Here is a 57,671-nt window from a genome sequence, read left to right as displayed (position 1 = left end):
GTGATTCTCGTGAAATACTGAAGGTATGCTTTAATGGGAGCGTATACTTTTTTAAGCTGACTTTCATGAAGATTTTGGTTTATACTAATATAGATAAACCCATGGAGGTATCGAATAAAAAAACCTGATTCTTGATGAAAAATCAGGGTTTTTTATACTTTTTATTTTTATTATTTTATTGAGGCATATTACGGAATCCTAATATTTGTGAACACTCCCGGAAACGGATTTTTTCTTCTGTACACTTGCATCTCCAGTGTAGGATATATCCGCTCCGCTACTGGCATCTGCAACAAGTGATTCTGATACGTTAACGGATATATCCGCTCCGCTACTGGCATCAGCATTGCAAGTCTTGGTCAGAAGTTCACGTGCTCTTATATCTGCACCACTGCTGGCGTCTGCATAAAAGATATCTGTATTGCCAGATACTTTTATATCCGCTCCACTACTGGCATCAGCAGAAACTTCAGAAGCTACAAGCTCAACTTGTAGGTCAGAACCACTACTTGCATCCAGTTCTATTTTTGAGGACTCAATTACATTTTGAACAATGAGATCAGCTCCACTTGAGCTTTTCAAAGCTGTAATCTCAGGCAGAGATACATATATTTTCTTTGTGGCCCTACCTATATTTTCTATGGCGTGGATTCTCAACTTCCCATCTTTTATATCTGTTCCGATTAGGTCGATAATATTCTCATCGGCCTCAACAGTTATTTTAAAATCCTTGTCCTGTGTTACGAATACATCCAAGCCTTCTGAAGCTGATACCACCGTAAAATCTTCGGTAATACTTCTGGATTCTTCAACTACCTCTCCATTGCCTTTTTTCCCGTCCCCAAAATTAATGTCGAAATTACAGGAGGAGGCAAAGATTGCGAATAATAATGCGATTGCGATTCTTGCTAGTGTTGTCATGATTGTTGTTTTTATCCTGAATTGGTTTCAGGGTCTATTAATAATTGATTGATATGGTTCTTGATTCAATGCTATACTGAAATAAATTCAGCATGAAATTCGTTGTTTTATTGATTTTTAATTACAAAAGCTTTCCCAATTGTAAAAATTTTAGGCTCAATTGTCATTTTTCTCTTTAGCTCTGATTTTTATGCCATCTTCATTGATCTTTACTTTGAATTCATCATTACGATCTTCTAGGTCTATATCAATACCATCTTCGTTTATGATAATGTGGCCGTCTTCAGAACCTTCATCATCTTCAGCTTCTAATTTCTCTGGACAGTTCTGACATTTGAGTTCACCATCCCCGCCCATTATCCAAGTATAATCTACTATATCGCTTCTATAATAATCTTGGTCATTGTCGATTCCACGACCAATATGCCCCTTAACAGATTCAGAAAACTTTAAAACTGCCCCTTCGGGTACATAGATTGTAGAAACAACTTCTTGGTTTCTTGCCTTGTTTGATGTAGCCGTGGTGAGGTACTCATCTAAAACAATCTCATTTTGCGTCAATTGATAATCGTAATTTATTTGTTTTGCCCTTTCACGTGCCGCATGAGTTGTGTTCCCGTGCGAATCCTTTCTAATATTGAGTTTTACAAAGGAATCATTGGATTTTCTCACTTTAATGTTTACCTCATCAGAGATTAAAATTTGTTTATCGTTCTCATCATACGTAAAGGTCATACGGCCAAAATGGGCATTTCCCATGCCGTAATCGAATGTTGAATCTTTTATTTTAATCAGCAATGTGTCCCCGGGAACCTCCATCAATATTTGGTCCTTGATGTTTACACTGCCAACGTTGGCGAATTCTGCTGCTTGTTTCAACCCTAGAGCGGACAAAGTTCCTACTGAAATCAACCAAAGTCCCAAAAGAGAATATTTAGCAATGTTTCCTATCGACTTTAAATTAGTCACCAAAATCTTGAGTCCCAAGTAGAGCAAAAAGAAAAACGGAATACCGATTGAAAAGAACAATAGTACAGATACTATCCAAACCGGTGCACCTGTTGTATTCACAATCTCATAAAAATCGACTCCGGGAAGATTAACCGCATTGAAAATTCCTATACTAAAAAAAGCTACAAACAATCCAATGAGCATCATGGCACTGATCAAAATCAAAAGTATGCCAATGAACTTACCCACTATTTTAAAGAGGAACATAATAATATCGCCAATAACGTCAAAAAAGGTCTTAGAGCTGCTTTTGACCTTGTTGCCTACTTTTTCGTAATCTACATTTTTAACCCTGTCCGCAACACCATCAAAGCCCTCTTTTACCTTACGCTCTATATTGCTTATGTTGACTGGCTCTCCCCGCATATCAAGCTTTTGGGCAGTCGTAGTGGCTTCAGGAACTAAAATCCATAATAGGATATAGGCAACAAGCCCAAAACCGGAAAATACAGTGAGCAGTATAAAAATTATTCTTATCCAAAGTGCATCAAGGCCCATATAATGCTCTAGACCGGAACAAACGCCACCAATGTACTTTTGATCAATGTCCCTATATAATTTTTTGACCTTTCGTTTAGTTTGAGGTTGGACTTGATCCTGTTTTGGAACATCTTCAAAGATGTCCTCATCCACCATATAGTCCTCTGGCTGCCCCATGATGTTAATAACTTCGTCCACTTCTTTTTGTGTGATTACCTGGCGCTCGTTTTCCATCTTTTCCAAAAAGAGTTCTGCGAGCCTCGCTTCAATATCCGCAATTATCTCATCGCTCCCAGGTGTGCCCGAAAACGACCTTTTAATGGATTCAAGGTAAAGCCTTAGTTTATTGTACGCCTCATCATCAATATGGAAGAGTGTGTTTGCGAGATTTATGTTTACTGTCTTGTTCATTTTTTGATTATTGATTTGTGTTGGTTACCAGATTTACTGCATTTCTTAGCTCGTCCCATGTGCCATTGAGTTCGTTTAAAAACAATCTTCCGGTTTCGGTAAGCGCATAATATTTACGTGGAGGTCCAGAGGTGGATTCTTCCCAACGATAATTGAGCAATCCAGCATTTTTTAACCTGGTTAGCAAAGGATAAATGGTACCTTCCACTACAAGCATCTTAGCATCTTTTAAAGAGCCCAGAATTTCGGATGCATATTTGTCCTTATCATTCAAGATAGAGAGGATGCAATATTCCAGAACCCCTTTGCGCATTTGTGCTTTTGTGTTTTCTATATTCATAACTCCATGGTTCTAATTTTGCCGAACTAGGTTCGGTGTTTAATTAACTGTTCGTTTTTTCGTAATTGCTTGATTGAGCAACGTATTCTCGCCCATTCCCTCTTTGATGAGAAGAGGGAGCGAGAACATTTTTGATTGATAATTATAATTTTTCGTTTTTGATTGATGAATAAACTCCTTGTACTATTCTTATATTATTGTTGTGATTGATGGTCATAACTTAATTCCCTTTTAACTTTCCAATTGTTTTCTTCCAAAATCCAAACGTGGGTGAATTTTGCGATCTCTCCCTTTTGATATACGTTTTCTTTGTCCAAAAACTCAAAACTATGTACCCCTTTTTGAATGGCACCGTACAATTCGCCATTTTTATATAGCGGATATACCGCCAAACTTCCTTTATCCAATATTCTTTTTGCTGGTTGAGGTTGATTTTTATCAAGTTTTGCACAATTTTCCCGCATCGGATTTAGAAAATCCGCCCTACTTTCCGTAAACCCACCTTTATCATGGTAGAATTCAAAATCTTCGGTAAATAACGTTTTCAAAAGATCGGTATTACATTGATTAAAGGCTGCATCAAATAGTATACTGTCTTTTTTCTTTAGAATATCGTAAAGCTCCAAATCTTTTTTTACTTGGGCATTTGTAAAAATTGTGATATTTAAAAATACCATCATAATTAGTTTACTGGTAGGGTTCATTTATTTTATGAATTTTATGGTGAATGGGTACATAAAAGTCTGTCCCTCGTTAGTTCGTATAGTTGCTAAAATGGTATATACTACATTGATGATGACCAAGGCTACATGTATTAAACCTGAGATGCCGGCTGGCCAAAAGAACCTGTTCAGTCTAAAATCATCACTACTGATATGAATGTCCAAATTGTTCAGATCACTTAAACGGTGCAATCCAAAAAAATTCCAATCGAATACATCGGGTAAGAAGCTGATAAAAAATGGAATACTTATAATACTTACAATTACGGAATACAAAAACATACTTATTTGAAAATTCAACGCTTGCTTTCCGTTATAATCCACAAACTTGTATTCATTTTTATTTGCGGTCCATAAAATCAATGGGAAAATAAAATTTCCAAATGGAATAAAATATTTTGAAAAAGTTGAAGCGTGTATTATCGCTGATAAATTCCGTTCATGTTTGGTTGCAGTTGTTGCCATTATATTATTACTGATTTAATAAGAAATTAGATAACCTATTAGCTTACCATACAAATATATATCTAAAAGAAGGTACTATGCAAAACAAAGTACTAAATATTAACTTTTATTTAACATATTGATTTGGTAATAATTTTAATTACTTTTAGCACAATTAAATGAAGAACATGGCTTTGAATACCAGTAAAATCAACACTTTTACATTTTTAAAACTTCCTTCTGCATGGTGGTGCGGTGTGCGACTAACTTATATAGACGATGAAAAATCCATTACGTCCGTTAAACATAAATGGATAAACCAGAACCCATTCAATTCCATGTTTTGGGCTGTTCAAGGGATGGCAGCAGAACTAAGTACAGGTGCATTGGTGATGAATGAAATTAAAAAAAGCGGGAAAAAAATATCCATGTTGGTTCAGAACAATAAAGCAAATTTTTCAAAAAAAGCGACAGGAAAAATAACATTTACATGTGTTGATGGTCAACTTGTAGCAAAAGCAGTTGAAGATACTATCAGAACAGGAGAGGGGCAAACCGTTTGGATGGAGTCCGTAGGCGTCAATAAAGATGGGATTGTTGTTTCTACTTTTAATTTTGAATGGACCGTTAAGCTAAAAGGTTGAGTCTCAAATTTGATGGGTATCTCATTTTTTAGTATTTTCAATTCCAAATACTAATTAATGAAACTCAATTAAAATGGGAAAGTTTGAAATTAAAGCTACTAAATCAGGACAAAGCATGTTCAATCTCAAAGCTGGAAATGGACAGGTAATTTTGACCAGCGAATCTTATACTACAAAAGCTGCTTGTGAAAATGGAATAGAATCCGTTAGAAAAAATTCTCAAATGGATGAGCGCTTTGAGCGTAAAACAGGAAGTACAGGTCAGCACTATTTTAATTTAAAGGCGTCCAACGGTCAAGTAATTGGCAAAAGTGAATCGTATACTTCTACGGGTGCCATGGAAAATGGAGTTGAATCCGTCAAAAAAAATGCTCCTGACGCAGAGGTTGAGGATAATTCTTGATTTAGGCATAATTTTCATTTTATGACATCAATAAAAGGTAGCTAAAATAGCTACCTTTTTATTTTATTTAGTATAAAAATTAATTAAAGCAAGAGTGTAACAAAACTTTGTGGTGGTCAACCAATAAGGATAATATTAATAAATAAAAAAAATGAACGCACACGAAATAGACTATGAAATCTACGGTGAGGAAATGCAGTACGTAGAAATTGAACTTGACCCACAAGAGGCAGTAGTTGCCGAGGCGGGAAGCTTTATGATGATGGATACCGATATTAAAATGGACACGATATTTGGAGACGGTTCCAATCAAGAATCCGGGGTGCTGGGAAAATTATTTTCCGCAGGCAAACGATTGCTAACAGGGGAGAGCCTTTTTATGACCGCTTTTCTAAATGTGGGACAAGCTAAAAAGAAGGTAAGTTTTGCTTCTCCCTATCCAGGAAAAATACTTCCTATCGACCTCTCTGAAAAAGCTGGAATATTCATTTGTCAGAAAGATGCCTTCTTATGTGCTGCCAAGGGCGTTTCCGTTGGCATAGAGTTTTCAAAACGCTTGGGTCGCGGACTATTTGGTGGCGAAGGCTTTATTATGCAAAAATTGGAGGGCGATGGAATGGCTTTTGTCCATGCAGGTGGTACCATGGCCAAAAAAGAATTGGCTGCAGGAGAGGTTTTGAAAGTAGATACAGGCTGTATCGTTGGATTTTCACATACTGTGGATTATAATATTGAGTTTGTTGGTGGAATAAAAAATACCGTTTTTGGCGGGGAAGGTCTGTTCTTCGCCACTTTAAAAGGACCAGGTACGGTTTATATACAATCATTGCCGTTCAGTAGATTGGCGGGCAGAGTATTGGCTTCAATCCCACGTGGAGGTAAAAATAAGGGTGAGGGCAGTGTTCTTGGTGGTCTCGGTGACATCATAGGTGGCGATAATAGGTTTTGATTTTTGGTTGACAGATGATGGCTGATGGATGATAGTTGACGGTTGAAATTGGAGAGTTTCAGACTTAAAAGTTTTATAGTTCAGAATTCTAACATCTCACATCTCACATCTCATATCTAAACTAACATCACATCAAATAGAGTTTTATTTAAATCTCTTAAAATGCTATAGTTTTTTATTTTTGCCTAACGCCTAACGCCTAACGCCTAACGCCTAACGCCTAACGCCTAACGCCTAACGCCTAACGCCTAACGCCTAACGCCTAACGCCTAACGCCTAATGTATGAGCTTTTATGAACTTTACGATTTCCTAAGGGATTTACAAAAAAACAATTCCAAGGAATGGATGGATGAAAACCGAAAGCGATATCATCAAGTCCGCGATTGGTACATTGAATGGCTTAACGAAATGGATATGAAGTTGGGGAAGGTTGATGAAAATTATTATCCGACCTCTGGAAAAAAGGCGATAAACCGCATCAACAACAACCTTATGTTTCATCCAGAAAAACCGGTATATAAAGACCATTTTGGTGCAGGACTGGATAAGGCCCCCAATACTGGTGATTTTTATATTCATTTGGGCACAAGCGAATCATTTATTGCAGGAGGTTTTTATAGGCCATCTTCCAAGTTACTTAGTAGTATTCGCGAAGCAATCGATTATAATGGTGATGATTTCAAAAAAATTATCAATAAAAAATCCTTTAAAAATATGTTTGGTGGCCTTATGCAAGACGATATGCTAAAAATGGCTCCAAAAGGATTTTCCCAAACCCATAAACATATTGAACTATTAAGACATAAAAGTTTCGCCGTAAGTTGCGCAGTAACGCAAAAAGAAGTGCAAAACAACAATTTTCAAGATGGAGTAGTTGAAATTTACAAAGAGATGCTTCCGTTCAGAAGGTATTTGAACAAAGCTGTAACTGTCTAATATACCCAAATGAAGTACGGAACAGTAAAGAATATCAAAAAAGAAGTGCTATCCAATAATTGGTACACTTTACGCAAAGTTACGTTTGAGTACCAAAGAGAGGATGGGGAATGGGAAACCCAAGTTCGCGAAGCCTATGATCGTGGAAACGGCGCAGTAATCCTTTTGTACAATAATGATAAAGGGACCGTTATATTGACACGACAATTTAGAATGCCCACATATTTAAATGGTAATGAAGATGGCATGTTGATCGAAGCCTGTGCGGGGATTCTGGAAAAGGGCAATGCAGAACAAACCATTATTATGGAAGTGGAAGAAGAAACCGGATATATGGTTTCCGATGTACAAAAAGTTTTTGAATCATATATGTCTCCCGGTTCTGTTACGGAGATACTACATTTCTTTATCGGACAGTACACTGAAAATATGAGAGTAGGCGAAGGCGGCGGTGCTGAAGATGAAACAGAGAATATTGAAGTTTTGGAAATGAGCTTCGAAGATGCTTTGAAACTTGTTCAAAATGGAAAAATCAGGGATGCCAAGACAATTATGTTACTGCAGTACGCGCAAATCAATAAATTGTTCTCAGTAAACAATATACATTCTTAGTAATTGTCCCGTAGTAATTCTAAAATCCGTTGCATTCGCTTTTTTATTTCAGCTGTAGGCTGCCTGTAATGATTGTTCATAAAGCTGAAAATAAGAGTTTTACCAGAATTCGTGGTCAAATATCCACTTAGGCAATGATTGTTGCTCAGTGTTCCTGTCTTTGCAAACACGTAGGGATTTGGATTGCCCCTATACCAATTTTCTATAGTACCGGAAACACCTCCGACTGCCAAAAAATTAAACAGTTCTTCTTTTGGTAAATCGCTATACAATTTATCCAATACTTGAACAATGGATTTTGGAGTGAATAGGTTGTACCTTGATAATCCAGAACCATCCACCCATCGGGGAGGTTGTTCAAGACTTGACAGATGATTTTCTAAAATATAGTCCTGCACTGAATTGATATTCAAAGAATCCGAAATCGTTGAAGATGCAAGAACTAGCAATTGTTCTGCTAAAAAGTTGTCGCTTTCCTGCATCATTTTTTTGAGTACGGTATCTTTTGGAATACTATAAAAAACGGATTTTTCACCTAAGGGCATTTTCTGGACTATTTGTACTTTTTTGTCCAGTACATTTCCCAATAGCTCTTTTATAAGTGTGCTATCCGCAATAAATGGTATCTGAAGCGTATCTTTTCGAATAGGATTAAAATAAAAAAGATTTTTGTTCTTCTCCCTATTTTTGGGGAATTCAATTTCAACCACTCCATTTCGAAAAAATTTTGGTGATATATTTAGGGAATCTTCCTTATAGATAGAGACGGTGTTACCGTGTATTGGAAATGCCGTTCTTTCTGGTTGATAAGAATAAGAATAATCGCCCCAAGACCATCCGGGACCATATTTTTCATCATAAAAATTATTTGGATAAAATGAGATATGCTTAAATGTTTTTAAAAAATCCAATGTTTTCTGACTTGAGAAATCAGGATGCAAAAAAGTTGGGTCGCCTGTCCCTTCCATATATAAAGTGTCTCCGCGAACTATATATTTTAAGGCTGGAATGCTATCCGGTAACATGGTAAGAGCCGTAAATAATGTAAAGATTTTGGTGTTACTTGCAGGAGTGAAATATTTGGTAGGATTTTTACTATATATAGTATCTTTTTTTTCGGCATCAATTACTAGGAAACCTGTAAATTGATTTTCAAAAAAAGGATTTAAAAGGACAGCTTTTGTTTCTTTTTGTATGGTTTTTTTAGTACTGGAACAACTTAACAGCGATATAACACTAAAAAGCAAAAATGCCGATTTTCTCATAAAAAGATTTTAATAATCTAGTTTAACATGAATTTACTGAATTTTTAACAATGGTCAGGCAATATCCTTTACAGATTTTTGTTTAACTTTATAGTTGTTAAAGTTGTGATTGCTAACTAATTAATTAAACATAATTATAAATATGGCTAGAGCTATGTTAGATTACACCAAAACTGTACTTCAAAAAGTCAGTTTTGATACTAAACTGTTCGCTAAAGAATTGAAAAAAGCTGTTTCACGATTATTACCTAGTGAAATCGAAGAACTCAAAATCTGGTTACGGTCATTTATTTCTGACAAACCAGAATTACAATCTACTTTAATATTAATAAAAATATAATAAGAGCCGCTTGAGCGGCTCTTTCTTTTTAGAATAGATTATTCACTTCAATATATGGTTCAGTTCTTTCCCAAGGGACTTATAATCTTCACATCTTGAAAAGCTATTGCTCCTCTTACGATTCCTGAAATCACTTCCTTTAACGCCTCTGTAATTTGTATTTTGAGTTCACTTTTATGATAGATAAGGCTTATCTCACGAGCTGGTGATGGATTTTTAAAATTTCTTAAATGATGCTTTTTGGCTTCATCCAAGGCCAAAGTATTCAGATAGGGGAGCAAGGTCATTCCCATTCCTTCATCTGCAAGACTGACCAAGGTTTCAAAACTACCGCTCTCAATTTTAAATTGTTCATTTTGTGGATTTTTAGGAGATTTGCAAAGATTGATGACCCCATCCCTAAAACAGTGCCCATCCTGTAACAAAAGAATATCGTTGACATCCAAGTGAGCTGTAGTCAATAAATCTTGCGATGATAAGCGGTGATTTTTAGGCACGTAACCGACAAAGGGCTCGTAATAGAGTGGTCGCTCCTTTATAAATTCTATTTCCAAAGGGGTTGCCGCAATTCCAGCATCCAAATGACCATCCAATATATTGCGGATTAAAGTATCCGTAGGTTGTTCCTTGATGATAAGATTAACCTTTGGGTATTTTTTAATAAAGGTGTTCAAGAACATGGGCAATAGCGTGGGCATTACCGTTGGAATTATTCCTATGGTATAATCTCCGCCAATAAACCCTTTGTCCTGATCCACAATGTCTTTGATGCGGTCAGCTTCGGCAACAATATTCTTGGCTTGAGCCACTATTTTTTTCCCAACCTCCGTTATGGAAATAGGTTTTTTTCCACGGTCAAAAATTAGAATATCAAGTTCATCTTCAAGTTTTTGCACTTGCATGCTCAATGTAGGCTGTGTTACAAAGCTCTTTTCAGCGGCCAGAGTGAAATTTCTATACTCCGCTACCGCCAAAACATATTGTAATTGAGTTATAGTCATTAACTGATAATATTATATTATAAAGCTATAAAAACTATTAGTAAAAACTATGGAGTCAATATATTTTAATTCAATAATTTTATAGAACATATAATTAAAATCACAATAAAATGAAACTAAACGCTATAGGATTAAATGAAGAAACATCTCAATCTTTAAGCAATGATTTGAACCAATTATTAGCTAATTTTCAACAATACTACCAAAATTTGAGAGGTATTCACTGGAATATAAAAGGAAAACGTTTTTTTGACCTTCATGAAAAGTTTGAAGAGCTGTACGTAGATGCAAACCTAAAGGTAGATGAAGTCGCAGAGAGAATTTTGACTTTAGGAGGAGTTCCTTACCATACATTTCAGGACTACTCCTCAAACGCAAAGGTACCGGTAGGGAAAAATGTTTCCAAAGATGAGGATGCAATACGATTGATAGTGGATTCCCTTAAAGAATTATTGATTATAGAACGTAGGATTCTAGACACTTCAGATGAGGCAAAAGATGAAGGAACAAATTCGATGATGAGTGACTTTATTACCGAACAGGAAAAAACGGTATGGATGATGAAGGCGTGGTTGGCCGAAGGAATTTGATAAAAACGGGCTAAGTATTAAAATAGGCTGTCTAAAAAGACGATGGCTATTGGATTTGTCAAATTAAGCTTTTCTAGATATATTTTAATTGTCAGTTGGTCAAAACATTTTAACAAGCTTAATGTGAACTGGTACGAATCTATTAGACAGCCGCTTTTATTATTGATTTACCTTTAAACGTAATTTTAAATTCCAGATCATACCTTCCAAAACAAATTAACATCGTTGAAATTTGGAGGGCCAACATTTCTATTCTTAATATTCCGTATGATTAAAGGACCTTTTTCAGAATCGTAATTCATTCTATTGTTCCCATTGATATTGCGCATAACAAGGATTGCATTAGTTCTGGTTGGAAAATTTTTAAATGAGAAGGATGGCTACCATCCTCAATTGCGCTAATCTGGTTTCTAATGCACTGCCCATTTATAAGACTATCTTGAATGTACAGAACAGGTATGAATTTCCCTTTTTACTTGCAGCATTGTTAATGAACAGCTACAATAGTTGTTACAATGGTTTCTAATGCAGAACTAAATATGTACATTTTCAGAACTGAATTGAATATGAAAAAGCAGAATTCAATTCATCGTTAAAATTTCACAGTTGAGTCTGGTCAATTGGTTTACAAAATAGTTTGAAGGCATTTTTGGGCCATCAAATAATCATTACCATGAAAAGACCGATTCTTTTTTTAATAATTCTCGTCAATAGTATTTTTACATTTTCACAATCAACTATTTCAGGAATCGTAACAGATACCAAGAACAATCCCATCATTGGTGCCAATGTGTATTTAGAGGGTACTTATGACGGTGCATCAACCAATGAGCACGGTGGTTTCAATTTTGAAACTACAGAGACTGGAACCCAGACCCTTGTGGTTTCCATGTTGTCTTATGATGCTCATTATGAAGCTGGTGATATTTCTTATTTTAATAATATTCAAATAACTCTTTTAGAATCGGTAAATGCCCTTACTGGGGTTACCTTAACTGCTGGTACATTCGAAGCTGGTGATAATTCCAAAGTTTCTGTACTAAAACCATTGGATATAGTTACAACAGCAGGTGCTCTGGCAGATATCAGCAGTGCCTTGCAGACTTTACCCGGTACCACTACAGTCAATGAAGATGGTAGACTTTTTGTGCGTGGGGGAGAAGCTGGTGAAACACAAGTCTTTATAGATGGTCTGCGTGTCTTTCAATTTTTTAATGCAACGGCAAACAACATTCCAACACGAGGACGGTTTTCGCCATTTTTGTTCAAGGGAACTACGTTTAGCACTGGGGGATATTCTGCAGAATACGGACAAGCACTCTCCAGCGTGTTGTTGTTGAACACAATTGATGCACCAGATCAGGAAAAAACCGAGATATCTATCATGTCCGTTGGTGGAGGCTTAGGTCATACGGAAATATGGGGCGACCAGTCTTTGAGTATAAACACTTCTTATATCAACCTTTCTCCATATGAAGCATTGATGCCTTCCACACAAGGAATACAATGGAACAGTCCCTTTGAATCTATTTCTGGAGAAGCAGTTTTTAGAAGTAAAGGCACAAAAAGTATGTTCAAATTATATACAGGATTTACTTTTACTGACTTGGATATTGACCAAGAAGACATAAATTTTGAGGATTTGGTAAGATTTCGCTTAAAGAACAACAACCTTTATTTTAATTCCTCTTATAAATATTTCTTTGAAAGTAACTGGAGTATTGTTACAGGTGCTTCATTATCCTGGGATGGTAACGCGATTGGTTTACAGGAAAATACCATAGACAATGATGAAACTGCTTCCCATATAAAGTTTAAGGTGAAAAAAAGATTCAGTAGTCGGTTTAATCTCAATTTTGGCACAGAACTTTTTCTAGTCGATTACAATGAGACGTTTTCTCAGCCAAATGATATAAACTTTACTGTTGGATTTAAAGACCAATTGTGGGCAGGTTTTGTTGAGACCGATGTTTTTTTGAGCAATAGATTTGCCATGAAAATGGGTCTTAGGTCAGAGAACAGTTCCTTGATTAATGATTTTACAGTATCACCAAGACTTTCGTTGGCGTACAAGCCGGGTGAAAAAGGACAGTTTTCCCTGGCTTATGGGGAATTCCATCAAAATCCTATGACAGAGGTTGCCAAATTTGGGCAATCTTTAGGTTCCGAAAAAACGGCACATTATCTTTTAAACTATCAATTTTTAAATGATGGCAAAACCTTTAGGGCGGAGGCTTATTACAAGAGCTATGATAATTTGGTAAAGTACGATACGCAATTACCGGAATTCAACTCCACTTTTAGTAACTCAGGTGATGGATATGCTGCAGGGTTGGATGTTTTCTGGAGGGACAATAACAGCATTGAGAATCTTGACTATTGGATTTCATATTCCTATCTAAATACCGAAAGGGACTATAGAAATTTTAGGGAACGTGCCACACCAAATTTTGCGCCGGAACATAATCTTTCGGTCGTTACAAAATATTGGGTAGAGGACTTACGGTCACAATTGGGATTTTCATACATATATGGTTCTGGCAGACCCTACAATAACCCTAACACAAACAACTTTTTGGCTGAAAAAACCAAGTCTTTCCATAGTTTGAACTTCAATTGGGCCTATTTGATAGACCAACAAAAAATTCTTTACTTTTCGGTCAATAACATGCTGGGGTTCAATAATATCAACAACTATCAATACGCGAATACGCCAAATATGGATGGCATATTCGAAAGACGTGCTATTAGACCCGCTGCCGATTCTTTCTTTTTTGTAGGGTTCTTTTGGACAATTAGCACCGATAAGAAAAGCAATCAACTAGATAACTTATAAGCTTATTTATAAAACCAGTTCCATTTGAATGTCACTGCGTTCATATGGAGAACTAGCTCCCGAGATTGACGTGAAGCCTAATTTTTCATATAATCTTATTGCTGGTATCAATACGCTATTGCTTTCAAGATATATTTTTTTGGCTCCCAAAGATTTAGCTTTCTCAATAATATGGATTGCCAATAATTTTCCAATGCCCTTTCCCTGTGCTTTTCGGGATACTCCCATTTTGGCCAGTTCAAAATCAAAACCTTTACGATTACTTTTCAATAATGCGCAAACACCCACGGGTTCTTTTTTAAGTAGGGCAACTGCAATATATCCACCTTTATCTAAAATATATTCTTTTGGATTATTGAGCGATATGATATCCATTTCTTCCATTACAAAATACTTGGTTATCCATTCTTCGTTCAAAGCTTTGAAAGAGTCTTTATATATGTTGGAATAAGGAATTATTTCAGGAGTTTCACGCATATAGTTGTTATAATATTGATAAATTATTTACAAAAGTATAGGTAGACGAATAAAATTGGTAAAAGCGTATGCAATGAAGAATGATTTTTTTACGTTATAAAATTATATTAATGTATTAAAAATTGATTTTCAATAGATTATTAGTTCATTTCATCGATAAAATTGGTTTTTTATCGATAATATAATTAATATTGTTTTATATTTAATAATAAAACTCTTACAAGTATCCCAAATCTTGCTAATGAGACCAAACAAATCAAATGAACCTGTACCTATCAGGTTGATTAACCTACGAAAAATATGTTGTTATGGACATAAAATTACGCCCATTTTTCAAAAGCATAATACAGCTATGTTCTAAACTCGCTCTGTTATTGCTTTTGCCAATTATGTTCTGTTGCAAAGTAAATGCGCAGGACAGCAATCCTTATGTAAATTATGATGTGCCCTTTCAGAACTTATTAAAGTTTAACAGGTTTCTGATTAATCCAACATTTTCTGCAGTTCGAGAAGATAAATCTTATGTGAACCTTTTCCATAGAAGCCAAGGAGCCGATTTTAATGATAATAGTCAGAATTACTTTTTAAGTTATAGTGGTCGCCTTAACGATCGCGTAGGATTGGGATTAAGCCTTTATAATCAACAAGAAGGCGTAATTTCCAATTTGGGTGTAATGGCCAATTATTCCCACGGAATTCAATTGGGGCAAAAAAGCAACCTTAGTTTTGGAGTAAATATCCCTTATTATGTAAGTAGTTTTGATGCTGATAGAGCAGTTACATTGGAAGAAGATCCAGTTTTAAACAATGCTTCCCAAAACTCGATTATTTCTTTTCAACCAGGTCTTAATTTAACACTGGGAAAGTTTGATTTTGGTGTATTTGCACAAAACTTGGTTGATTACAATATTAACTCCGGAAAATCACTTACTGAATTCAATGAAAAGACGTTTTCCGGACATATACAATTTGCCCATGAATTTGAAAATGCAGCAGGTATTTTAGAAGATGGCAGATTAATGCCATTGGCCAGGGCAAGATTTGAAGCTAGTGAAGACCCTGTTTTTGGTGGAGGCCTTATTCTTGATCTCCCTAAATTGGGATGGTTGCAAGGTGGGTATGACCAGTTTTACGGAGTATCTGCAGGTACTGGATTTAATCTTAACAGAAGACTTTCATTTGGATATAATTTTGAAAAGAACATAAATGATAATCTAACAAATCTTGGGGTAACCCATGAAGTATCCATTGCATTCTCATTTGTTCCTTCAACGTCCAAAAATGCCCTAGCTTCCAATGAAGGGTCTACAAAAGAACCGATTGAAGGTACTTTTGTTGCCGATATTAAAGAAGATAAAAAGGGTAAAAAAGAGAAAGAAAGCAAGTTGGATGCACAGACAACACTGCGCCCAACCAATAAAGAGGATTTAGCGTTTTGGGAAGAACAGGTCGAACAACTTAAGGCTCAACAAGATGATAATTATGCAGTGATTAATGAACTGATTTTTAAAATGGACTCATTGGAACAACATAGGCAACGTGATCTTGAAAAACGTTTTGAAATGGTAATGCGAATGGTGAAACGCCATACAGAAAACGAACGACCTGATATTGAAAAAAATGCCCAAAAACTTTATCTGGCCAAGAACGCTGATCTAGATTCTTTGGATAAGGAATTAAATAATGTCACCGTTTTGGCGAACAATTCAAAAACTAAAAAGAAGAAGGCTGAAACAGAGAAAGGCACCTTTACTGGAGGTGCGTTCAAACCCATTGAAAAATTTATCAGTTTGGAAGGGGTGGGCAAGGGCCATTATATAGTAGCAAATGTGTTCAAGAACGTAAACTATCTTAAAAGCTTTATGGCCAAACTAAAATCAGAAGGTCTTGAAGCCAAATATTTTAAGAACCCTGATAATGGACTTAACTACGTATACTTGGCAAAGTATGACAAGAATGAACTTGCTTATGAAGCCTATCGTTCTAAAATGAAAGGAGAATATACTGATGAATTATGGATCATGCATGTGGATAATCCCCGTTATTCAAATTGGGCCGATACCAAGTATTTGGACAATGAATAATTGAAATCAAAGTTTGAGATAATTCATTTTCTTTGCGATGGCCTTACTGCCAATATTTTCCTGTTCCATTAATTCTGAAGTTATTTTAGGATAATCTTGTTTACGGTTTTGAGAAAGTTTGTAGGCAGCCTGAATTTCGGTAATTTCAATTTTAAAACCAATAACACCCTTAACTTGTCTCAAGGTCTTCGGGGACATCTCGCTTAGATTAATGGGATTTTTAGAGTTTTTTTCATATTTGTTGACCAATTTATGGAGCGATTCCATAGTGGCATCATCGCTTAATACTTTTAATGATCCATATATATGTACAGCTATGTAATTCCAGGTAGGCACTTCTTCTTCCTGATACCATGATGATGAAATATAGGCATGGGGACCATTGAAGACACACAGTACATTTTCAGTGTTTCCGAAAGATTTCGCCTGTGGATTTGCTTTTGCAATATGTCCAACAAGAATTTCTTTTCCATGTTCGTCTTTATCCAATTCCAAAGGAATATGTGTTGCCCATGGCTTTCCGTCAACTTGATTTATCAAAAGGCCAAAACTATTCTCGACTAAAAAACCCTTGATTTCTTCTAGATTTTCATTTTTATAATAATGTGGGATATGCATAAATGTTTTCTAAATAACAATGAACAATGAACAATGAACAATGAACAATGGTCAATTAACAATGGACAATGAACAATGGACAATGGACAATGGACAATTAACAGTTTTATGAACGAACAATTTGGATGTGGACATGCTTACATAGAACCAAAAAAACCAAAACTTTTGATACGAATCTAATCCTTATATTTTTCGAACCAGGCCAATATACTGGCAATTTTAGCAATTAAATTACTGGGCTTATTGGCTATGCCGTGCGAAGCTCCAGGAATACGGACCATTGCGGTCTCTACGTTCTCAAGCTTTAACGCAGCATAGAACTGTTCAGATTCTGCGATTGGCGTTCTAAAATCTTCCTCTCCCGTAAGGAGCATGGTAGGTGTTTTTACGTTGCCTACATATGAAAGGGGAGAACGCTTTATATAACTCTCTGGATCTTCCCATGGTTTTTTCCCAAACCAATATTTAGAGAAAAAACTCGCTCCATCTGCATAAAGGACAAAACTATACCAATTTATAACAGGTTTTGCTACAACAGCAGCTTTAAAGCGGTCTGTTTTGCCAACAATCCAAGCAGTAAGTACACCACCACCACTTCCACCGGTTACAAAAAGCTTATTCTTATCTACAAAACCTTTATTGATTACCGCATCCACGCCAGACATTAAATCATCATAATCATGGTTTGGATAATCGTGATGTATCAAATTCCCAAACTCTTCCCCGTAACTTGTACTTCCTCTAGGATTTGTATACAGCACCACATAACCTGCGGCTGCAAAAGCCTGAATCTCTGCGGAATATACAGAACCATAGCTTGCAAATGGCCCGCCATGTATTTCCAGTATCATTGGATATTTTTTGGTAGCATCAAAGTTGGGAGGTGTCACTACCCAACCCTGAATTTTACGTTGATCAAAAGAAGAGTCCCACCATAGCTCCTCTACTTTTCCCAAGTTTCTAAAAGAGAAAAGGTCGTCATTTAAAAAAGTAAGTCGCTTACTCCCATTTTTGTCATGAACCCCTAGATCAGCGGGATGTTGTGTGCTGCCCAGAGTATAGGCAAATCTGCCATTCTCCGAAACTGAATATGATGCGGCATTGTAAGGCCGCCCCAGGGAAAGACCTCCTAGGCTTTCTACTTTTTTATCCACTTCACCATTAAGGTTCATGTAACCTATTTTGGTATCGCCCTCGTCATCAAACTGAAAATAGAGTCCTTTTCCACTGGCTCCCCAATTTATATGCTGTACATCGCGGTCAAAATCTTCTGAAATCAAACTTGATTTTCCACTTTTTATATCGAGGATGTAAGCATGTGTCAATTGATATCCCTGATAAGTATCGTCAAAACCAATATAGGCCAACTTTGTTCCATCTGGAGATATTTTGGGATTGGTATCAGGGCCATACCGACTGGTAAGTGCGGTCACGTTGCCATCAGATAACGATAATTTATAGATTTCGCTGTTCAATGGCTCTAGTGCATCCTCAGTGTTGAAATTTGCGGAAAAAAACAATTGTGAACCATCTTTTGACCATATCGGTGCACCGTGATCAAAATCAGTGGATGTCCATTGCCTTGGGGTTCCCCCATCAATAGATAAAGTGAAAATTTGTGTATTTCCCCCTTTTATGTAGCCCTGTCCATCACCGCGATAATTTAGTTTTGTAATGTAAGTAGGTGGTTTGTTCCACTTGGCTCCTTCTGGTTTCTTTGGCATTTTTACTATGGACTCCTCGCTTTTTGGCACAAACATGGTAAATGCAAGAAAACGGTCGTCGTGTGACCAAGAAATCTGACCTGGAGCTTTTGGAGTATTGGTCAATGGAACAGCTTCTTTTGTATCCATCCACATGAGGTATAATTTCATCTTACCATCCGACATATTGGATTTAAAGATGATTTTTTTTCCGTCATGAGACCATCTTGGGTAAAAATCATTTTGATTTCCCGTTGTCAACGGACGGTTGTTGGAACCATCAAAATTTATTATCCAAAGATTGGAAAGATTTTTATCGGTCATTACATCCTTAAAATTGCGGACATAAATGATTTTGTTTCCATCAGGTGAAATCTGTGGATTGGAAACATATTCCATGTTAAAAATGTCAATTAGCTCCAAGTTTGATTTTACTTGGCCAAAGGTAAAATGGCTGAAAAAGAGGAATACAAAAATGAGTTTTAGGATAGTCTTCAAGGTAAAAGGCATTTAGAAGGTTTTACAATGATAAAGATACATATTCAATCGATTTGAAAACGAAATCAAGAAACATCAAAGAAACTATACTTCCTAAAACTGCAACATAAATCCTATTATAATTTGATTAAACTGTAAAACTTATGGATGATAGAAATTGATTGTAAAATAAAATTTACGTTGAATACAATTCATCTCAGAAAAGCTACAGTTCGGTAATACTTTTTATTTGAATAATGTGCATATTTCCAAATTTGGGGAATAATAATCAAAAAACGAACAGTTATGCAAACGTTGGCGAAAATTTTAGTCTTATTGTTAATTGGAAGTATCAATGCACAAGATCAGTATACCAAAGGAATGGAAAAAGCTTTTGAACTTTGGAAGAACAACAAAACGACAGAGGCATCCAATCTTTTTGAGCGCATTGCGATGGCAGAGCCCAATAAATGGCTTCCGCCTTATTATGTAGCACAAATCAATACACTTTCTTCCTTTGGAGAAAAAGACCTAGAAGAATTGTCGCAAAAGTTGGAAAAAGCGAAAGAGTATTCAGACCTTGCAAAAGCCATTTCACCAGATAATCCAGAACTTTTGGTGCAAGAGGCGATGATAAACACAGCTTGGATTTCATATGATGGTGCAACGTATGGGATGAAACTTTCTGGAAAGAACACACAACTATATAACAAAGCGATGGGAATAGCCCCAGAAAATCCCAGAGTAATACTTTCCAAAGCAGAATGGGACATGGGAAGTGCCAGATTTTTTGGCAAGGATACATCACCTTACTGCAAAGATGTTGAAAAGGCCTTGGAACTTTTTGTTACCTTTAAATCTGAAATCCCATTTTATCCGAAGTGGGGAAAGAAAAGAGCTGAAGAGGTTCTTGCCAGCTGTAAAATATAACTAATATGCCTCGCTTTTTCAAAGAGTTTTTTAAAGCATTTTTGGTAGGGGTTGCAATATTCATTGTTCTCTTAATCATTTATTATGCCAATGGGCAGGTATTTACTTTAGAAGAGTTTTGGGTAAGTTTTTTGGAGAACATGACCTTTTCCATAATCATATACTTATGCAATGCCTATGTTTTTATTGTACTACGCAAAAAATTTAGTAGACAATTGTACACTAAAAAGTACATTGCTTACGGAATTCTAGGAAACATTGTAGCTTCTGTATTTGGAATTTTTCTTTCACGTTTAACGCTTAATGTTTTCGTGAATGATGTTCCATTGGAGGCATTTTTGGCGGGTGAGCGTCCAGATTATTATTACATATCATTCACTATTTCTATGGTGGTGGTATTCATCTTCTATAGCGTTTTCTATTATAGATTCTACAAGGAAAAACAATTAAAGGAGCAGAAAATTATAGCTGGTACTGCCTCTGCACGTTTTGATGCGCTAAAAAATCAATTGGATCCCCATTTTTTGTTCAACAGTCTTAATGTATTGACCAGTCTTATTGAAGAGGACCCGCACCAAGCCCAAAAATTTACGACTTCCCTTTCAAAAGTATACCGTTATGTTCTTGAGCAGAAAAACAAGGATTTGGTTACTGTGGATGAAGAACTAAATTTTGCCCGTACTTATGTTAGGTTATTAAAAATGAGGTTTGAAGATAGTATCGTCTTTAGCATACCTGATAAATCGATTATTCCTGACTCGCGAATAGTACCACTATCATTACAGTTATTATTGGAAAATGCAGTAAAGCACAATGTGGTAACCTCGGCGAAACCATTACATATAACTGTAAAAGAAGAATCAGGAATGTTGATTGTGAGCAATAACCTTCAAGAAAAACAGGTCGTTAAAAAGAGTAGTGGTGTGGGTCTGCAAAATATACAACAGCGTTATGAGATTTTAACCGATAGACAAGTTTTTATTGACAAAACAGCATCCAATTTTAGTGTAGCTATTCCTATCCTCACGGAAAAACTTTCCGTTGTTGAAACCCAACAAAGCCATATTGCCGAAAAGAGGTATATAAAGGCAAAGGAAAAGGTAGATGCAGTTAAGTCTTTTTACAGTAATTTGATGACGTATTGCGTGGTTATTCCATGTTTATGGTGGCTTAACCTAAGGACTACAGATTTTCTATGGGCGCTGTTCCCAACAATTGGTTGGGGATTTGGTGTTTTGGCACATGGTATGGAAGCCTATGGATATAATCCACTTTGGGGAAAACGCTGGGAAGAGCGTAAAATTCAAGAACTGATGGACAAGGACGAGTTTTAGTTTTTGGTTTACGGATGACAGATGACAGATGACGGGTGACTATTTACAACTTTTAGTTCTTTTTATTTAAATTTCCTAAGCCCTAAGCCCTAAGCCCTAAGCCCTAAGCCCTAAGCCCTAAGCCCTAAGCCCCAAGCCCTTACTCCAAATACAAGCTCAAATTCTAAGTTCAAATTCAAGCTCAATTTTATTTTGAATGGTAAATAATATTTTTCTTGACCCTTGACCCTTGACCCTTGACCCTTGACCCTTGACCCTTGACCCTTGACCCTTGACCCTTGACCCTTGACCCTTGACCCTTGACCCTTTTCCAACAATCCATCCAATAAAATCAACAGTTCGGGAATCTACTTTCTCGCTTTTCCCAATATATGCCGAAGTTTGGTTTGTAATTAAAAATGTATTAACAACTAAAAAAATACCATTATGAAAGATTTCAATGAATACAAATACACAAAAGCAAAAGAGAAAGTTAATGGCATCAAATCTTTTTATTCCAATCTTTTCATTTATTGCCTTGTCATTTCCATTTTGGCTTATATCAATTACAGAACCACCGGTTTCCTATGGTTTCTTTTCCCTGCCTTGGGCTGGGGAATAGGATTAATGGGACTATGGATGAAAGCTTATGGATACAACCCTATCTTAGGAAGAGACTGGGAAGAACGTAAAATCAATGAATTTATGACCACCAACAAACTCTGATGTTTCAGTATATTTAACTATACATCTAACCAAAAAAATATAATGGAAAATTTAAATAAGGAAAGTAAATATCTAAAGGCCAAAGAAAGGGTAGGGCAATTAAAAAAATTTTATGCCAATCTCTGTACCTACATACTAGTAATTTCAGCACTGGCATTAATTAATTACCTAACCAACGGATTTAGATATGCGTGGTTCTTATGGGCGGCTTTTGGATGGGGAATAGGAGTCTTTTTTCATGCCATTGGGACTTTTAACCTTAACCCATTTTTTGGAAAAAGTTGGGAAGAGCGCAAAATAAAGCAGTTTATGCAAAATGAAGAAAAAAACGAAAAATGGAGATAATTATGGAGTTGTACAATCAAGAAAAATTTAAAAGGGCAAAGAGACAGATTGAGAAGTTAAAGGGGTTTTACATTCATTTGGCCGTTTATGTAGCAGTAAACGCATTTATTCTTGTAAATATCTACTTGAACACTGATAACTTTTGGGAATGGGGCCATTTCTTTACCCTTTTTGGATGGGGAATAGGAGTGGTGTTTCATGCCGCAAGGACCTTTAATTTTAATCCATTTTTCAATAAGAAATGGGAGGAACGCCAAATTCAGAAGTACATTGAAGAGGATAAAAGGGAAATGGATAAATATAAATAACGTGAAACAGGTATATACTAACAGAGAGCGGGCAAAGAAAAGGGTGTCACAACTAAAAAGTTTGTATTCCCATATAACTGTTTATATAATTATCAATATAATATTGTTCGCAATAAAGGCTTATTATCTTGACATTTTTGAAAATATTGCATCCGGCGGTGTAACTATAGGAAGTTTGTTAAGCTGGGATATACTGTCCACGCCTATTTTTTGGGGAGTTATTTTGGTCGTTCACAGTATAAGGGTCTATAGTAACCCTATGATTGAAAAATGGGAAACTAAGCAGATACAAAAATATATGCAAAAGGAAGAGGGCGCAAGCGGCCAAAACAAAAATTTTAAATGAATAAGATGAATGTAATCATTATTGAAGACGAAAAACCAGCAGCAAGGAGATTGAACAGATTACTTTCAGAACTGGATGTTGAGGTTTCCACCATGTTGCATTCGGTGGATGAATCGATTGAATGGTTTCAAAACAATTCACACCCAGATCTTATTTTTTTGGATATTCAACTTTCTGACGGTCTTTCTTTCGAGATATTCGAAACTATTGAAGTTAAAAGTGCCATCATTTTTACTACCGCTTATGACGAATACGCACTGCAGGCATTTAAATTAAATAGTATTGATTATCTACTAAAACCGATTGATGATGAAGAATTGGAAAGTGCCGTGAAAAAGTATAGGGATTTTAAGCCTTTATCACAAAAAATTTCTGTTGATTTCAACGATATAAAAAACCTATTGGTCAATCCGCTTGAACGTGAATTTAAAAAACGTTTCACGGTAAAGGTAGGGCAGCATTTGAAAATTATCAATGCCGATGACGTTGAATGTTTTTATAGTGAAAACAAAGGTACCTACGCTGCAACATCCGAAGGAAGAAATTACCTATTGGATACCACACTTGAAAATTTGGAAGAGGAACTATCGCCAAAAATATTTTTCAGAGTGAGCCGAAAGTTCTATGTGAATATCAACCATATCAATGATATCATTTCATATACAAATTCTAGGTTAAAAATCAAGTTGAACCGCTTCAATGAGAAAGAAATCATAGTAAGCCGTGAACGCGTAAAGGACTTTAAGCTTTGGTTAGAATGAAATTATGTAATTTAATGGATTTCAAATATTTAAATAGTATTAAAAATCTATATAGATTTTTCTTATAGTAGCTTTTTTCTATAAAAAACTAGCTTTTTTCAATCCGATTGTCATCAAATGCAGAGGGTAACAATTTAGGGATTAATTTTATAAAAATTGGTAATAGAACAGCTCCTCCAGGTAACATAAAAATAGCCAAAGACGGGATAGTCTTAAAAGTATCCAAGAGGTGTTTTTGTACTTTTTTCTTTTCTTCCTTACTCAATTCCCTTACCGTGGATTTTGACAAAAGGGACAGAAGCTCTTTACTTTCCGTAAGTTCTTTTTTTAGTCTTTTGCTGTTCCGTAAAATTAATTTACTTACGTTTTTGGACATCCCTTCATAGAACTGAAATGCCAAATTCTTATCGTTTAAATAGGTGGCTTTTTCTAGATTTTTTTCAAAGAAATCCATGACAAAATCCAAGGCAGCTTTTACTTCGATTTCTGTTCTCCCCAAATCTTTTCCAAGACCAAAAATATAGTCAGATTCAGTATGTTCCAATGAGCCATCCTCCCATAAGGTCAAGCATGCAATATCCAAAAAGAAATTCTTTTCATAATCGGTAAAATTATGCTTTAGCAAGCCTCTGTAGTTTCCATCAAAATCAGCTTCTTCTAAATTGATATAAGTTAAAGAAGAGGCCAAAATCTGTACAAGCTTCACATCTTTTTTATTGGTTTCTTTAGAATTTAAAGTATGGTATGCAATGTTTATGGTTATATATTCCAATAATTGTGCATGCTGCCTTACGGGCTTATGATTTTTAAGATATATTCTAAATATCAAAACATCCACATAGAGCAATGAATTGGTCAGGCTGTTGCCAAAAGCTCGGTTAAACGTATTATTGCCCAAATAGATTCTAGAATCAATGAGCTTTTCCAATTGGGATTTAGTTTGTTTGCCGGTCAATATCTTATTTAAAAAAGATACCTTGCCCACGTCCAATGACTGATAATAAGTAAAAACAGTATTTACAAAAACATCAAAATCAATTTCATTTTTTTCAAATCTGAAGGTAAAGTAGAGCGCGGTCAACAAATTTATTTTTGCTATTTCATCCTCTGTCAATTTATGCTCCACAGGAATAAAAGAAGGAATGTCCAAATGGACACCATAGATAAAGCCATTGGCTTTAAGCTGTGTATAGAGGCTCTCAAAATCCTTAAAATGTAGATTTTCTTTATTTACTAGATGTCCAAACTTATTGATCCAGCCAGAAGATGAGGGATTCATTAATTTTTGTTTACCTGTCAAATTAACACAAAATATAGGACTTTGATGAAACGGTAAGAACTATAAGTAAGAAAAATCGTAATTTAAGGTAAATGCTGTGGACCTCCTACCTAAGACTCAATTTTATCATTATCCAAAACTATTTCCTCATTTTGTTGAATGATTTCAATGCCTTTCTGCATTACCAGGTTTGTGGGTATGGAAATTCTCCTGCCATCATCAGTGCGCATAAAAAGATAAAAGCCACTTATATCTTCTACTTTCCCTGTCCAGTCAAAATCTTTATCCATTACCCTAACTTTATCGCCCAAGCGCAAAGGGTGACTAAAAAAAAGGATGACACTAGCCGTTAAATTGGACAAAATAGACCATTGCGCGACAAAGCCAATACCTAAAATTGCCAATATAGATGATATAAAAACCGAAAACTCCTGAATGTTCACACCCCAAATTAGGGTAATTATCACCACTGCCAGACCGTAAAAGAACAAGTTGCTCAGATAGAAAATAATCTTTCTGTTGTTCATATCTATGGAACTTGTCCTGCCAAATCTACGTATGGCCCTTTTGTTAAGTGAGTTCAAACCAAAAATAACCACCAATGAAATTATTGTAATAAGTATTTCAGTTTTAACTGTCATCATATCCACCATAGCGTAATATTAATTATTTGATTTAACTTATTCCTCTAAACTAAAAGCAATCGTTTTTATTTTTCTGCAAATGACGAAAGATTTTGAAAATAATACAACTGTAATCAATTATTCTGCTATGGACTACTACAGCAGACAGTTTTCCATTGAGAAAGATATGATACTCTCCAAGAACGATAAGACCGTAACATGGGTAAATACCTACGGTTTTGATTTTATGGAAGATTTTAGGGAAATGGTTTTAGCAAATAACATGGACGATTTTCTCTTAAGATTACTTATTGGGAAAAGTCATGGTAGCAAGGTGATTGAATTGGAGAATCAATTGTTTATCACGGCCAAGATCATAAAAACCGAAAACAACACCATAGAGACAGAGCAAATGTTTTTTGTAGTGGCGGAAGATTTTGTGTGGTGCATTCAAGAAAAGGTTGGGGACCATTTTGATTGGATTCGTGATAGAATTGCTAACAATAAAGGTATCATCCGTAAGAAAAGAGCGGATTACCTGTTATATTTTATACTGGAGACGATTATTTCCAATTATAAAGAAAAATACAACGGTTTTGATGTTATGGAAGAGATGTTTTCTGCCAATACAAAGCTTGAACCTACGCCAGAATTTATGCTTAAAATAGAAGAGCAGAAACAACTGACCATTCAATTTAAAAAATCTTCTTACGGATTAAGGGATATTATGGTGAAGCTGGAAAGATTGCAAATAAAAGGCATCAGGTCAAAGTATTTCAGTGATTTGCGCGAGCAAATAAATGGACTTTTAAACGATATTGATTCCGATATAAACGAATTGGACAGTAAAGTAAATCTACTTTTCAACATTCAAGGTCACCGTCTTAACCAAGTCATGAAAACCTTGACGATTTTTTCGGTCATTTTTATCCCTCTGACCTTTATGGCGGGAATTTATGGGATGAACTTTGAAAACATTCCTGAATTGCGTTTTAAATATGGCTATTTTATCCTTTTGGGTGTTATGTTGCTCGTAACGCTCATATCCATTTTAATTTTTAAGTATAAAAAGTGGTTCTGATTTTTGATATCCCTAAATATCAAATTATTTTTCTATTTGATTTTTCCATCGTGGAATGCCGCTCGTTTCCATCCAGTGTCAGTATAAGTCCACAAGTTGGTAACCCTGTATTCACTTTTCTTTATTTCACCGTTTTTATCTATTGAAGTACTGACCTTTGCTGTAACTACTGATGTTTTACCAAAAAACTCGAACTGAATATTTTCCATCTTATAGCTGTTGATTTTTAAACGCCCCGATGCTATATCCCCATTTCTAGAGTCTAGATAATTGAACCACTTTTTTCTGTCAATAGCTTTGGAACTACCATTGGTATGCACATAATTTTCAACTATCAATGAGTCAATAATTTCGATATCACTGTTTGCAAAAGCAGCATTGAATTTATCGATAACCAATTTTAGTTCATCTTTTTGCTTTTGGGTAAGTTGTTGTGGCTCAGTTTCACATGAACAACACAATAATATTGCTATAAAAAATGTCCAACCTAAAAAAATAGATAATCGCATTTTAATTTAATTAGGGATAGTTGATAACCGATTTATGGTTTCTGAATCAAATTAGTTTAGGTACAGTTGAAGTTTACCATATCAAGAATTGAAGGGGACACTTAAGCTATATTGATTCCCTTCAGGACAAGGCTTTTCCACTTGGGGTTCCTTTTTATGTACATGGCTACGAATGGACATAGCGGAACCAATGTTAGATCCTTCTTCTTTATGTATTCCAAGCTTTGTTTTATCAACTCGGTTCCCACACCTTTACCTTCAAATCCCTTGGGCACTTCGGTGTGGGTTAGATAGATTTTTTCCTTTGCTTTGATATACTCAATTTTAGCCACGGACTCATCAAGCTTAAATTGAAATTGCTTGGCTTCCTCGTTGTTTACTAGTTGATATTGGGATTCCATTGTTCAAATATGTATTAATAGTAGCCCAGAGCCCCTGATGGACACTGGTCAATTTGATTCTTTAATGCTTCGGTACTCGCATTCTCAACCTTGATCCATGGTTTTTCTTTAGGATTGTAAACTTCGGGCAGCATTTTTACACAGATGCCCGCATGTTCACATAGTTTTGGTTTCCATACCACGGTAACCTCGCCATTGGAATATTCTTTGATAATTTCCATATTCAAATACAATTTGCATTAAAGAAGAGCCGCTACATGAATAGCGGCTCAATTTAAAACGTTATTGAATTATTCCCGTACAGGCTATTCTTGCACCTGCTGCACCACTTGGCTGAGAAGTAAAATCGTCAACACCTTGGTGTACGATAATTGCTTTGCCAACTATGTTTTTGGTTTCGTCATCACAATCTATGCACCATTCATTGGTTGCAAAATCAACAGAAGCATTGCCTTCGGAATCGGCTACGAAATTACCGATATCCCCTTTGTGATATCCGCCTTCGGCACCCCATTTTGCATGTGGTTGAAAAGTAGGGTTCCAATGTCCCCCTGTCGATTTTCCATCCGCAGAAGAACAATCTGCCTTTTCATGAATATGTATGGCATGTTCACCAGGGGTTAGCCCGGACAAAGAAGCTTTCATGACTACGTTTCCATTATCTTCTGTAAAACTGACCTCGCCATTGACATTACTATCGCTTTTAGGCTCCAGTTGGAAGTTTATGGTTTTGGCCATAGCCGTTTCCTTGACTTCGTCAGCTGTGACATCCACAGTTTCTTCAACTTCTTCCGCTGCTTCATCAGATTCCTTTTTTACGTCTTTGCAGCTAAATGCTGTAAACAATATAATTCCCAAAGGAAATGCAATTATTTTTTTCATGATAAATGTTTTTAGGATTTGCCTAAAGTTACTGATTATTTAAGGAGGTATCAACAGTTTTCTTTTAGCGTAGTTTCAGAATTCTTTTAATAATTCCCTATTGTCACGAATACCCCTTTTAAGGTTTTCGCACAGCAAAAGTGTTTTGTCTATTTTGGTCTGAGAGTTTTTATAACGGGTTATCATGTAAATTATACCTCGTTTCTTACCATCCGTAAGGCTTTCAAATATAGTATAGGCATCATAATCACTCAGCATGACCGCATCAAACTCTTCAGGGACGGCTACTCCATATTTAGAGGTATCTTCAAAAAGTTGAAGTTGAAAATAATCGTTTAGGAAAAGGCCCAGTGCCTTTTGATTTTTCTTCCCGAACATGATAAGGTAAGCACCTTTTCTTTTCAATAGCGCAGCATAAATTTCTATGGATTTATCTTCAAAACATGCCACGACCCTAACACGTTTATGTTTTTTTTCAACAAAGGGCTTGGCAATTTCAAATGGAATGGCAATCAAGTGCATGCCGTTCGCGTTCTTTCCGATGCTTACTTCAAAACTTGGACTTTGCATTTAGCGTACCCTTAATTTTAAATGGAGATTTACGATTATTTTAATAAAGATAATACGTCACCCTGATTATATTTCAGGGTCTCACTTGATTTTTTTGATTTACACCACTATGGGATTCTGAAACCCCGTCTACCTATCGGGCAGGAAGTACAGAATGACGGACTTTAGTCAATCAATTTGGTCAAAATCTGTGTCTTACTGTGCAGGGTTCTATGGACTGGGCACTTATCTGCGATTTCCATAATCTTTGCTCTTTGTTTTTCGTCAAGATCCCCAGCGAGTTTAATTTCCCGTTGAAACGTATCGATTTTAGCAGTGTCATCTTCGCAATTTTCACAATCCTCGGCGTGGGATTTGCTATAGGAAGTATGAACTTTTACATTATCAACGGGCCACCCCTTTCTTCTGGCATACATTTGAATGGTCATTGCAGTACATGCCGATAATCCCGCAGAAACCAATTCATATGGAGAAGGACCAAAATCATTTCCATTATATTCCTTGGGCTCATCAGCAATCATATAATGATTGCCTACTTTCATTTGTGTAGTAAAATAATCTTCACCATCCAAACTTGCCACAACCTGATGTTTTGTTCTTAAACTTTCATCAACTGGCGCTTCTATGGACAGATATCTATTTGCCCATCCAGATATAACTTTACCCACATAAGTGGAATCTTTTTTGTCAAAAAGCAAATGGTCTGCCCCGTCCAGTGATACAAAACTTTTGGGATGATGGGCCGCAACATAAATTTCTTCTGCATTTTTTATGCTTACGGTATCGTCTTGTGGCGAATGCATAATGAGCAAGGGCTTTCGTAGTGATTTTGCGGTTTCAGGAAGCGATTTGGTGTCTAGGTCATCTACAAATTGCTTTTTGATTTTAAAGTCGCGACCGCTTAAATTGACGACCGCTTCTCCATTGGCGTTAATTTCTTCCAATCCACTTTTAAAAAGATGTTTTACATGTTTTGGGTTTGAAGGCGCACCCACAGTTGCTATGGCATCAACAGATTCTATTTCAGTTGCAGCAAAGATAACCGCGGCACCCCCTAAAGAATGTCCAATAAGCAGTGACGGGGATTCATAGTTTTCTCTTAGAAAATCTGCTGCGGCTACCAAATCCTCTACATTGCCAGAAAAGTTGGTGTCCGCAAAATCGCCATCACTTTCCCCAAGTCCCGTAAAATCGAACCGAAGCACTGCAAAACCATTTGCGGTCAATGCTTTACTGATATTCTTAACGGCAGAAAGGTTCTTGGTACAGGTAAAACAATGGGCAAATAAAGCATAATTATGTGGATGCCTGTCTGCGGGAAATTCTAAGCGGCCTACAAGTTGTTGCCCTTCTTTATTGGTGAATGTGATTTTTTGTAAGCTCATGATAATAGTTTTCAATATTCGATTAAGTCGAAATATTTATAGAACCTTATCAAGTTACAATATCGATTTTAAAATTTGAAAGTTAATTTGATGAATCAGCTTTTATGTTAAAAAGCCTTGGTATTGAAAGCTCACTTTTGATAGTATACTTTGAAACAGCTTCAATTTGGTATTCATATTTTCCTGGTGGCAAATCACTGGACTCCCATCTTCTACTATCTGCTGTTAGTTCTTTTTCAGAAAGTATAAGTTCACCGTTCTCATATAAACGAAAACCCGCTAAATCATCAATTAAATTGCTGTATTTCCAGTTTAATGTGATCTTTGAACCGTTCAATGATATGGGCCAAACACTGGTTGTTGGTAGTTCTTTTGAAGGGACATAAATGGATAGGGTGTCACTTATTGGAGACTTTTCAAAAGAATATTGTTTTTCGTAACGTGCTTGAACTTGAAATTGATATAATTTTCCAAATCTGTTGGGAGTTAAATAATCATAAGTATTTCTCTTTATATCAATCGATGCTTGAAGTGCTAATTCCTTGCCAATTCCAGCAACATATAACAAATACTCAAGCCCTGCTATATCTTCATGAGGTTCTTCTCCCCATGTTAACCGTACATACCGTTTATTCTCTTTCTCGATTATTGTACCATTAAGATTTTTAGGTTTTTCGAGTAGTTTATCGACTTGTTCGTCCGTAATCTGTTGGGCCATAAGTAAACCCAAACCAAACAGGAAAAAAAATGTAAAGAGATATGTTTTCATAAATTGATTTTGATAAAAAACGTAGCCTTCTAGACTATAGTATCAAGAATGACAAAATATGCAATGGTGAAATTTCTTTATTTCCTTTTTCGTAAATCAGGGTTAAAGAAGAAACCTATCTGAAGACGATCGAACACTGTATTGCTAAAATGATTTTTTAAATAACCTATCTGTACATTGCTGTTATGCGTAACATTTACCCCGCCTGCAAAATACAATCGATTTTGATTAAAAATATCGTTTTGAAGATTAATGAACACCTCGTCATAAAAATTGAGGAAAAAGGTATCTGTCAATGGTAACGTGACCTGTAATCTATATCTGGCACGGTGTTCGGTAAAGGAATCGTTTAAATCCCTATTTTCCAAAAAACGTTGCTCCAACCTATAGCGATGTTCAAAAAGTAATTCCCAGACCTTATTTCTTAAAATCAACTGTTCAAAGATTCGATGTTCCAGAAGCGTGTTGTTCCCTATTGCATTGTCCCCCAAAGATTCATCTGGTCCCCTGAATGTGGGATCGGTATCTATATAAGCATAACCTCCAGTTAAGATTGCATTTTCGTTAATATGATAATTCAGTCCTGTTCGTAGTAACAGTTGATTAAAGTTAGCGGTAGTCTCATAGTATCGAAATTGTGCTTCGGTATGTATGCTCAGTTTTTCTGAAATTCTGTTCATGCCAAAGTACATATACCATGCACCTAGTTCTTCTTCGCCGGTTTCTTGTCCATATACAAAAGGGGAAATACTTATTGCAATTAGCAAAAAAAGTCTTTTCATAGAAATAACATTACCGATTAGAATCAAATTAACCACTTTAAAATTATAGACCTAACTGTTGGAATAAATGATGATTTATTTTATGGTAAAAGTTTGAATTTGCTTGAACGGTGATACATCCAATGCCTCAATACTTTCCCGATAGGCTTTCCAATCAGTGCTAAAGAAAGAATTGGTCTTTTTAAGGGCGGAATTCAGTTCTTCTTCTGCAAATTTGATAAGATTGTTCTCTGTTTTGGTCATTCCTGTTTTACGGGTATTTACATATCTACTTGCAACATCGATACGTTGCATTACCGTAATTTCAGGATTTCGGGTTATTCCTTGGCGCTTATCGTCTTTGCCTATATAAAGGGCAATGATCGAATCTATTTGTTTTACAATGTCTTTGGAGGATTTTATCTGTGCCTTGTACTTTTCCTTGTCCATTTCTTTAAGTTCTTTCACAAATTTATTGGCCAAATCCTTACTTTCGTTAAGTTGTTTTACGGCATCGGCCGCTTTTTGGGTGTAGTTTTCCAACTTTTTACCTGTTTCGTATACTTGGTCAATGGCAGTGGTGGAAAACGTTAACCTTGGGTCCAATTTCACGCTTATGTTCGTAGAATCCATGAGTTCCCCATAGTGCATAATAACTTTGTAAATCCCAGGTTTTACCTCCACACCGCCAGTTTCTTTTTTATCCTTACTGATTTTTCTTGACGGCCTGTCCGGACCTTTTTCATCAAGACTCCAGTAAATCCGGTGAAAGCCAGCTTTTTTGGGAGTTCTATATTTTAATGTTCGTACCAATCTATCCCCATCAAAGAATTTGAAAACAATGGAGTCTTTTGTTTTTTCCTCATTATCCTCAATTTCTTTTACTTCCTCATCTTTTTTCTCGTCGGTATCGTCTTCTTTTTTGGGTTGTTCAACTTCTTTCAAATAATAAGTGATCATTGCACCGTACTTTCGATTTTCGGCGTTATAGAGTGCGTCCCCACCAAAACGACTTCCCGTAGGTTGTTGGTAGGCGGCTAAATAGGCATCGGGACTATCAAAAAGACTGATTTCCTTTTGAAGGATTGATGGGTTTTTTGCCAAAGTGCGTAGAGGACGAATATCGTCCAAAACCCATGCTGCACGCCCAAATGTACCGATGACCAAATCGTTTTCCCTCGGATGGATAACCAAATCCTTGGTAGAAACAGTTGGAAAACCTTCAGTCCATTTTTGCCATGTTTCACCTGCATTTAATGAAATGTAAAGGCCATCATCGGTTCCTAAAAACAAAAGGTTCGGGTTTTCAGAATCTTCGACTATTGATAGTGTATAGCTTTCCACATCATCACCATCTACAATTCGAGCCCAGGTTTTACCATAGTTTTTGGTGCGATACGCATACGGGGTGTAATTAAATCTTCTGTAGTCGTTTGCAATCAAAAGTGCCTCTCCCTTGTTGTTTTTGGAGGCCTTAATTTGTGGAATCCAACTTCCTTTGGGTAGTCCTTTAATATTTTCCGTGACCTCCGTCCAGCTTGTACCACCATTTTGGGTAAAATGTACGCGGCCATCGTCCGTGCCTACCCAAAGCATATCTTTTTCAACTGGGGAAGGTTCAATTACAAGAATGGTAGTATGATTTTCGGCTCCTGTGGCATCCATGGTCAATCCACCACTTTCACTTTGTTTTTGTTTCTCTTTGTCATTGGTAGTCAAATCTGGGGATATTACTTCCCATGTCAATCCTTTATCTGTGGATCTGTGCACAAATTGACTTCCAAAATAAACGGTGCTATTATCAAATGGGTCTTGTCCAATACCAGCGTTCCAATTAAATCGAAGCTTTGTTTCCGCATCGGGCGGGGTAGGGCGCACAATATAATTGTTTCCGGTTTTCCAGTCGTAGCGCGAAACATACCCTTGCTGGCTCATAGCGTAGCCAAATTGATTATCGTCCAAATCGGGTACAACATCAAAACCATCGCCAAAAGCGATTTCTTGCCAATAACTGTTTCGTATACCTTGAGTTTTCCAAACGTAGGCAGGGCCTCTCCAAGAACCGTTATCTTGCATACCTCCGTATACGTTATAGGGATATTCGTTATCTACGTTAATGTGGTAGAATTGTGCTACAGGCAGGTTTCCAATAAACCGCCATGTTTTACCGCCATCTTTGGAAATATTCATTCCCCCATCGTTCCCATCAATTAAGAATTGGCCATTTTGGGGATGAATCCAAAAAGCATGATGGTCAGGATGTACACCATTGGTTACATCGCTTCCGTATGCATTCATCAACTGCTTAAAATTTTTACCCCCATCTTCCGAAACGTTCACAAAAGTAAAGATAGAGTAGACCCTGTTTTCATTTTGTGGGTCGACATAGATTTCTGAATAATAGAAAGGACGGTTTCCGATGTCATTTTTATCATTGACTTTTTCCCATTTAAATCCACCATCTTCAGATTTATAGAGGGCATTTTTCTTTGCTTCGATCAAAGCATATACCACATTGGGTTTATTCTTGGCAATGGCAATACCTATTCTTCCCAGTTCTCCTTTTGGGAGTCCATCTTCATCTGTCAATTCCTTCCATGTTGTACCGCCATCGTGCGTCATATAGAGACCACTGCCTTCACCGCCTGATTTAAAGAACCAGGGGTCTCTTTTGTGTTCCCACATCGCTGCAATCAATTTATTGGGATTGGTCGGGTCCATTATCAGGTCTGCAACCCCTGTTTTATTGTTCACAAAGAGGATTTTCTCCCAGGTTTCCCCTCCATCCGTTGTTTTGTACACGCCACGCTCCGAGTGTACGCCCCATGGAGATCCAATGGCTCCAACATAAACAATATCTGAATTCATAGGGTCTATTAGTACTCTATGGATGTGTCGGGTATTTTCAAGACCCATACTTTTCCATGTTTTACCGCCATCTAAAGATTTATATATGCCGTAACCACCATTAAGACTGTTTCTTGGATTTCCCTCGCCGGTACCGACCCAAATTACAGAGGGGTTGGATTGCTGAATGGCGACCGCACCTATGGAAGCCGTAACCTCATTATCAAAAATCGGCTCCCAATTTATACCGCCCGAGTTGGATTTCCAAAGTCCGCCGGAAGCAGTGCCCACATACATAACATCTGGATTGGAATGGACTACGTCTATCGAAGTGACCCTACCGCTCATCCCCGCAGGACCGATGTTTCGAGGTTTCATGTCTTGGACGAGGTCCATGGAAAATTCTTGTGCAAATAAGGAGGAGATAGATGCCAATAGCATCAAGATAGTGTAGAATTGCTTCATTATAGGCTGAATTAGTTAGCTAAAGATATATAAAAGGGAAACGTGATTTCTTAAAAGCTTGTTAAGGAAATAGGTTGATTTTTTTTTAACTGTGAGCTATGAATGGGATGGTTTTATAATTTATTGGTAACAAAACATGGGAATTTGCGTCTCATCGACATATCAATCAAACCAAAAAATGAAAAAAACACTTAATCAAAAAAACAGAATCTTAATTACGCTACTAGTTACACTTTTAATCTGGGTGCATTTGGCCTGGGATTATTTTCATGGTGGCATCCCTACGCATTACATACTGCATGACGATAGCCTACCTGGCATCCCTAATTGGTTGGGAGGTATCATATTGCCCTTTTTCACCTATTTTTTATTGTATCGTATTCATAAACGTCTCAATACTGAAAATATAAATGAATCTTTAAAAAAAGTGGGACTTAGGTTTTTTATTGCTGCGCTATTATCGACAATCATATCCATTTGTTTTTTAAATGGGATTGATATTATAGACTATATAATGGGGTCGATTCTTATTTTAGCCTTTGTTTTTCCACTATACAAATCTGAGTTTTTGTTGGGTTGGGTCATTGGGTCTGCGTTAACTTTTGGTGCCATTATTCCCATTGTATTTGGTAGTATGTTATGCCTACTTTTCTTTGTCTTGTATAAAATGGGAAAAGGGGTTATCGGTTTGTTCAAACCAAAAAAAGTCTAGTTTTTTATATTTTCATAAAAATTCCAAAAAGCTCGTTTCCCTGTCTAGCTGGGATTGAATTGTAGCAGCGCTCAAAGGAAATGGGCTTAAGATAGGTCGTTAAATATTTTAAATAAAGCGACCTATCACCCCCAAAAGGTCGTTTTTCCATATCATCCGCTAGTGGAATATCAAACCAAACGCCCACTAATTTTCCATTAGGTTTAAGCAAATTGGACATTTGTTCGGCATAAGCAAATCTGTTGTCATCCGTTGGAACGAAGGAACAGAAAAAGGTTTGTTCAAATATGATATCGTATTGTTCTTGATGGTCAAAGAAGTTTTCCTGTAACAATTGTGTCGATGGAAATTTGGGATTTCTTTTTTGAAAGGCTTGCAACGGAATTGGGGAGATATCCATAACGTACAGATTACGGAATCCACTTTCCCATAAATATTCGGCTTCGTAAGCATTTCCTGCACCGGGAATCAGAATTTTGATGGACTTATCCGTGAGTTGGTCAATATAGGCCTTCAATGGAGTGGATGGATAGCCTATGTCCCAACCAGTACGCTCTTCTTCATAGCGCTGGGTCCAATAATTTTGTTCATTTTCTTTTTGCATCAAAAAAAATCCGGGTCAAGTTCTAAAAATAAACAAAAGGCTTCAAGTGCAAACGAATAGAATTCATAATAGAAATAAATGGTAAATTACATCGGAAGATAAAAAGCGAAAAATAATCAAACCCATAATACCTTTTTTGGTAAAAATATACACCATCGATGAATTTATCCAATAAAAAAAAGTGTTTCATTTTAAATAGATCAATTATTCTTTTCATCCTTTTCCTATCATTTTTCTATGGTTGCAAAACCGAGGAAAAAGAACTTGCTGGTGAAGATTCAAATCAGCCTTATTCTTCAGATAGATATTCAGATTTAGTTGATCTGTTCAAAGAATGGAGAACATTTGAAAAACCTCCATTTGTTGAGGGAGCACCTGATTATACCAAAGAAACTTTTGAAAAACGTTGGCCTGGATTTCAGGAATTACGATCAAAATTGAAAGCTATCGATACAACAGGATGGTCCGTAGCAAATAAAGTGGATTGGATGGTGGTTTGGGCCGAAATGAACGGATACGATTTTAACCATCGTGTTCTGAAGCCTTGGGTCCGTGACCCCGCTTTTTACAAATCGGTTTGGACGTATAAAAGTGACGTTCCCGCACATGAAGGACCAACACATCATGCAACCACAGAATTATGGACCTATGATTTTCCGTTATCCCCAAAGGAAAGAACCCGACTTTTGGATGATTTAAAGGTCATACCCATATTGAATGAGCAAGCGAAACTCAATTTATTAGGAAACGCCAAGGATTTATGGATTACGGGGATTCGGGATATTCAAAATCAAAGTAAGGTATTGCAAGCCTTAAAAAGTCAGGATATGGTTAAAGATGATTCTCAATTAGTATCCATAATCGATAATGCTATAATGGCTACCGATGATTTTGTAGCATGGTTGCAATCCAAGTCCAAATCAAAAACAGGCCCTTCCGGTATTGGAAAAGAAAACTACACATGGTATCTGCAAAATGTACACTTGGTACCCTTAACTTGGGATGACGAGGTCATGATACTGAAGCGTGAACTGGCACGAGCTTGGACCGCATTAAAACTTGAAGAATACAGAAACAGGGATTTGCCACAATTGGTCGCTGCCAACTCGCCTGAGGCTTATAATAAAATGGCGGATGAAGCGGCAAAAAGTTTAATCACCTTTTTGGACTAGCAAGATATCGTAACGGTAAAGCCGTATTTTGATACTGCGCTTCGTGAGCATTTGGGGGAATTCGTGCCCGAAGAAAAACGAAATTTTTTCTTGATCGGGGAGCATTATGACCCAAGACCACTTTATTCCCATTTTTACCATTGGTTTGAATTGGCAAGAATGGAACAGGAACCCCATAAAAGCGAAATACGAAAAGGCCCTTTATTGTACAACATATTTGATTCCAGAAACGAGGGGACAGCCACTGCGGTAGAGGAAATGTTCATGCAGGCCGGTCTATATGATGATAGTCCAAGAACTAAAGAGATTGTATATATTATGATTGCCCAACGTGCAGCTAGAGGTCTGGGTTCACTGTATGCGCATGCCAACGAAATGACCATGGAAGAAGCGGGAGGCATCCATAGCGAATATACGCCCCGTGGCTGGATGAAAACGGAAAAAGAACTATTGATTTTTGAGCAACATCTCTATTTGCGCCAACCTGGATATGGCACCAGTTACATTACCGGGAAATATCTATTGGAAAACGCATTGGCGGAGTTTGCTAGAATGCAAGAGTCAAAAAATGAGCCGTTTATTGTAAAAGATTTTTTCGATAGGTTGAACAGTATTGGCAACATTCCAATTTCTTTGGGGCATTGGCAAATGACGGGTTCGGACCAACACCTTAAAATCCTTAAAGATTAATGGTTTTTAATCCAAATCGTTTACGGAGTTAACCCGTTGTGCATTTTGCTATTTTACCTTTCTGCCTTAAAATTTGGAGGTATACATGTCAAAACAACACATTTTTTCGTTACCCTGATTGTTTCAAGGTCTCATTATTATCAACGCGTTCAAAAATAAAATAAGGGATGTAGAAAGCTATCCATGCCGCTATTTGTGCAAGTTCCACATGACCAAAATTCAAGATTTTCAGTTTTTAAAATGCATTACAGGTTTAGTTAATCATTGTTCTCTGCCGAGGCTAAAAGGTTTTTTAAATCTTCCGCATTTAAAATTTGATTGCCCTTGATTACATGAGCTATGTTCTGGGTCTGCCTAATATCTTCCAATGGATTATTGTTCAATAAAACCAGGTCGGCTATTTTGCCTTTTGTTACAGAACCATAATCATTCTCTTTTTTTAAAAACTTGGAACCTCTGTATGCAGAATTCTGTAAAGCTTCTAAAGGTGAAATCCCCACGGCGACCATGGCCTCAAGTTCTTTGTGCAATGAAACACCGGGATAGGTGTAAGAATTAAAGGCTCCACTGTCCGAACCCGCCAATAAAGAGACCCCTGCATCGGACATTGTTTTGGCCAATTCCCCAAAAAAAGCATCCAGTTCTTTTCTATTTTGAACAGCCTCTGGAGTGGAATTTTTGACCCTGTTGATACGGCCTTCATACGTTTTAATGATGCCGTTGCCCATATATTTCAGGTATTCATCTTGACTATGGTCTTCTTCATCCAAATAGCTAAGTGTACGGCCGATATGGAGCGTGGGAATTGAAAAAACATGATTCTCCTTCATTTTGACAAATGTTGCTCTCGCAACCGAATCCGAGTAAGATGATTGTAAGGCGGGCATAGCTTCCCAAAAACTCATTTTATTGTTTTGAAGCTTTCCCGTGATTTCCGCTTCTCGGTCGGAACAACCTTTCATGATGTAGTACAAATGTTCTATGCCATCAATACCGGCTTCAATGGCTTCATGGAGTTCTACAGTAAAGGGCATGTGCCCAGAAGTTATGATACCACGTTTTTCCGCTTCTTCTATAGTCTTCAGATAAGCTGCTGAACTTATACGGCTATCATAAAGTTTTACATAATCCGTTGGAATGTTTTGTAGGGAATCCAAAGCTTTGGCGACATCGTCTTCGTCTTCGACCGCCAATGAGCCCGCCCAAGTGGCGTTGGGACCATCCAATTTTGGACCAGATGTAAAAATAGTGGGTCCCAAAAGCTCTTCTTTTTCAATTTCGGACTTCCATTGCATAACGGAATTGGTTAAATCCCCACCGGCATCCCTGACCGTTGTGATTCCATTGGCGATAAAAAGCTTTAGGAAATTCTTGTTGTCATCAATCAGCGAATCTCCTCCGCGAAAATGTACGTGATTGTCCCAAAACCCGGGCAGCAAATATTTCCCTTTGGCATTAATGCTATGTTCAATGGCTACAGTATCCAATGTGCTTTCTCCAACAATATTTGCAATTCGTCCCGCTTTTATAAAAACGGATTTTGTGCTTACCGTTCCATCTTCTAAATTGATTACGAAAGCATCTCGAATCAATAAATCGTAACTTTCCTTTGGCTTATCGGCACAGGAAAAATAAAAGAAAATTGATAAAAGCAGAACAAATTTGAAACTGGAATCCATAAAATTAAAGATTAGTGGTATGATGGATTTAAAGGTAGAGAATTCTAATTTTAAGCGGTCTCGTTTCTAGGGTAGGGAATACTGTAAGTGGTTATATGAGTTGTGATTTAAATTTATAAATACATACCAAACATAAAATCGGCGAAGATTTTTATAAGTAGAAGTGAACAAACAATTACTTATAACGATTTTTGACAAACGCTTTTATTTCAAATCTCGAATATATGCGTTAATAACGATTTATATTTTTGTCTATCCTTGTCAAATTTTCTTTGTATCGCAATCCATAAAACTATTCCTAAAGCTAATATTGTTCCTGCAAGAATGTACATGATAACATTGAAATTTATACCTGATATTATAGCAATGAGAAAACCTAATAATAAAAAGATATGTGTATAAATTATCAATTTTATTAAAAAGTGCTGTTTAAAAGTAATTTCTACATTAGTCTTATTTTCGGTGTCATTTTTTAATAAATTACCTTTAACAACTGTCCAATTCTGGAATGCCATATACCATGCATAAAGAATCCTTTTACGAATTTTAAAAGTCACTGATTTATTTTTTTCAAAATCAATGTCGAAAACAAATCCGCCGATAGACTTAAGCTCAGACTCTAGCTTTTCACTAATCTCTTTTGGGCTACTTTTTAATATAAATCTCCATACTTTCATTCTTTCTTGTTTTTAATGTTTGCCAACGGTCCCACTGCTATTGCGAGTAGCGTTAAAAGTGTTGCTTTCAAGGGCTATAGTGGCCATTACACGCTAATTTGCTATGGCTTTTGATAGGGCAAGTATCAAAATAGCGGTTTTGAGAGCCTATCATTGAGTATTAAATATAGTATTATTTTGAGTAAATTGGCATTGGTACTGAGAGGTCATTAGAAAAATTAGTCCAAGAAGGAAGGTCACACAGTGGCCTGGCTTTAACGGCAGCAGATATTTTTCTTGACCACTAGATAAAAAGACTCCTCCAATTATCAATCATAAACAATTGTAAAAATAATATTTTTCATATATTTTTTCCTATTTGCAGTATCTGTACTACTCTTGGTTATGACCATATTCATCAAGTCAAAATGAGCTGTTCGGCATTCTGGGGTTTACGTTGACCATCGCCCATCCTTTCTTTTTAAAATACCCCGTATAAACTTCTGCTAAAATTCCATTACTTTAAAGCCTATTTACTAATCCGAACAAACAAAGCTCAGATGCAAAAATCATCCTGGTACTATCTTATCCTATTAATTTTGGCCGGAGAGGCCGTTTTTATCCTTCCCTTTGTGTTGCCCCGTATTTTTAGACCTACGGTATTGGATGTCTTTCAATTGGATAATGTTCAAATAGGGTTTTGTTTTTCCGTTTACGGAATCGTGGCATTGCTCTCCTATTTGGTAGGTGGACCCTTGGCCGATAAATTTGCGCCAAGAAAACTGATTGCCGTTGCACTTTGGATGACAGCCCTTGGAGGCCTATTGTTTGCTACGTATCCCAGCTATAAAATTTTAAGGCTATTATATGGCTATTGGGGATTTACCACCATATTTCTTTTTTGGGCTCCCATGATCAAAGCGACCAGGGTTTGGGGCGGTGAAACTTCCCAAGGTAAAGCTTTTGGCTTCTTGGACGGGGGTAGGGGACTTACGGGTGCGCTTTTCGGCTTATTGGGTGTTTTGGTTTTTTCGTTGTTTTTGGACGGCGATGTAAGCGATGCCAACTTAGTTGAAAGAAAAGAAGCTTTCACCTATGTAATTTATATTGCTTCGATCATTATATCCATTATTGGGGTTTTCGTCTGGTTTTTCATGAAATCGGGCGTACACGAAGAAAAGATACTGTTACAGAAAATCACGGTAAAGCAGATAGGCAGTGTTTTAAAGATTCCTTCGGTTTGGTTGTTGATGGTAATTATTCTCTGTGCCTATGTGGGCTATAAAATAACCGATATTATTTCCCAGTATGCCAATGAGGTGATGCTGTACAACGAAGTCAAATCTGCCCAAGTGGGCACATTTTTACAATTTCTGAGGCCAACGACGGGAATTTTGGTGGGTCTGGTAGTCGATAGATTCAGAATTACATTTTGGTTGTTTTTAAGTTTATCATTAACCGCGATTGGAGGTGTATTTTTTGCTACGGGCATCATTGCCCCTTCAACTACGGCCCTATTTTTTATGTCCGTGGTAATTATTGCCGTTGGGGTTTACGCGGCAAGGGCCTTATATTTTGGAGTGATGCAGGAAGGAAGGATTCCATTGGTTTTAACAGGAACCGCCGTTGGGCTGATTTCTTTGGTGGGCTACACCCCCGATATTTTTGCTGGACCGGCCTACGGTTATTTTTTGGATAAATATCCAGGTGCTCAAGGGCACCAATATGTATTTTGGATGCTTAGTGGTTTTTCTTTAATTGGCACTATTACGGCATTTGTGTATTATCGACTATATCGAAAGTAAAACACTATCAATTATCCTCTAGAACTTAACTTTAATCCTTTTTCACAGAGGGATATAATTTCGGCAATTCTTTTTTGACGGGTTTCTTCGCGTTTTGCATTATTTAACCAGTATAGAAAACTCTTCCGTTGGCCTCTTGTAAAAGCTTGATAATTTTCCCAAGCAGTTTTATTGGTATCGAAGGCCTTTTGAAGGTCATCCGGTACAACACCGTTCTCCACATCGTCCAAAGCGGTCCACGAACCGTTCTTCTTCGCAATTTCAATGGATTTTAAACCATTTTCATGCATTAGTCCAGCTTTTTGCAATTCTTTTATGTGATTTTTGTTTACGCTGCTCCAAACACTTTTAGGCTTTCTGGGACAAAAATATTGGCGTCGTTTGCCGTCACCCAGACTCTTGACCGTGCTGTCTATCCAACCGTAACACAGTGCAACGCGTACTGCTTCTTCCCACCGCATACTCGGCTTTGGGTGTTCTATTTTATAAAAAATCAGGTAAATCCCTTTGGTATTGGTATAATTTTTATGCAACCAATCCCGCCATTCGTTATCATTTTCAAAATAATGTTCTTCTAGAGTAGTGTTTGACATTGCTCATAACTTTTCACTTAAAATTGCAATCATGGTTTTGATGCCTTCCCTATAATTGCCCAGCCTTAGATTTTCATTGGGACTATGTTGATTGTTGTCACGGTTTACGGTAGGTACGGTCACTGCAGGAATGTTCAGCGTGTTTACAAATGGTGAAATTGGAATGGAACCCCCACTCATACGAATGCGTATAGGATCTTCACCAAAAGCATTTTTAAGGGCACTTGTCAACCACAGCCCGACTTCAGAATCAAAGGCTGTTCTAAAGGATTGATACGAAATTTCATGGGTCATCGTTGCGATTTTAGCATGTTCTAAACGCTCTTCTTTGGTTGGTTCCCTGTCCAACACAAAATAGCCTTGATTGGCAACATGGTCTTTTATTAAACCGATCAAACGCTCAGGATCGGATTCCAAAACCAAGCGTACATCGATTTCCGCTCTTGCCCACCCAGGAACAATGGTCCGTACTTTTTCATTGATCCACCCTGACTGCATTCCCCTTATGTTCAATGAGGGGTATTGAATCGCCTCTTGGTAATAGCTGCCCACTTTGTCGGTTTCGGCAATCTGAAGACGTTCTTTTATCTGTGATTCGTTATCGGGAACGGCCTTTAAGATTTTCTCGGTGGCCCCATCAATGTTGATGCCATCATAAAAACCAGGAATGGTGACCCTTCCTTCATCGTCTTTCATTGAAGCCAACAGTTTGGAAAGTCGCAAGGCAGGATTGGGCGCATAATTCCCGAAGTGCCCACTATGTTGAGGTACAACGGGGCCATAGGTGGTCAATTGTATGGTAGAAATACCCCTAGCACCAAAGGTAAGCGTAGGTTTGTTGGTAATATGTCGGGGGCCATCAAAAATGATGAGCATATCGGCCTTTAAAAGTTCACTGTTATCAGTCACTGCTTTTGGAAGATGTGGAGAACCCAGTTCCTCTTCAAAATCCATAATGACCTTAATGTTATAATTTGGATCGATGTTTAAATCCTTTGTGGCATCCAAGGCAGCAAGAAACATGGCGACCGGTCCTTTGGCATCACTTGCGGCCCTTGCGAAAACACGCCAGTCATCTTCGTAATTATTGATGTTATCCCAAGAGATTTCTTCCCATTCCCCGTCATTGCCCATTTTTTTTAGCGCGGGTTTATATGGACTTTCCTGAAACCATCTTTTGGAATCGACTGGTTGCCCATCTATTTGTAGATAAATCAATACCGTTTTCTCTGCCTTATTTTGCTTTCTTTCCGCCAATAGTAAAGGAACCGTTTCCGTAGAAATACGTGTGGTGCTGAAACCTCTGGAACTAAAGGCATTTTCGCACCATTGCACATTTTTTTCGATTTCCTCTGGATAGAAAGCATCGTTTGGGATGCTTAAAAGCTCTTTCAAATTTTCAAAAGAACCAAGCGCATATTTTTGGGCTGTACTATTTAACAACTCTTGGTTTAGTTGCTGCGAAAAACCGGTTGAGGTGATTAAAAGTATCAAGGTGGACAAGAATACTAAGGTCAATGTAGAAAGCTTCATAGTTTGGTGTATTGAGTTGATGCCTAAATTTAGGGATACTAAGTTGATTTTGCGAATTCAATTTTCCTTTAAAAGCTATTTTTATGACTAAGATAATAGCAAGCAGAAACGTTTTATGTTATCCCTACGTTACCGCCAGTTTTAAGCCATCAAAAATTTTAGAATAGCGTCAATTGGCTTGAGTTCTTCTATTTTAGTGGCAATGGATTCCAAAACACTGGTACCAACAACATTAAAATTTTCTTTCAATGTTAAAATATAATTCTCAGCATCTTTTATTTTCACCCCATCAGGGACTTGGTAATAAGTTTTATCGTAATCTGAAGGTTCCAGACAATCAAAATCAAAATGGAGGTATAGGTTTTTGATATTTTTGGATTGCAGTGTCCGTACTAAATCCTGAACATCCAATTTTTTTGGGTGGTAGATGTCACCCTTTTTCAATCGAATTTTTTCTTTGTGATCAATATCCCTTAAACCGACATAATGGATTTGCTTATCTTGAATGGTACTGAAAAGTAAAGGATTCATGTTGGGTTCACCTTCGCCCAAAAGCGTTCGCAGGGGCATGCCATGAAAATTACAACTGCCAGAATCACACGGCCTATTGATATCGGCATGTGCATCAAACCAAATAATCCCTAAATCCGGATATTTTTGATTGAGATAGGATACAGGAATTATTTCCAGACCGCAATCGCCTCCAATGGTCTGAATTCTAGTTGGATTTTCCTTGGAAATAAATTGTTTGAGTCTGGTCAATTGCTCTACAATAGCATCATAATTGTTGATGGTGAATTTCTGTATCCCATTTTTACCTGCACTCAATCTGGAAAGTGGTATTTGGACAAAACCCGCGTCGTTCAGGTAATCCAATATAGTTTTGGCACCAGCTTCAATACTTTCTCCTTCGCCTGAGCCTTGCCATTGCGGAAAATAAATTTTCATGTACTAATAGTAGGGGTAATCAAACCTTTTGATACTCGATGTAAAAATTCTCATCAAAAGTAAGGTCGCTGTTCTTCAGCTTATCTGTTTTCCAATCTTTTGAAGGAAATAGCCATTTTTCAGCCTTCCCGATAAAGACACGTATGGGCATATCAAAGTCCTCTACAATATCCACATAGCGATATGTTATTGCATTACCTTCGAGTTTATATTCTAATTTTGGTATCATGGTGGTACGCAAATATTGATTGAAAAACGCCGAAAGGTCTTTTTCGGTTTTATTACTGATATAATTTTCAATCTGCTCCGTAGTTACGGTTTGGTGGTAGAACTCCTCATTCAATCCTCGTAGTGTTTGTCGCCATAATTCATCGTCCTCAATCAATTGACGGAGTGTGTGGAGCATATTGGCACCTTTGTAGTACATATCTCCCGAGCCTCTTGAGTTTACATTGTATGTGCCAATGATAGGTTTATCATTATTGATGTTGGCCCGGGTACCGATAACATATTCTGAAGCGGCCTTTGTTCCATAATGATAATCCAGATACAGGTTTTCGGAATAGGCCGTGAATCCTTCGTGAATCCACATATCCGCAATATCCTTATAGGTAATGTTATTGGCAAACCATTCATGACCGGCTTCATGAATAATAATGAAATCGAATTTCAAGCCCCACCCCGTACCTGATAAATCCCGACCCAAATATCCATTTTTATATTTATTGCCATAAGTGACGGAACTTTGGTGTTCCATACCCAAATAAGGAACCTCGACCAGTTTAAAACTGTCCTCATAGAAAGGGTAGGGGCCAAACCAATGCTCAAAGGCCTCCATCATCATAGGGGTCTGTTTAAACTGTTCCTTAGCTTTTTCCAGATTATCTGGCAATACATAATAGTCTAGATCCAGAATACCCTTTTCGCCCTCATATTTCTCTCCAAAGTGGACATAGTCGCCTATGTTCACATTAACGCCATAATTATTGATTGGATTGGATACGAACCACTCATACAGTTTGTACCCTCCTGAATCATGAGCATATTCCTCTCTTAACCTCCCATTCGCAACAGCGACCAAGTCCTTTGGAACATCAATGACAATTCGCATACTATCCACCTCGTCGTACATGTGATCTTTGTTGGGCCACCACACACTTGCGCCCAGTCCTTGGCAGGATGTAGCTACAAATGGTTTTCCATTGCTGTCTTTTTTCCAAGAAAATCCTCCGTCCCAAGGCGCACGTACCGCTTTTTTAGGATAGCCTGAATATTGGACGTACAACTCATTGAATTCACCAGGCACTTGTTCTTTCTTTAGCTGGATGAAATGGGCGTTTCCATAAGAGGTATAGTTCAAATCCTCTTTGTCTTGTGATATGGCTTCTATCTTCATAGGTTCCTGAAGGTCTATTTGAATGACATCGGATTCTTCCAAAACCTTATATCCAATGATGTTGTAACCTGCAATAAATTCCTTATCAGGTTGTACTTTAATGTTTAGGTCATAATAGTTTAAATCCCACCAGACCCTTTCAGGGGTTATACTTCCTCTGAGCGTATCACTTTTGGTAAAGTTTTGGCTATGGGCAACTGATACAAAGCTTAGCACTAATAATATCAGTAAACAGTTCTGCGTTATTTTAATCATCCTAAAATTTTTAATAATCATTTGGCAAGCACAGTATGACAATAATTGAATTTAAGTTCATAGCTATCTAAAAACCGCATTGGGAAAAGTCACAGGGCTTTCATGACCATCTTTTCCAACAGCGGCAACCCCAAAAAAGTAGTTGTCAATAACAATGCCATTCAAAGTATGTTCCGTAGTGTCAGTCACATATCTGTAGTTGTCCCAGGTAGGGGAGGTGGTATCCCTCCAGTAGATTTTATACCCTACCGCACCTTCAACCTTGTTCCATTTTAACTTTGCCGATGGTTCTACAATACCACCAATTTCGACTGTAGTGGGTGCTGGTGGCGCCCATGCTATGGATGCTAAATTGATGGCGTTGACAGCCGTAAGTTTTTTGGCATATTCAAAATTTACATGTTCCAATACATCTCCGTAGGCAATACCATCCTCCAATCGGATATCTTGGTGTTGTTGCGTATAGTTTTCATGGGCCTCCATAATTCGTATTCCCGCAAAACCAGCATCATTAAAAGGTCTGTGGTGTCCGCCCCTTCCAAATCTATCCAAGCGGTAAATCATCATTGGATTCATTTCTGGCATATAGGTTTTTGTGGTCTTGTGCACATATCTCGCCAATTGACGAGAGATACCATCTACTTCTCCTCCATAAAAACGTCTTGCCCTTCTTTGCTCTTCAGTTTCCGTAGGGGGTACAGGTTCTGAAAAAATTCTAAAATCGCGGTTGCTTACCACTCCGTCTACTCCCGTAATGTTACCGATCATGTCGTTGTTCAGGATTCCAACAATGTCCCACCCTTTCTCTTTTGCGTACGCGGCCAATCCTTTGCCTCCGTACAAACCTTGTTCTTCCCCTGACAATCCCACATAAATGATACTGCTTTCAAATTTGTATTTTGATAGTACACGGGCAGCTTCAATAGTTCCTGCCATACCGCTTGCATTATCGTTAGCCCCTGGCGATTTAGACGTATAATCCACGGGGTCGCTTACCCTGGAATCGATATCACCGCTCATAATGATAAAACGATTGGGGTACTTGGTGCCACGTTGAATGGCGACTACGTTTACCACCCAAACATCTTTTGTGATTCGTTGACCATCTCCTTTTTTGACCATGTCCTTTTGATAAAAAACCTCGAGGCAAGCATTACAATCGGTCGAAGTTCTTTCGAATTCGGATTTTATCCACCTTCTGGCTGCTCCTATACCTCGAGTTTCGGAAATTGTATCGCTCAGGGTATGCCTTGTTCCAAAATTTACAAGGGTAGTTACATCATTTTTTATTCGTTCTGCGGAAACTTTATTTATGATGTCGTAGATTCTTGCATCTGTTTGGGCAAATAGTGGGAAAGCAAAAATAAATAGTAGGATCGGAAGTGTGTGTTTCATATTAAGCATGTGTTGGGTTGATGTATTTTATTGTAAAAAAGTGACTTTGGAAATTTTACCGTTCTTGACTTCATAAATGGCCACTGCACTAAATTTTGAACCGTTTGCAGTGATATATTCTTCGTCTATTACTTTATTGCCAATGACGATTCTATTTTTTATATCGCAATGTAAATCTGGGGTCTTTTCAAAAAGCGAACTATATGATTTGCGCAGCTGTGCCTGACCTTTTATATCCAGTTTATTGGGAAAAGTAAAAAGTTCCACATCTTCGCTAAAAGCACCCATAAAAGCGTCTAAGTCCTTATTGTTATATGCCTTTAACTGTTCATTGACTATGGATTCTGCATCTTCTGTCACCCATTCCGGAAAAATGAAGGTCATTGATGCAATCAAACCATTTTTAATTTCATACAAAGCAACTTGATGTCCTTTTCTACCGTTGACCGTACTGGTTTCTTCATCAATAACCTTGTTCCGTAGGCGTATTCTGTTGGTGACTTCTACCTTGGCTTCTTTTGTATTTTCATAAAAACGGCGATAATTTGCCGTCATGTCCACTCTGCCTACATACATGGTATCATTCGGAAAGCGCTGTACTAAAACATTGTTTCTGTAACATGAAACGAAAGCTTTTAAATCCCTTTTGTTGAATGCTTCTACTTGTTTTTGAACAATAACCGTTGGGGATTCTTCAGCTACAAAAGCCAGACGATTTCCACTCGGGTTCACCGCAATACGTGAGATATTATTGATTTCATCCTGCTTAAAAGTGATTACGGGGTTCCATTCAATATCCAATGTGGTATCAAATTTCATGATTGATTTCTGCGAACCGGTTAAGATTATGCTATTGTTCAACCAACACATATCTTCTGCATTTTTATAAGTGTCCGCGATTTTTTTTGTAGCTCCGGAAATTGGGTCCAAGGATTTTATCTGCCAAACATCTTGCTCTTTACTGATATAGCTGATTAAATCGGAGTCGGGAATTTTCCATAGACTTCGTCCTACATTTTTTTGAAATGTGTAGTTTGTACTGTCCCTTAAATTGCTAACTACCAAATCCATACGGTCTTTCACCAAAACCGATGAAACCAAAATATGGTCGTTGTACCATACATGATAGCCAACTTTCAAGTCCTCCAGAAGCTGTTTTGAATTTCCTTTATCGATATCGTATTGATATAACCGTTGCAGTCCATCCAAATCCAACCGAATTGCAGAAACAGCATTTTTATTGGGAATTTTCAGGGGAGAGTATTCACTGCCCTTTGGCGTATTGGTTATCCATGAAGTTGTGCTTCCTGCCTCAATATTGAATCTTAAAATGTCTGTCTGATTATTTCTGGTCGAAGAAAATAAAACGGTCCTGTCATTCAAAAATGAAGGTTGATTGTCATATCCTTCATTGTTCGAAATATTCTTTGGATTGGAGAGCATTATGTTGCCTCCCTCAAGTTTAAGGTCAAAAAGATAAACATCGGTGTTTACCTGGCCCTGTATACAGATCGAAGCAAAAAGAACTAATGTAAAAAAAAATATCCGATTCATTTTTAAGCAAATAACTTTAATAAATCCCTAACCTTTTTGGTATTTACCACATGATATTTAGCCTGGGTTTTTTTAAGCCCAACTTTTACCGTTATAGAAGATTTTGGAAGTTCCTGGAACATGAATTCATCGGTCCAATCATCGCCAATGGCAAAAACAAAATCATAGTCGTCTTCGCCCAGCATGCGTACGGATGCCCTTCCTTTATTTACGTTACTGCTCTTTACTTCCATGACCTTGTTTCCGTTCAATACGCTAATATCATCATTTCCTATAAGACTGGTCAGCACGGTATTGAGTTCTGTGGCTCTTTTTGCCCCAAAATCAGGATCTGTGTTTCTATAATGCCACGCCAACGAATAATTCTTTTCTTCTATAAAGGAGCCAGGGGTTCTATCAACAAAGGATTCCAGCACAGGTCTTATTTTTTCCATCCATTCTCCTTTTACTTTTTCCAATAATTTAAATTCTTCACCGTTGGTTGAAATCCAGACCCCATGCTCTACGATCATATTATATTTTTTGTCCAAAAACCACTTCGTGAACGTTTGTTTGTCCCTACCGCTGATCAGGAACAGTGTCGTGTTTTCCTGTGAGTGAAGTTTATCTAAAAGTGAATACAATTCATCATCCGGTGATGCCTTTTGTGGGTCTTTATGAAATCCTACAAGTGTACCATCATAATCCAAGAACAAAAGTCTTTTTTTCGCTTTTGCGTATTTTTCTTGGATTTCTTCAAGAATAGTATCAGTTATTTTTTGAGAAATAAAAGGTTCGTTTTCTTCGCTCTTTCTATTGAGGGCTCCCATAAACTCATTGGCCCAAACCTCAACATTATAGCGTTCCAACCGTTTCTGCAAAAATGTATTACGGGATATTTGTTCCTCTTCAGGCATTGTAATCGCAGTTTTGAGCGTATCTGCCTGTTCTTCAAAATTATTGGGGTTGATAAGCAGTGCCTCGTTCATTTCATTGGCAGATCCTGCCATTTCACTCAATATCAGAACTCCTGTTTTATCGGTACGGGTGGCGATATATTCCTTTGCAACCAAATTCATTCCGTCCCTGAGCGGTGTGAGCCATGCAATGTCACTGGAGGTATATAGGTCTATAAGATTTTCAAAGGGCAAAGAGCGATAGAAATACCAAATTGGTGTCCAATTGACGGTGGATAGCTCGCCATTGATTCTACCTACGAGTTCATCGATTTCCCTTTTGAGCAATTGGTACTGTGGCACATTGGATCTTGAGGGCACGGCCAAAATAATAAGACGTACTTTTTCTTTGTATTCCGGGTATTTGTTCAGGAAATATTCAAATGCATTTATACGCTTCGCAATACCTTTACTATAATCCAAACGGTCTATGGATAGAATAAGTTTGGTGCCGGGAGCTGACTGTTTGTGACTGTTTAATTTTATTTGTAAATCGGAATCCTTGCCATTGGAATCATGTTTTTTGGCAGCACTTGCAAATTTTTTATAATCGATTCCCATAGGGAAAGAATCTACTTTTATAACCCTATTTTCCAAATAAACATCGTTAAAACTGACATCCAGGCCGAGAAGCCTCCTTACAGAACTTAAAAAATGTCTTTCATAATCATAGGTATGAAAGCCTATTAAGTCCGAACCCAATAAACCTTCCAAAACTTCTTCACGCCAAGGAAGTGTTCTAAAAATTTCATAGGAAGGGAAAGGAATATGCAAGAAGAAACCTATTGAAGTATTCGGGCGTTTTTCCCTGACCATCTGTGGTACCAACATTAATTGATAGTCATGTACCCAGATAGTATCGTTGTCATGTGATTTTTCTATGATTGCATCGGCAAATTTTTGGTTTACGGCTTTATAGGTATTCCAAAATTCAAGCTCAAACTCCGTATACTCGGAAAAATAATGAAACAAAGGCCAAACCGTACGATTGCTAAATCCAAAATAAAATCCTTCAATCTCTTTTTCTGTGAGTTTTATTTTGGCACACCCATGCTTTTTCAGGGCAACATCTATTTCATTCTCTAGGGCTGCGGGTGTTTCTTCATCAGTAAGCCCAGACCACCCGACCCATAGACTTTCGCCACCACTATGGACGGACTTCATACCAGTTGCCAAGCCCCCAACACTTGGTATCGCATCGATAGTTCCATTGCTAATTTGTAATTGAACTGGTAGTCGATTTGAGATTATGATAGTTTTGCCCATAAAATGAATACGTTTGCCGTGTTTTACTATTTAATTTCTTTAAATTTCGACAAATTGAACCGTAAAAACAATTTGAAAAGACTTCTTTTGGAAGATATTTAATATATGGATAATCTCGACTACGGAATAATAGGAAATTGCAGAAGCGCCGCTCTAATTTCAAAAAATGGCTCTTTGGATTGGTGCTGTTTGCCGCAATTTGACTCAACCTCAATATTTGCTAAACTTTTGGATGAAAAGAAAGGGGGCAGTTTTGAAATAACAGCTGGACCTGATTACGAAATACATCAAAAATACCATAACAACACCGCGATATTGGTTACACGATATTCCGATGGAGAAAACACTTTTGAAGTGCATGACTTTATGCCTCGTTATTACAAACTTACAGGCAAATACAATGCCCCGCCAGAAATTGTACGCTATATAAAATATATTTCCGGTCGTCCTAAATTGACTGTTTTCTATGACCCAAAGCTGGAATATGCGCAGGGCCAAACTACAAATCATGCCAAAACAAATTTCATTGTTAGTCTCACGAGCAAAAAGAAGTTTGACACGCTCTTTCTTTATACTTCTTTCAATAAAATTGAAGTTTTAAACGGAAGTGAGATGACGCTTAAAGAAGATGGGTTCTTTTTAATATGCTATAATGAAAAGATTTTGAAACCGACAACTGAGAAAATGTCTTTGGAATTAGAACGTACCAAAACATACTGGCTGGATTGGGCAGATAGAACACCCACCTACAGACAGTTCAACAAAGAGATTGTTCGCAGTGCCATTACTTTAAAGATGCTTACCTACGATAAAACAGGTGCCGTACTTGCTGCTGCGACAACATCTTTGCCAGAAACCATTGGGGAGGTTCGTAATTGGGATTATAGGTTTTGTTGGATTAGGGATGCATCAATGGTCATTAAAGTTGTTTCTGAGCTTGGCCACAAGAATTCCGCCAGACGGTATCTGCAGTTTATAATCGATTTAATGCCCGATAAGGATGAAAAACTCCAGATCATGTATGGTATCAACAAAGAAAAAAACCTCACCGAAAAAACTCTGGACCATTTAGATGGTTACAAAGGCTCTAAGCCCGTAAGGATTGGAAATGCCGCTTATAAACAGAAGCAGAATGATATTTACGGCATTTTAATGGATGTTATTTATGAGCAGCTGGCCAAATTCAGTAACGATATAGAAAATGGGGAAGAATTATGGAGCATCACCAAGGGCATAGTTTGGATAGTAAGCAAACACTGGCGCGAACCTGACAAAGGTATCTGGGAATTTAGAGGGGAGGACAGGCATTTTACCTTCTCAAAAGTTCTTTGCTGGGTTGCCATGGATAGGGCCATAAAGGTTGCCAAGATTTTTGGAAAAACTAGAAAAATTGAAAAATGGACCGCTCTTGAACAGGAAATGAAGGAGGACATTCACGAAAATGCCTGGAACAGTAACATAAATGCTTTTGTGCAATCTTATGGTTCCGAATATCTTGATGCATCAGTATTATTAATGGAATCTTATGGCTTTATTCATGCAAAAGACCCAAAGTTTGTTAGTACTGTCAAAGCGATAGAAGATAACTTAAGTAATGACGGTTTGTTATATCGATATAAAAACGAAGATGATTTTGGGCTGCCGTCATCATCGTTTACCATTTGTACGTTTTGGTTTATCAATAGCCTCTTTAAAATAGGGGAGGAGGAGAAAGCATTGGCACATTTTGAGCGCTTGCTTGGATACAGTAATCATCTGGGGCTTTTTAGTGAGGATATTGATTTTAAAACAAAACGATTGCTGGGCAATTTTCCACAAGCCTATTCACATTTAGCTTTAATAGAATGTGCCATTAATTTTTCCAGAAAGAAAAGCGAAGAGAAAATTTTGGAGTCTATTGGTTAATCTTTTTTTGATAGTAGTTCAGCAATACCTTTTTTAATTTTTTCTAGAAGAAGTTTTAGATGGTCTATGGTCGTAAAAGGATTCATCAAGGTGGTCCTTAAGTAGTGAACTCCGTTTAACTTGGTCTGAACTAAATAAAATTCACCGTCTTCCAACAATTGCCTACGGATGGATTGATTCAAATGATTCAATTCTTCCAAAGAAAGATTGTCCTTTAAATATCTGAAACATAAAATATTCGACATAGGTTCTGTTGCAATTTCAAAGTTGGGTTCTTTTGAAATAATTTTGGCAAAATCCCGTGCCAAATCGTATTGACGGGTCACATAGACATTAAATGCCTTTTGACCATACATTTTCAAAAGAATGAACCAATGCATACACATCATGTTTTTAGTACACTCAAAAGTTCTTCGTCCACTATTGTACCACTCGTCTTCCTCCGTATCGTTTAAAAGATAATCTGCTTTTTGACTGAAGGTATGATTTGAGTGATTTTTATTTTTAAACAATAAAGCTGTGGTTATTGTAGGCATCATCATCATTTTATGACCATCGATCACCATAGAATCGGCTTTTTCCGCGCCCTTGAGCAAATACTTATATTTTTCCGAAAATATAGCTGCTCCACCATGTGCTCCATCCACGTGAAACCAAAGATTATACATTTGTGCAAATTTGTTTATGGCTTCCAAATTGTCATAAGCTCCTGTAGCTGTGGAAGGGGCACTGCCCACAATGGCAAAAATTTTCAGACCTTTGGAAATACTTTCTTGATAATAAGTCTCCAATTGTTGAATATCCATGGCAAAATTTTCATCGGCAGGAATTTTTATAATCCCTTTTTCTCCTAACCCCATAATCTTTGCCGCTCTGTCTACACAGTAATGTGCTTCTTCACAGACCATGATTCCCAATGGTTCATTATGTCCTTCGTTCCATATATCATGTTCAACTTTGGCCTTTCTTGCTGAGAGTAAAGCGGTGAGATTTGCCAGTGTACCTCCAGAAGTTAAAAAACCACCTGATTTGGAATTATATCCAATGGTTTCGCACAACTTTTCTATAACAATACGCTCAATGGCATTTGGTGCCATGCCCATTTCGTAGACTGCCATGCCGTTGTTCAACAAATTGCTGAGCATTCCCGTAAAAACTGTAATTGGAGCTGTTACTCCAACCTGATGACCCACATATTTTGGATTATGGGTATGGGTGGTCCTTTTTAGTATTTGATTAAAAAAGTCATCGTCAGTTCCGTTTTCAAAAAAATCTTTCCAGAAATCGAGCTCGTTTTCGGGCTCGTTCCATTGAATGGTTTTTTTATTAATTTCCTGTGTAGTATTTTGTATATGATCTGTCAATACATCTATTAATTGTTTTCCCAACCTTCTAAAATTATCTTGGGCATATAGAGAACTCAATATTTTATTATCCATAGGATAAAGTTATATCCTCTAATGATGGTGTCAAAATTGGATACAAAAAAAACCGCTCTTTTTAAGAGCGGCCTTCAAAATCAGCTTTGTCTCGCATTATTTGAATTAGTCAAAGGTATACCCGTTATCCGCAGCGACCTTGTCCGCAATTTCTGTGCGCAGTGCCACGACATTGGGTTGATTTGTATATTTTGTAAAGCGTTTTAATCCCATAAGCATCATGCGCTGTTCATCACCTTCCGCAAACGAAACAATAGCTTCTTTTCCTTTTTGTGAAACAACGTCAACAGCCCTATATAAATATAGTTTTGACATTGCTATTTGGGCAGCTTGCGATTGTTCGCCAAAACGTTTGGCATTCTTCTCGGTTCTTAGAATGGCAGATTCCGCCAGATATACTTGAATTAGAATATCTGATGCGGACATCAAGACCATTTGATGTTCTTCCAATTCGGTACCGAATTTCTGCACCGCACTGCCAGCTACCATTAAAAAGACCTTTTTTAATCGTGCGACCAAGTCTTTTTCTTCTGCAAAGAGTTCAGAGAAATCTGGTGTATCAAACGAAGGGATTCCCATTAATTCTTCCCCTACTGCAGTTGCTGGGCCAAGCAAGTCCACATGACCCTTCATCGCTTTTTTGACCAACATGCCCACGGCCAACATTCGGTTGATTTCGTTGGTTCCTTCATAAATACGCGAAATACGGGCATCTCTCCAAGCCGATTCCATTGGCGTATCTGCGCTGAAGCCCATTCCTCCAAAAACTTGGATGCCTTCATCGGTCGTATGTTGAACATGCTCAGAAACGGCTACCTTCAAAATGGAACATTCTATAGCATATTCTTCAACGCCTTTTAATTCAGCTTCTTGATGTGAATTGCCTTCAGCTTCACGAATAGCGATTCTGTCCTCGATATTTTTTGCTGCACGGTAACATGCCGCTTCGTCAACATACGCATTGGTCGCCATATCGGCGATTTTTGCTTTTATGGCCCCAAAGTTGATAATCGGTGTTTTGAACTGAATACGCTCGTTCGCATATTTTGTAGCTTCATTGATTACCCGTCGCTGCGCTTCCAAACAAGCTGCTGCCAATTTGATACGACCAACATTCAGGGCGTTCATCGCTATTTTAAATCCGTTTCCTCTTTCCGATAGCATGTTTTCAACAGGTACTTTGGTCTCATTGAAGAATACTTGTCGGGTAGAGGAGGAGTGGATGCCCAATTTCTTTTCTTCATCGCCAAGTGTGATGCCGTTTTCTGGGTTATTTTCTACAATAAATCCTGTAATGTTTTTATCATCTTCGATTCTCGCAAAAACGATGAAAACATTACAGAAGCCCGCATTTGAAATCCACATTTTCTGTCCGGTGATGCTATAATGTTTTCCATCTTCTGATAGAACGGCCTTGGTCTTGCCCGAGTTTGCATCGGAACCTGCACCGGGTTCAGTTAGGCAATAGGCTCCAAACCATTCGCCAGAAGCCAATTTTGGTACATATTTTTGTTTTTGTTCTTCGGTTCCGTAAAGGGTAATGGGCATAGTCCCAATTCCCGTATGTG

General features: G+C 37.3%; 56 protein-coding genes (2 of these 56 running past the window's edge). 22 read left to right on the top strand and 34 right to left on the bottom strand.

The window, feature by feature from the left end; all coding sequences use genetic code 11:
* The 6 genes from HME9304_RS00800 to HME9304_RS00775 form a co-directional block, all read right to left on the bottom strand.
* Window positions 1-67, bottom strand: partial view of a dipeptide epimerase gene (locus HME9304_RS00800; RefSeq protein ID WP_112376780.1) — the beginning only. Its footprint begins 944 nt before the window's first position; 67 of the gene's 1,011 nt are visible here — the first part of the coding sequence; the start codon lies at window positions 65-67; its stop codon lies off the left edge, out of view.
* Window positions 68-198: 131 nt separating this feature from the next.
* Window positions 199-921: a head GIN domain-containing protein gene (locus HME9304_RS00795; RefSeq protein ID WP_112376779.1), complete on the bottom strand. Its 723-nt coding sequence runs from the start codon at window positions 919-921 to the stop codon at window positions 199-201.
* A gap of 156 nt (window positions 922-1,077) precedes the next feature.
* Window positions 1,078-2,823, bottom strand: a complete 1,746-nt coding sequence (locus HME9304_RS00790) for a PspC domain-containing protein (RefSeq protein WP_112376778.1) — start codon at window positions 2,821-2,823, stop codon at window positions 1,078-1,080.
* A gap of 7 nt (window positions 2,824-2,830) precedes the next feature.
* Window positions 2,831-3,163 (bottom strand): PadR family transcriptional regulator, encoded by a 333-nt coding sequence (locus HME9304_RS00785; RefSeq protein WP_112376777.1) that lies wholly within the window; start codon window positions 3,161-3,163, stop codon window positions 2,831-2,833.
* 194 nt (window positions 3,164-3,357) lie between these two features.
* Entirely contained in the window at window positions 3,358-3,867 is a 510-nt protein-coding gene (locus tag HME9304_RS00780; RefSeq protein WP_112376776.1) for a DUF4440 domain-containing protein, read from the bottom strand.
* Window positions 3,868-4,350: a DUF4870 domain-containing protein gene (locus HME9304_RS00775; RefSeq protein ID WP_112376775.1), complete on the bottom strand. Its 483-nt coding sequence runs from the start codon at window positions 4,348-4,350 to the stop codon at window positions 3,868-3,870. It lies immediately after the preceding gene.
* 167 nt (window positions 4,351-4,517) lie between these two features.
* Between HME9304_RS00775 and HME9304_RS00770 the strand changes: the two genes are divergently transcribed.
* The 5 genes from HME9304_RS00770 to nudK all read left to right on the top strand — a co-directional run bounded on the left by HME9304_RS00770 (window position 4,518) and on the right by nudK (window position 7,874).
* A complete protein-coding gene (locus HME9304_RS00770; protein ID WP_112379682.1) occupies window positions 4,518-4,973 on the top strand; it encodes a DUF4442 domain-containing protein in 456 nt (151 codons plus the stop codon).
* Window positions 4,974-5,046: 73 nt separating this feature from the next.
* Complete coding sequence (locus HME9304_RS00765; protein ID WP_112376774.1) at window positions 5,047-5,376, top strand: YegP family protein; 330 nt, start codon at window positions 5,047-5,049, stop codon at window positions 5,374-5,376.
* A gap of 151 nt (window positions 5,377-5,527) precedes the next feature.
* Window positions 5,528-6,325, top strand: a complete 798-nt coding sequence (locus HME9304_RS00760; RefSeq protein WP_112376773.1) for a TIGR00266 family protein — start codon at window positions 5,528-5,530, stop codon at window positions 6,323-6,325.
* 283 nt (window positions 6,326-6,608) lie between these two features.
* Entirely contained in the window at window positions 6,609-7,262 is a 654-nt protein-coding gene (locus tag HME9304_RS00755; protein ID WP_112376772.1) for a DUF2461 domain-containing protein, read from the top strand.
* Between the two features lie 9 nt (window positions 7,263-7,271).
* Window positions 7,272-7,874, top strand: a complete 603-nt coding sequence (gene nudK, locus HME9304_RS00750; protein WP_112376771.1) for a GDP-mannose pyrophosphatase NudK — start codon at window positions 7,272-7,274, stop codon at window positions 7,872-7,874.
* Here nudK and HME9304_RS00745 read toward each other — a convergent pair.
* Window positions 7,871-9,139: a D-alanyl-D-alanine carboxypeptidase/D-alanyl-D-alanine-endopeptidase gene (locus HME9304_RS00745; protein ID WP_112376770.1), complete on the bottom strand. Its 1,269-nt coding sequence runs from the start codon at window positions 9,137-9,139 to the stop codon at window positions 7,871-7,873. The two genes, nudK and HME9304_RS00745, sit on opposite strands and share 4 nt — an antisense overlap.
* A 142-nt stretch (window positions 9,140-9,281) precedes the next feature.
* Between HME9304_RS00745 and HME9304_RS17125 the strand changes: the two genes are divergently transcribed.
* Window positions 9,282-9,479 (top strand): hypothetical protein, encoded by a 198-nt coding sequence (locus HME9304_RS17125; protein WP_112376769.1) that lies wholly within the window; start codon window positions 9,282-9,284, stop codon window positions 9,477-9,479.
* A gap of 59 nt (window positions 9,480-9,538) precedes the next feature.
* On the opposite strand, the gene HME9304_RS00735 is transcribed toward HME9304_RS17125, so the two are convergent.
* Complete coding sequence (locus HME9304_RS00735) at window positions 9,539-10,480, bottom strand: hydrogen peroxide-inducible genes activator (RefSeq protein WP_112376768.1); 942 nt, start codon at window positions 10,478-10,480, stop codon at window positions 9,539-9,541.
* Between the two features lie 110 nt (window positions 10,481-10,590).
* Here HME9304_RS00735 and HME9304_RS00730 point away from each other — a divergent pair, with 110 nt between their 5' ends.
* Together HME9304_RS00730 and HME9304_RS00725 are read left to right on the top strand one after the other, a co-directional pair.
* A complete protein-coding gene (locus tag HME9304_RS00730; protein ID WP_112376767.1) occupies window positions 10,591-11,070 on the top strand; it encodes a Dps family protein in 480 nt (159 codons plus the stop codon).
* A gap of 673 nt (window positions 11,071-11,743) precedes the next feature.
* Window positions 11,744-13,906 (top strand): TonB-dependent receptor, encoded by a 2,163-nt coding sequence (locus tag HME9304_RS00725; protein ID WP_112376766.1) that lies wholly within the window; start codon window positions 11,744-11,746, stop codon window positions 13,904-13,906.
* Window positions 13,907-13,912: 6 nt separating this feature from the next.
* Here the strand turns inward: HME9304_RS00725 and HME9304_RS00720 are convergent, their stop codons facing one another.
* A complete protein-coding gene (locus HME9304_RS00720) occupies window positions 13,913-14,383 on the bottom strand; it encodes a GNAT family N-acetyltransferase (protein ID WP_112376765.1) in 471 nt (156 codons plus the stop codon).
* Between the two features lie 308 nt (window positions 14,384-14,691).
* Here HME9304_RS00720 and HME9304_RS00715 point away from each other — a divergent pair, with 308 nt between their 5' ends.
* On the top strand, window positions 14,692-16,467 hold the full coding sequence (locus HME9304_RS00715) for a PorP/SprF family type IX secretion system membrane protein (protein ID WP_112376764.1): 1,776 nt from the start codon (window positions 14,692-14,694) through the stop codon (window positions 16,465-16,467).
* Window positions 16,468-16,473: 6 nt separating this feature from the next.
* Here HME9304_RS00715 and HME9304_RS00710 read toward each other — a convergent pair whose 3' ends face one another.
* Together HME9304_RS00710 and HME9304_RS00705 are read right to left on the bottom strand one after the other, a co-directional pair.
* The gene (locus tag HME9304_RS00710; protein WP_112376763.1) at window positions 16,474-17,085 is read right to left on the bottom strand and encodes an FMN-binding negative transcriptional regulator; all 612 of its coding nucleotides are present in this window, start codon (window positions 17,083-17,085) and stop codon (window positions 16,474-16,476) included.
* 176 nt (window positions 17,086-17,261) lie between these two features.
* Window positions 17,262-19,298: a S9 family peptidase gene (locus tag HME9304_RS00705; protein ID WP_112376762.1), complete on the bottom strand. Its 2,037-nt coding sequence runs from the start codon at window positions 19,296-19,298 to the stop codon at window positions 17,262-17,264.
* A gap of 273 nt (window positions 19,299-19,571) precedes the next feature.
* Here HME9304_RS00705 and HME9304_RS00700 point away from each other — a divergent pair, with 273 nt between their 5' ends.
* The 7 genes from HME9304_RS00700 (at window position 19,572) to HME9304_RS00665 (ending at window position 23,994) form a co-directional block, all read left to right on the top strand.
* Window positions 19,572-20,195: a hypothetical protein gene (locus HME9304_RS00700; protein ID WP_112376761.1), complete on the top strand. Its 624-nt coding sequence runs from the start codon at window positions 19,572-19,574 to the stop codon at window positions 20,193-20,195.
* A 5-nt stretch (window positions 20,196-20,200) separates the two neighbouring features.
* Window positions 20,201-21,529: a 2TM domain-containing protein gene (locus HME9304_RS00695; RefSeq protein ID WP_112376760.1), complete on the top strand. Its 1,329-nt coding sequence runs from the start codon at window positions 20,201-20,203 to the stop codon at window positions 21,527-21,529.
* A 426-nt stretch (window positions 21,530-21,955) separates the two neighbouring features.
* On the top strand, window positions 21,956-22,234 hold the full coding sequence (locus tag HME9304_RS00685; RefSeq protein WP_112376758.1) for a 2TM domain-containing protein: 279 nt from the start codon (window positions 21,956-21,958) through the stop codon (window positions 22,232-22,234).
* Between the two features lie 42 nt (window positions 22,235-22,276).
* Window positions 22,277-22,579, top strand: coding sequence for a 2TM domain-containing protein (locus tag HME9304_RS00680; RefSeq protein WP_112376757.1), 303 nt, complete (start codon window positions 22,277-22,279; stop codon window positions 22,577-22,579).
* Entirely contained in the window at window positions 22,570-22,887 is a 318-nt protein-coding gene (locus HME9304_RS00675; RefSeq protein ID WP_239023353.1) for a 2TM domain-containing protein, read from the top strand. The genes HME9304_RS00680 and HME9304_RS00675 overlap by 10 nt, the downstream gene beginning before the upstream one ends.
* A gap of 1 nt (window position 22,888) precedes the next feature.
* Window positions 22,889-23,233: a 2TM domain-containing protein gene (locus HME9304_RS00670; protein WP_164674696.1), complete on the top strand. Its 345-nt coding sequence runs from the start codon at window positions 22,889-22,891 to the stop codon at window positions 23,231-23,233.
* A gap of 5 nt (window positions 23,234-23,238) precedes the next feature.
* Entirely contained in the window at window positions 23,239-23,994 is a 756-nt protein-coding gene (locus tag HME9304_RS00665) for a LytR/AlgR family response regulator transcription factor (RefSeq protein WP_112379680.1), read from the top strand.
* An 88-nt stretch (window positions 23,995-24,082) separates the two neighbouring features.
* On the opposite strand, the gene HME9304_RS00660 is transcribed toward HME9304_RS00665, so the two are convergent.
* Together HME9304_RS00660 and HME9304_RS00655 are read right to left on the bottom strand one after the other, a co-directional pair.
* The gene (locus HME9304_RS00660) at window positions 24,083-25,273 is read right to left on the bottom strand and encodes an LETM1-related biofilm-associated protein (RefSeq protein ID WP_112376755.1); all 1,191 of its coding nucleotides are present in this window, start codon (window positions 25,271-25,273) and stop codon (window positions 24,083-24,085) included.
* Window positions 25,274-25,383: 110 nt separating this feature from the next.
* Window positions 25,384-25,917: a mechanosensitive ion channel family protein gene (locus HME9304_RS00655; RefSeq protein ID WP_239023352.1), complete on the bottom strand. Its 534-nt coding sequence runs from the start codon at window positions 25,915-25,917 to the stop codon at window positions 25,384-25,386.
* Between the two features lie 79 nt (window positions 25,918-25,996).
* Between HME9304_RS00655 and HME9304_RS00650 the strand changes: the two genes are divergently transcribed.
* Complete coding sequence (locus HME9304_RS00650; protein WP_112376753.1) at window positions 25,997-26,977, top strand: CorA family divalent cation transporter; 981 nt, start codon at window positions 25,997-25,999, stop codon at window positions 26,975-26,977.
* A gap of 32 nt (window positions 26,978-27,009) precedes the next feature.
* On the opposite strand, the gene HME9304_RS00645 is transcribed toward HME9304_RS00650, so the two are convergent.
* The 9 genes from HME9304_RS00645 to HME9304_RS00605 all read right to left on the bottom strand — a co-directional run bounded on the left by HME9304_RS00645 (window position 27,010) and on the right by HME9304_RS00605 (window position 35,566).
* A complete protein-coding gene (locus tag HME9304_RS00645) occupies window positions 27,010-27,486 on the bottom strand; it encodes a nuclear transport factor 2 family protein (protein WP_112376752.1) in 477 nt (158 codons plus the stop codon).
* A 101-nt stretch (window positions 27,487-27,587) separates the two neighbouring features.
* Window positions 27,588-27,887, bottom strand: a complete 300-nt coding sequence (locus HME9304_RS00640) for a GNAT family N-acetyltransferase (protein WP_112376751.1) — start codon at window positions 27,885-27,887, stop codon at window positions 27,588-27,590.
* 14 nt (window positions 27,888-27,901) lie between these two features.
* Window positions 27,902-28,108: a (4Fe-4S)-binding protein gene (locus HME9304_RS00635; protein WP_112376750.1), complete on the bottom strand. Its 207-nt coding sequence runs from the start codon at window positions 28,106-28,108 to the stop codon at window positions 27,902-27,904.
* Window positions 28,109-28,169: 61 nt separating this feature from the next.
* On the bottom strand, window positions 28,170-28,769 hold the full coding sequence (locus HME9304_RS00630) for a superoxide dismutase family protein (protein WP_112376749.1): 600 nt from the start codon (window positions 28,767-28,769) through the stop codon (window positions 28,170-28,172).
* Between the two features lie 75 nt (window positions 28,770-28,844).
* Window positions 28,845-29,339, bottom strand: coding sequence for a YdeI/OmpD-associated family protein (locus HME9304_RS00625; RefSeq protein WP_239023348.1), 495 nt, complete (start codon window positions 29,337-29,339; stop codon window positions 28,845-28,847).
* A 164-nt stretch (window positions 29,340-29,503) separates the two neighbouring features.
* A complete protein-coding gene (locus HME9304_RS00620) occupies window positions 29,504-30,724 on the bottom strand; it encodes a bifunctional alpha/beta hydrolase/OsmC family protein (RefSeq protein ID WP_112376748.1) in 1,221 nt (406 codons plus the stop codon).
* Between the two features lie 82 nt (window positions 30,725-30,806).
* A complete protein-coding gene (locus tag HME9304_RS00615) occupies window positions 30,807-31,493 on the bottom strand; it encodes a fibronectin type III domain-containing protein (RefSeq protein ID WP_112376747.1) in 687 nt (228 codons plus the stop codon).
* 77 nt (window positions 31,494-31,570) lie between these two features.
* Window positions 31,571-32,275 (bottom strand): DUF2490 domain-containing protein, encoded by a 705-nt coding sequence (locus HME9304_RS00610; RefSeq protein ID WP_112376746.1) that lies wholly within the window; start codon window positions 32,273-32,275, stop codon window positions 31,571-31,573.
* A 75-nt stretch (window positions 32,276-32,350) separates the two neighbouring features.
* Window positions 32,351-35,566, bottom strand: a complete 3,216-nt coding sequence (locus HME9304_RS00605; protein WP_112376745.1) for a VPS10 domain-containing protein — start codon at window positions 35,564-35,566, stop codon at window positions 32,351-32,353.
* Between the two features lie 178 nt (window positions 35,567-35,744).
* On the opposite strand from HME9304_RS00605, the gene HME9304_RS00600 reads away from it, so the two are divergent.
* Entirely contained in the window at window positions 35,745-36,278 is a 534-nt protein-coding gene (locus tag HME9304_RS00600) for a hypothetical protein (RefSeq protein ID WP_112376744.1), read from the top strand.
* A gap of 4 nt (window positions 36,279-36,282) precedes the next feature.
* Here HME9304_RS00600 and HME9304_RS00595 read toward each other — a convergent pair whose 3' ends face one another.
* Window positions 36,283-36,882 (bottom strand): methyltransferase domain-containing protein, encoded by a 600-nt coding sequence (locus HME9304_RS00595; protein ID WP_112376743.1) that lies wholly within the window; start codon window positions 36,880-36,882, stop codon window positions 36,283-36,285.
* A gap of 158 nt (window positions 36,883-37,040) precedes the next feature.
* Here HME9304_RS00595 and HME9304_RS17120 point away from each other — a divergent pair, with 158 nt between their 5' ends.
* Window positions 37,041-38,054 (top strand): hypothetical protein, encoded by a 1,014-nt coding sequence (locus HME9304_RS17120; protein WP_239023347.1) that lies wholly within the window; start codon window positions 37,041-37,043, stop codon window positions 38,052-38,054.
* 63 nt (window positions 38,055-38,117) lie between these two features.
* Window positions 38,118-38,744 (top strand): hypothetical protein, encoded by a 627-nt coding sequence (locus HME9304_RS17115; RefSeq protein WP_239023346.1) that lies wholly within the window; start codon window positions 38,118-38,120, stop codon window positions 38,742-38,744.
* Window positions 38,745-39,001: 257 nt separating this feature from the next.
* Here the strand turns inward: HME9304_RS17115 and HME9304_RS00585 are convergent, their stop codons facing one another.
* The gene (locus HME9304_RS00585) at window positions 39,002-40,423 is read right to left on the bottom strand and encodes an amidohydrolase family protein (RefSeq protein ID WP_112376742.1); all 1,422 of its coding nucleotides are present in this window, start codon (window positions 40,421-40,423) and stop codon (window positions 39,002-39,004) included.
* A gap of 209 nt (window positions 40,424-40,632) precedes the next feature.
* A complete protein-coding gene (locus HME9304_RS00580) occupies window positions 40,633-41,100 on the bottom strand; it encodes a DUF423 domain-containing protein (protein WP_112376741.1) in 468 nt (155 codons plus the stop codon).
* A gap of 539 nt (window positions 41,101-41,639) precedes the next feature.
* Here HME9304_RS00580 and HME9304_RS00575 point away from each other — a divergent pair.
* Window positions 41,640-42,884, top strand: a complete 1,245-nt coding sequence (locus tag HME9304_RS00575; protein WP_112376740.1) for an MFS transporter — start codon at window positions 41,640-41,642, stop codon at window positions 42,882-42,884.
* An 11-nt stretch (window positions 42,885-42,895) separates the two neighbouring features.
* Here the strand turns inward: HME9304_RS00575 and HME9304_RS00570 are convergent, their stop codons facing one another.
* From HME9304_RS00570 to HME9304_RS00540, 7 genes are all read right to left on the bottom strand, one after another.
* Window positions 42,896-43,477, bottom strand: a complete 582-nt coding sequence (locus HME9304_RS00570) for a YdeI/OmpD-associated family protein (protein ID WP_112376739.1) — start codon at window positions 43,475-43,477, stop codon at window positions 42,896-42,898.
* Between the two features lie 3 nt (window positions 43,478-43,480).
* Window positions 43,481-45,010 (bottom strand): M20/M25/M40 family metallo-hydrolase, encoded by a 1,530-nt coding sequence (locus HME9304_RS00565; protein ID WP_112376738.1) that lies wholly within the window; start codon window positions 45,008-45,010, stop codon window positions 43,481-43,483.
* A gap of 141 nt (window positions 45,011-45,151) precedes the next feature.
* Entirely contained in the window at window positions 45,152-45,958 is an 807-nt protein-coding gene (locus tag HME9304_RS00560) for an arginase family protein (protein WP_112376737.1), read from the bottom strand.
* A gap of 19 nt (window positions 45,959-45,977) precedes the next feature.
* Entirely contained in the window at window positions 45,978-47,609 is a 1,632-nt protein-coding gene (locus HME9304_RS00555) for a M1 family metallopeptidase (RefSeq protein ID WP_112376736.1), read from the bottom strand.
* Window positions 47,610-47,672: 63 nt separating this feature from the next.
* Window positions 47,673-49,004: a M28 family metallopeptidase gene (locus tag HME9304_RS00550; protein WP_112376735.1), complete on the bottom strand. Its 1,332-nt coding sequence runs from the start codon at window positions 49,002-49,004 to the stop codon at window positions 47,673-47,675.
* A 27-nt stretch (window positions 49,005-49,031) separates the two neighbouring features.
* A complete protein-coding gene (locus tag HME9304_RS00545; RefSeq protein ID WP_112376734.1) occupies window positions 49,032-50,558 on the bottom strand; it encodes a nuclear transport factor 2 family protein in 1,527 nt (508 codons plus the stop codon).
* Window positions 50,559-50,560: 2 nt separating this feature from the next.
* On the bottom strand, window positions 50,561-52,759 hold the full coding sequence (locus tag HME9304_RS00540) for a bifunctional alpha,alpha-trehalose-phosphate synthase (UDP-forming)/trehalose-phosphatase (RefSeq protein WP_112376733.1): 2,199 nt from the start codon (window positions 52,757-52,759) through the stop codon (window positions 50,561-50,563).
* A 105-nt stretch (window positions 52,760-52,864) separates the two neighbouring features.
* Here HME9304_RS00540 and HME9304_RS00535 point away from each other — a divergent pair, with 105 nt between their 5' ends.
* Window positions 52,865-54,664 carry a glycoside hydrolase family 15 protein gene (locus HME9304_RS00535; RefSeq protein ID WP_112376732.1) on the top strand — a complete coding sequence of 600 codons (1,800 nt, stop codon included), beginning with the start codon at window positions 52,865-52,867 and terminating at the stop codon, window positions 54,662-54,664.
* Here HME9304_RS00535 and HME9304_RS00530 read toward each other — a convergent pair.
* Both HME9304_RS00530 and HME9304_RS00525 read right to left on the bottom strand, forming a co-directional pair.
* Window positions 54,661-56,103 (bottom strand): pyridoxal phosphate-dependent decarboxylase family protein, encoded by a 1,443-nt coding sequence (locus tag HME9304_RS00530; RefSeq protein ID WP_112376731.1) that lies wholly within the window; start codon window positions 56,101-56,103, stop codon window positions 54,661-54,663. The two genes, HME9304_RS00535 and HME9304_RS00530, sit on opposite strands and share 4 nt — an antisense overlap.
* A 105-nt stretch (window positions 56,104-56,208) precedes the next feature.
* Window positions 56,209-57,671 carry the 3' portion of an acyl-CoA dehydrogenase family protein gene (locus tag HME9304_RS00525; protein WP_112376730.1) on the bottom strand. It continues 343 nt past the right edge of the window, so 1,463 of the gene's 1,806 nt are visible here — the last part of the coding sequence; the start codon falls outside the window, past its right edge; it ends in the stop codon at window positions 56,209-56,211.

This window comes from Flagellimonas maritima (assembly GCF_003269425.1).
Lineage (GTDB): Bacteria > Bacteroidota > Bacteroidia > Flavobacteriales > Flavobacteriaceae > Flagellimonas > Flagellimonas maritima.
This window is presented reverse-complemented; position numbering and strand designations above follow the sequence as displayed.

What these genes read in the sequence shown, in the direction of transcription:
- HME9304_RS00530 (WP_112376731.1), bottom strand. Translation starts at nt 56,103, where the DNA reads ATGGATAATAAAATATTGAGTTCTCTATATGCCCAAGATAATTTTAGA.
- HME9304_RS00620 (WP_112376748.1), bottom strand. Translation starts at nt 30,724, where the DNA reads ATGAGCTTACAAAAAATCACATTCACCAATAAAGAAGGGCAACAACTT.
- HME9304_RS00765 (WP_112376774.1), top strand. Translation starts at nt 5,047, where the DNA reads ATGGGAAAGTTTGAAATTAAAGCTACTAAATCAGGACAAAGCATGTTC.
- HME9304_RS00795 (WP_112376779.1), bottom strand. Translation starts at nt 921, where the DNA reads ATGACAACACTAGCAAGAATCGCAATCGCATTATTATTCGCAATCTTT.
- HME9304_RS00715 (WP_112376764.1), top strand. Translation starts at nt 14,692, where the DNA reads ATGGACATAAAATTACGCCCATTTTTCAAAAGCATAATACAGCTATGT.
- HME9304_RS00685 (WP_112376758.1), top strand. Translation starts at nt 21,956, where the DNA reads ATGAAAGATTTCAATGAATACAAATACACAAAAGCAAAAGAGAAAGTT.
- HME9304_RS00785 (WP_112376777.1), bottom strand. Translation starts at nt 3,163, where the DNA reads ATGAATATAGAAAACACAAAAGCACAAATGCGCAAAGGGGTTCTGGAA.
- HME9304_RS00615 (WP_112376747.1), bottom strand. Translation starts at nt 31,493, where the DNA reads ATGAAAACATATCTCTTTACATTTTTTTTCCTGTTTGGTTTGGGTTTA.
- HME9304_RS00555 (WP_112376736.1), bottom strand. Translation starts at nt 47,609, where the DNA reads ATGATTAAAATAACGCAGAACTGTTTACTGATATTATTAGTGCTAAGC.
- HME9304_RS17125 (WP_112376769.1), top strand. Translation starts at nt 9,282, where the DNA reads ATGGCTAGAGCTATGTTAGATTACACCAAAACTGTACTTCAAAAAGTC.
- HME9304_RS00565 (WP_112376738.1), bottom strand. Translation starts at nt 45,010, where the DNA reads ATGAAGCTTTCTACATTGACCTTAGTATTCTTGTCCACCTTGATACTT.
- HME9304_RS00645 (WP_112376752.1), bottom strand. Translation starts at nt 27,486, where the DNA reads ATGCGATTATCTATTTTTTTAGGTTGGACATTTTTTATAGCAATATTA.
- HME9304_RS17120 (WP_239023347.1), top strand. Translation starts at nt 37,041, where the DNA reads ATGAATTTATCCAATAAAAAAAAGTGTTTCATTTTAAATAGATCAATT.
- HME9304_RS00625 (WP_239023348.1), bottom strand. Translation starts at nt 29,339, where the DNA reads ATGCAAAGTCCAAGTTTTGAAGTAAGCATCGGAAAGAACGCGAACGGC.
- HME9304_RS00635 (WP_112376750.1), bottom strand. Translation starts at nt 28,108, where the DNA reads ATGGAAATTATCAAAGAATATTCCAATGGCGAGGTTACCGTGGTATGG.
- HME9304_RS00630 (WP_112376749.1), bottom strand. Translation starts at nt 28,769, where the DNA reads ATGAAAAAAATAATTGCATTTCCTTTGGGAATTATATTGTTTACAGCA.
- HME9304_RS00675 (WP_239023353.1), top strand. Translation starts at nt 22,570, where the DNA reads ATGGAGATAATTATGGAGTTGTACAATCAAGAAAAATTTAAAAGGGCA.
- HME9304_RS00660 (WP_112376755.1), bottom strand. Translation starts at nt 25,273, where the DNA reads ATGAATCCCTCATCTTCTGGCTGGATCAATAAGTTTGGACATCTAGTA.
- HME9304_RS00540 (WP_112376733.1), bottom strand. Translation starts at nt 52,759, where the DNA reads ATGGGCAAAACTATCATAATCTCAAATCGACTACCAGTTCAATTACAA.
- HME9304_RS00730 (WP_112376767.1), top strand. Translation starts at nt 10,591, where the DNA reads ATGAAACTAAACGCTATAGGATTAAATGAAGAAACATCTCAATCTTTA.
- HME9304_RS00650 (WP_112376753.1), top strand. Translation starts at nt 25,997, where the DNA reads ATGACGAAAGATTTTGAAAATAATACAACTGTAATCAATTATTCTGCT.
- HME9304_RS00720 (WP_112376765.1), bottom strand. Translation starts at nt 14,383, where the DNA reads ATGCGTGAAACTCCTGAAATAATTCCTTATTCCAACATATATAAAGAC.
- HME9304_RS00560 (WP_112376737.1), bottom strand. Translation starts at nt 45,958, where the DNA reads ATGAAAATTTATTTTCCGCAATGGCAAGGCTCAGGCGAAGGAGAAAGT.
- HME9304_RS00640 (WP_112376751.1), bottom strand. Translation starts at nt 27,887, where the DNA reads ATGGAATCCCAATATCAACTAGTAAACAACGAGGAAGCCAAGCAATTT.
- HME9304_RS00580 (WP_112376741.1), bottom strand. Translation starts at nt 41,100, where the DNA reads ATGAAAGTATGGAGATTTATATTAAAAAGTAGCCCAAAAGAGATTAGT.
- HME9304_RS00760 (WP_112376773.1), top strand. Translation starts at nt 5,528, where the DNA reads ATGAACGCACACGAAATAGACTATGAAATCTACGGTGAGGAAATGCAG.
- HME9304_RS00585 (WP_112376742.1), bottom strand. Translation starts at nt 40,423, where the DNA reads ATGGATTCCAGTTTCAAATTTGTTCTGCTTTTATCAATTTTCTTTTAT.
- HME9304_RS00680 (WP_112376757.1), top strand. Translation starts at nt 22,277, where the DNA reads ATGGAAAATTTAAATAAGGAAAGTAAATATCTAAAGGCCAAAGAAAGG.
- HME9304_RS00790 (WP_112376778.1), bottom strand. Translation starts at nt 2,823, where the DNA reads ATGAACAAGACAGTAAACATAAATCTCGCAAACACACTCTTCCATATT.
- HME9304_RS00755 (WP_112376772.1), top strand. Translation starts at nt 6,609, where the DNA reads ATGAGCTTTTATGAACTTTACGATTTCCTAAGGGATTTACAAAAAAAC.
- nudK (WP_112376771.1), top strand. Translation starts at nt 7,272, where the DNA reads ATGAAGTACGGAACAGTAAAGAATATCAAAAAAGAAGTGCTATCCAAT.
- HME9304_RS00575 (WP_112376740.1), top strand. Translation starts at nt 41,640, where the DNA reads ATGCAAAAATCATCCTGGTACTATCTTATCCTATTAATTTTGGCCGGA.
- HME9304_RS00545 (WP_112376734.1), bottom strand. Translation starts at nt 50,558, where the DNA reads ATGAATCGGATATTTTTTTTTACATTAGTTCTTTTTGCTTCGATCTGT.
- HME9304_RS00695 (WP_112376760.1), top strand. Translation starts at nt 20,201, where the DNA reads ATGCCTCGCTTTTTCAAAGAGTTTTTTAAAGCATTTTTGGTAGGGGTT.
- HME9304_RS00775 (WP_112376775.1), bottom strand. Translation starts at nt 4,350, where the DNA reads ATGGCAACAACTGCAACCAAACATGAACGGAATTTATCAGCGATAATA.
- HME9304_RS00725 (WP_112376766.1), top strand. Translation starts at nt 11,744, where the DNA reads ATGAAAAGACCGATTCTTTTTTTAATAATTCTCGTCAATAGTATTTTT.
- HME9304_RS00705 (WP_112376762.1), bottom strand. Translation starts at nt 19,298, where the DNA reads ATGCCTTTTACCTTGAAGACTATCCTAAAACTCATTTTTGTATTCCTC.
- HME9304_RS00535 (WP_112376732.1), top strand. Translation starts at nt 52,865, where the DNA reads ATGGATAATCTCGACTACGGAATAATAGGAAATTGCAGAAGCGCCGCT.
- HME9304_RS00710 (WP_112376763.1), bottom strand. Translation starts at nt 17,085, where the DNA reads ATGCATATCCCACATTATTATAAAAATGAAAATCTAGAAGAAATCAAG.
- HME9304_RS00770 (WP_112379682.1), top strand. Translation starts at nt 4,518, where the DNA reads ATGGCTTTGAATACCAGTAAAATCAACACTTTTACATTTTTAAAACTT.
- HME9304_RS00700 (WP_112376761.1), top strand. Translation starts at nt 19,572, where the DNA reads ATGCAAACGTTGGCGAAAATTTTAGTCTTATTGTTAATTGGAAGTATC.
- HME9304_RS00655 (WP_239023352.1), bottom strand. Translation starts at nt 25,917, where the DNA reads ATGATGACAGTTAAAACTGAAATACTTATTACAATAATTTCATTGGTG.
- HME9304_RS00550 (WP_112376735.1), bottom strand. Translation starts at nt 49,004, where the DNA reads ATGAAACACACACTTCCGATCCTACTATTTATTTTTGCTTTCCCACTA.
- HME9304_RS00600 (WP_112376744.1), top strand. Translation starts at nt 35,745, where the DNA reads ATGAAAAAAACACTTAATCAAAAAAACAGAATCTTAATTACGCTACTA.
- HME9304_RS00665 (WP_112379680.1), top strand. Translation starts at nt 23,239, where the DNA reads ATGAATGTAATCATTATTGAAGACGAAAAACCAGCAGCAAGGAGATTG.
- HME9304_RS00570 (WP_112376739.1), bottom strand. Translation starts at nt 43,477, where the DNA reads ATGTCAAACACTACTCTAGAAGAACATTATTTTGAAAATGATAACGAA.
- HME9304_RS00595 (WP_112376743.1), bottom strand. Translation starts at nt 36,882, where the DNA reads ATGCAAAAAGAAAATGAACAAAATTATTGGACCCAGCGCTATGAAGAA.
- HME9304_RS00735 (WP_112376768.1), bottom strand. Translation starts at nt 10,480, where the DNA reads ATGACTATAACTCAATTACAATATGTTTTGGCGGTAGCGGAGTATAGA.
- HME9304_RS00745 (WP_112376770.1), bottom strand. Translation starts at nt 9,139, where the DNA reads ATGAGAAAATCGGCATTTTTGCTTTTTAGTGTTATATCGCTGTTAAGT.
- HME9304_RS00780 (WP_112376776.1), bottom strand. Translation starts at nt 3,867, where the DNA reads ATGAACCCTACCAGTAAACTAATTATGATGGTATTTTTAAATATCACA.
- HME9304_RS00610 (WP_112376746.1), bottom strand. Translation starts at nt 32,275, where the DNA reads ATGAAAAGACTTTTTTTGCTAATTGCAATAAGTATTTCCCCTTTTGTA.
- HME9304_RS00605 (WP_112376745.1), bottom strand. Translation starts at nt 35,566, where the DNA reads ATGAAGCAATTCTACACTATCTTGATGCTATTGGCATCTATCTCCTCC.